This is a genomic window from Sphingomonas paucimobilis NBRC 13935, from assembly GCF_000739895.2.
GTDB lineage: Bacteria > Pseudomonadota > Alphaproteobacteria > Sphingomonadales > Sphingomonadaceae > Sphingomonas > Sphingomonas paucimobilis.
Window position 1 is genome coordinate 282,434 of the sequence record NZ_BBJS01000014.1, and the last position, 57,671, is coordinate 340,104.

General features: G+C 65.8%; 43 protein-coding genes and 2 tRNA genes (2 of these 45 running past the window's edge). 16 read left to right on the forward strand and 29 right to left on the reverse strand.

The window, feature by feature from the left end; genetic code table 11:
* Positions 1-1,367: the 5' portion of a tryptophan halogenase family protein gene (locus SP6_RS05955; protein ID WP_007403285.1), read on the reverse strand. The gene continues 178 nt to the left of window position 1, outside the view; only the first 1,367 of its 1,545 coding nucleotides appear in the window; it begins with the start codon at positions 1,365-1,367; its stop codon lies off the left edge, out of view.
* A 68-nt stretch (positions 1,368-1,435) separates the two neighbouring features.
* Positions 1,436-4,471 (reverse strand): TonB-dependent receptor, encoded by a 3,036-nt coding sequence (locus SP6_RS05960; protein ID WP_007403369.1) that lies wholly within the window; start codon positions 4,469-4,471, stop codon positions 1,436-1,438.
* 249 nt (positions 4,472-4,720) lie between these two features.
* Between SP6_RS05960 and SP6_RS05965 the strand changes: the two genes are divergently transcribed.
* A complete protein-coding gene (locus SP6_RS05965) occupies positions 4,721-5,410 on the forward strand; it encodes a SapC family protein (RefSeq protein WP_037567479.1) in 690 nt (229 codons plus the stop codon).
* Positions 5,407-6,411, forward strand: coding sequence for a cupin-like domain-containing protein (locus SP6_RS05970; protein WP_037567477.1), 1,005 nt, complete (start codon positions 5,407-5,409; stop codon positions 6,409-6,411). Before SP6_RS05965 ends, SP6_RS05970 begins: the two co-directional genes overlap by 4 nt.
* Position 6,412: 1 nt before the next feature.
* On the opposite strand, the gene SP6_RS05975 is transcribed toward SP6_RS05970, so the two are convergent.
* Positions 6,413-8,878 (reverse strand): glycosyl hydrolase 115 family protein, encoded by a 2,466-nt coding sequence (locus SP6_RS05975; RefSeq protein ID WP_007403327.1) that lies wholly within the window; start codon positions 8,876-8,878, stop codon positions 6,413-6,415.
* A 117-nt stretch (positions 8,879-8,995) separates the two neighbouring features.
* Here SP6_RS05975 and SP6_RS05980 point away from each other — a divergent pair, with 117 nt between their 5' ends.
* Complete coding sequence (locus SP6_RS05980) at positions 8,996-10,234, forward strand: SGNH/GDSL hydrolase family protein (RefSeq protein WP_113667782.1); 1,239 nt, start codon at positions 8,996-8,998, stop codon at positions 10,232-10,234.
* Here SP6_RS05980 and SP6_RS05985 read toward each other — a convergent pair whose 3' ends face one another.
* The 4 genes from SP6_RS05985 to SP6_RS06000 all read right to left on the reverse strand — a co-directional run bounded on the left by SP6_RS05985 (position 10,235) and on the right by SP6_RS06000 (position 17,375).
* Positions 10,235-12,649 (reverse strand): TonB-dependent receptor, encoded by a 2,415-nt coding sequence (locus SP6_RS05985; protein WP_042468662.1) that lies wholly within the window; start codon positions 12,647-12,649, stop codon positions 10,235-10,237. It lies immediately after the preceding gene.
* A complete protein-coding gene (locus SP6_RS05990) occupies positions 12,646-13,587 on the reverse strand; it encodes a FecR family protein (protein WP_007403539.1) in 942 nt (313 codons plus the stop codon). Before SP6_RS05990 ends, SP6_RS05985 begins: the two co-directional genes overlap by 4 nt.
* Complete coding sequence (locus SP6_RS05995) at positions 13,584-14,087, reverse strand: RNA polymerase sigma factor (RefSeq protein ID WP_007403558.1); 504 nt, start codon at positions 14,085-14,087, stop codon at positions 13,584-13,586. The genes SP6_RS05990 and SP6_RS05995 overlap by 4 nt, the downstream gene beginning before the upstream one ends.
* 141 nt (positions 14,088-14,228) lie before the next feature.
* Positions 14,229-17,375 carry an autotransporter outer membrane beta-barrel domain-containing protein gene (locus tag SP6_RS06000; RefSeq protein ID WP_007403512.1) on the reverse strand — a complete coding sequence of 1,049 codons (3,147 nt, stop codon included), beginning with the start codon at positions 17,373-17,375 and terminating at the stop codon, positions 14,229-14,231.
* Positions 17,376-17,661: 286 nt separating this feature from the next.
* On the opposite strand from SP6_RS06000, the gene mgtE reads away from it, so the two are divergent.
* A complete protein-coding gene (mgtE, locus tag SP6_RS06005; RefSeq protein ID WP_007403602.1) occupies positions 17,662-19,020 on the forward strand; it encodes a magnesium transporter in 1,359 nt (452 codons plus the stop codon).
* A gap of 5 nt (positions 19,021-19,025) precedes the next feature.
* Here mgtE and SP6_RS06010 read toward each other — a convergent pair whose 3' ends face one another.
* The gene (locus SP6_RS06010) at positions 19,026-19,886 is read right to left on the reverse strand and encodes a glycoside hydrolase family 16 protein (protein WP_007403478.1); all 861 of its coding nucleotides are present in this window, start codon (positions 19,884-19,886) and stop codon (positions 19,026-19,028) included.
* 71 nt (positions 19,887-19,957) lie between these two features.
* A complete protein-coding gene (locus SP6_RS06015; RefSeq protein WP_007403409.1) occupies positions 19,958-20,761 on the reverse strand; it encodes an SDR family NAD(P)-dependent oxidoreductase in 804 nt (267 codons plus the stop codon).
* A 248-nt stretch (positions 20,762-21,009) separates the two neighbouring features.
* Here SP6_RS06015 and mgrA point away from each other — a divergent pair, with 248 nt between their 5' ends.
* The 3 genes from mgrA to SP6_RS06030 all read left to right on the forward strand — a co-directional run bounded on the left by mgrA (position 21,010) and on the right by SP6_RS06030 (position 26,047).
* Positions 21,010-22,098, forward strand: coding sequence for an L-glyceraldehyde 3-phosphate reductase (mgrA, locus tag SP6_RS06020; RefSeq protein ID WP_037567475.1), 1,089 nt, complete (start codon positions 21,010-21,012; stop codon positions 22,096-22,098).
* A gap of 527 nt (positions 22,099-22,625) precedes the next feature.
* Positions 22,626-24,671 (forward strand): acyltransferase family protein, encoded by a 2,046-nt coding sequence (locus SP6_RS20005; protein ID WP_007403560.1) that lies wholly within the window; start codon positions 22,626-22,628, stop codon positions 24,669-24,671.
* 95 nt (positions 24,672-24,766) lie between these two features.
* Complete coding sequence (locus tag SP6_RS06030; protein WP_007403284.1) at positions 24,767-26,047, forward strand: O-antigen ligase family protein; 1,281 nt, start codon at positions 24,767-24,769, stop codon at positions 26,045-26,047.
* A gap of 13 nt (positions 26,048-26,060) precedes the next feature.
* Here the strand turns inward: SP6_RS06030 and SP6_RS06035 are convergent, their stop codons facing one another.
* Positions 26,061-27,110, reverse strand: coding sequence for a glycosyltransferase (locus SP6_RS06035; RefSeq protein ID WP_007403448.1), 1,050 nt, complete (start codon positions 27,108-27,110; stop codon positions 26,061-26,063).
* Positions 27,111-27,377: 267 nt separating this feature from the next.
* Between SP6_RS06035 and SP6_RS06040 the strand changes: the two genes are divergently transcribed.
* The gene (locus SP6_RS06040; RefSeq protein ID WP_007403238.1) at positions 27,378-28,394 is read left to right on the forward strand and encodes an LLM class flavin-dependent oxidoreductase; all 1,017 of its coding nucleotides are present in this window, start codon (positions 27,378-27,380) and stop codon (positions 28,392-28,394) included.
* A 98-nt stretch (positions 28,395-28,492) separates the two neighbouring features.
* Here SP6_RS06040 and SP6_RS06045 read toward each other — a convergent pair.
* Both SP6_RS06045 and SP6_RS06050 read right to left on the reverse strand, forming a co-directional pair.
* A tRNA-Arg gene (locus tag SP6_RS06045) sits at positions 28,493-28,569 on the reverse strand.
* 34 nt (positions 28,570-28,603) lie between these two features.
* Positions 28,604-28,680, reverse strand: a tRNA-Arg gene (locus SP6_RS06050).
* 141 nt (positions 28,681-28,821) lie between these two features.
* Between SP6_RS06050 and SP6_RS06055 the strand changes: the two genes are divergently transcribed.
* Positions 28,822-29,352 carry a hypothetical protein gene (locus SP6_RS06055; RefSeq protein WP_007403208.1) on the forward strand — a complete coding sequence of 177 codons (531 nt, stop codon included), beginning with the start codon at positions 28,822-28,824 and terminating at the stop codon, positions 29,350-29,352.
* A gap of 5 nt (positions 29,353-29,357) precedes the next feature.
* Here the strand turns inward: SP6_RS06055 and SP6_RS06060 are convergent, their stop codons facing one another.
* Positions 29,358-31,562, reverse strand: a complete 2,205-nt coding sequence (locus tag SP6_RS06060; RefSeq protein ID WP_007403482.1) for a class I SAM-dependent methyltransferase — start codon at positions 31,560-31,562, stop codon at positions 29,358-29,360.
* Positions 31,563-31,582: 20 nt separating this feature from the next.
* Entirely contained in the window at positions 31,583-32,575 is a 993-nt protein-coding gene (gene hemB, locus SP6_RS06065) for a porphobilinogen synthase (RefSeq protein WP_037567586.1), read from the reverse strand.
* An 88-nt stretch (positions 32,576-32,663) separates the two neighbouring features.
* Between hemB and SP6_RS06070 the strand changes: the two genes are divergently transcribed.
* Positions 32,664-33,518, forward strand: coding sequence for a diacylglycerol/lipid kinase family protein (locus SP6_RS06070; RefSeq protein ID WP_007403403.1), 855 nt, complete (start codon positions 32,664-32,666; stop codon positions 33,516-33,518).
* Between the two features lie 10 nt (positions 33,519-33,528).
* Here SP6_RS06070 and SP6_RS06075 read toward each other — a convergent pair whose 3' ends face one another.
* The 7 genes from SP6_RS06075 to SP6_RS06105 form a co-directional block, all read right to left on the reverse strand.
* The gene (locus SP6_RS06075; protein ID WP_007403314.1) at positions 33,529-34,977 is read right to left on the reverse strand and encodes an MATE family efflux transporter; all 1,449 of its coding nucleotides are present in this window, start codon (positions 34,975-34,977) and stop codon (positions 33,529-33,531) included.
* Positions 34,974-35,357, reverse strand: coding sequence for a hypothetical protein (locus SP6_RS06080; protein ID WP_126053327.1), 384 nt, complete (start codon positions 35,355-35,357; stop codon positions 34,974-34,976). The genes SP6_RS06075 and SP6_RS06080 overlap by 4 nt, the downstream gene beginning before the upstream one ends.
* Positions 35,358-35,428: 71 nt before the next feature.
* Positions 35,429-36,307 carry a hypothetical protein gene (locus SP6_RS06085; protein WP_007403232.1) on the reverse strand — a complete coding sequence of 293 codons (879 nt, stop codon included), beginning with the start codon at positions 36,305-36,307 and terminating at the stop codon, positions 35,429-35,431.
* Positions 36,308-36,336: 29 nt separating this feature from the next.
* A complete protein-coding gene (alaS, locus tag SP6_RS06090) occupies positions 36,337-38,985 on the reverse strand; it encodes an alanine--tRNA ligase (RefSeq protein ID WP_007403454.1) in 2,649 nt (882 codons plus the stop codon).
* A gap of 47 nt (positions 38,986-39,032) precedes the next feature.
* On the reverse strand, positions 39,033-39,329 hold the full coding sequence (locus tag SP6_RS06095; RefSeq protein ID WP_007403322.1) for a hypothetical protein: 297 nt from the start codon (positions 39,327-39,329) through the stop codon (positions 39,033-39,035).
* On the reverse strand, positions 39,326-40,006 hold the full coding sequence (locus SP6_RS06100; protein WP_007403599.1) for a phytanoyl-CoA dioxygenase family protein: 681 nt from the start codon (positions 40,004-40,006) through the stop codon (positions 39,326-39,328). Before SP6_RS06100 ends, SP6_RS06095 begins: the two co-directional genes overlap by 4 nt.
* Positions 40,003-41,247, reverse strand: a complete 1,245-nt coding sequence (locus tag SP6_RS06105; protein ID WP_007403309.1) for a M24 family metallopeptidase — start codon at positions 41,245-41,247, stop codon at positions 40,003-40,005. Before SP6_RS06105 ends, SP6_RS06100 begins: the two co-directional genes overlap by 4 nt.
* 88 nt (positions 41,248-41,335) lie before the next feature.
* Here SP6_RS06105 and SP6_RS06110 point away from each other — a divergent pair, with 88 nt between their 5' ends.
* A complete protein-coding gene (locus SP6_RS06110) occupies positions 41,336-42,667 on the forward strand; it encodes a dicarboxylate/amino acid:cation symporter (RefSeq protein WP_007403506.1) in 1,332 nt (443 codons plus the stop codon).
* Between the two features lie 46 nt (positions 42,668-42,713).
* On the opposite strand, the gene SP6_RS06115 is transcribed toward SP6_RS06110, so the two are convergent.
* The 6 genes from SP6_RS06115 to SP6_RS06140 form a co-directional block, all read right to left on the reverse strand.
* Complete coding sequence (locus tag SP6_RS06115) at positions 42,714-43,340, reverse strand: glutathione S-transferase family protein (protein ID WP_007403419.1); 627 nt, start codon at positions 43,338-43,340, stop codon at positions 42,714-42,716.
* Positions 43,341-43,552: 212 nt separating this feature from the next.
* Positions 43,553-44,389: a class I SAM-dependent methyltransferase gene (locus tag SP6_RS06120; RefSeq protein ID WP_007403475.1), complete on the reverse strand. Its 837-nt coding sequence runs from the start codon at positions 44,387-44,389 to the stop codon at positions 43,553-43,555.
* A gap of 73 nt (positions 44,390-44,462) precedes the next feature.
* A complete protein-coding gene (gene recA, locus SP6_RS06125) occupies positions 44,463-45,536 on the reverse strand; it encodes a recombinase RecA (RefSeq protein WP_037567466.1) in 1,074 nt (357 codons plus the stop codon).
* A gap of 93 nt (positions 45,537-45,629) precedes the next feature.
* Positions 45,630-46,466 (reverse strand): 4-(cytidine 5'-diphospho)-2-C-methyl-D-erythritol kinase, encoded by an 837-nt coding sequence (locus tag SP6_RS06130; protein ID WP_007403332.1) that lies wholly within the window; start codon positions 46,464-46,466, stop codon positions 45,630-45,632.
* Between the two features lie 41 nt (positions 46,467-46,507).
* Complete coding sequence (locus tag SP6_RS06135) at positions 46,508-48,046, reverse strand: tetratricopeptide repeat protein (RefSeq protein ID WP_177622992.1); 1,539 nt, start codon at positions 48,044-48,046, stop codon at positions 46,508-46,510.
* A 28-nt stretch (positions 48,047-48,074) separates the two neighbouring features.
* Complete coding sequence (locus tag SP6_RS06140; protein ID WP_007403267.1) at positions 48,075-49,730, reverse strand: electron transfer flavoprotein-ubiquinone oxidoreductase; 1,656 nt, start codon at positions 49,728-49,730, stop codon at positions 48,075-48,077.
* 143 nt (positions 49,731-49,873) lie between these two features.
* On the opposite strand from SP6_RS06140, the gene SP6_RS06145 reads away from it, so the two are divergent.
* The 3 genes from SP6_RS06145 (at position 49,874) to moaB (ending at position 53,300) form a co-directional block, all read left to right on the forward strand.
* Positions 49,874-50,650, forward strand: coding sequence for a uracil-DNA glycosylase (locus tag SP6_RS06145; protein ID WP_007403398.1), 777 nt, complete (start codon positions 49,874-49,876; stop codon positions 50,648-50,650).
* Positions 50,647-52,518 (forward strand): lytic transglycosylase domain-containing protein, encoded by a 1,872-nt coding sequence (locus tag SP6_RS06150; RefSeq protein WP_007403218.1) that lies wholly within the window; start codon positions 50,647-50,649, stop codon positions 52,516-52,518. The genes SP6_RS06145 and SP6_RS06150 overlap by 4 nt, the downstream gene beginning before the upstream one ends.
* Positions 52,519-52,772: 254 nt before the next feature.
* Positions 52,773-53,300 carry a molybdenum cofactor biosynthesis protein B gene (moaB, locus tag SP6_RS06155; protein ID WP_007403627.1) on the forward strand — a complete coding sequence of 176 codons (528 nt, stop codon included), beginning with the start codon at positions 52,773-52,775 and terminating at the stop codon, positions 53,298-53,300.
* Position 53,301: 1 nt separating this feature from the next.
* On the opposite strand, the gene SP6_RS06160 is transcribed toward moaB, so the two are convergent.
* A complete protein-coding gene (locus SP6_RS06160) occupies positions 53,302-53,634 on the reverse strand; it encodes a VOC family protein (protein WP_007403408.1) in 333 nt (110 codons plus the stop codon).
* A gap of 52 nt (positions 53,635-53,686) precedes the next feature.
* Here SP6_RS06160 and SP6_RS06165 point away from each other — a divergent pair, with 52 nt between their 5' ends.
* Both SP6_RS06165 and SP6_RS21610 read left to right on the forward strand, forming a co-directional pair.
* Positions 53,687-54,769, forward strand: a complete 1,083-nt coding sequence (locus SP6_RS06165) for a PA0069 family radical SAM protein (protein ID WP_007403311.1) — start codon at positions 53,687-53,689, stop codon at positions 54,767-54,769.
* Between the two features lie 49 nt (positions 54,770-54,818).
* Positions 54,819-54,953, forward strand: coding sequence for a hypothetical protein (locus SP6_RS21610; RefSeq protein ID WP_007403274.1), 135 nt, complete (start codon positions 54,819-54,821; stop codon positions 54,951-54,953).
* Positions 54,954-55,063: 110 nt separating this feature from the next.
* Here SP6_RS21610 and dnaE read toward each other — a convergent pair whose 3' ends face one another.
* On the reverse strand, positions 55,064-57,671 hold the 3' portion of the coding sequence (dnaE, locus tag SP6_RS06170; protein WP_037567464.1) for a DNA polymerase III subunit alpha. The gene runs 881 nt beyond the window's last position; only the last 2,608 of its 3,489 coding nucleotides appear in the window; its start codon lies beyond the right edge, outside the window; it ends in the stop codon at positions 55,064-55,066.

Sequence of the window (57,671 nt, forward strand, 5' to 3'; positions counted from 1 at the left end):
ACATATTGATAGCTGGCCGAAGGGAAAACCTCCTCCACCCGGTCGAATTCATCGTGCATCCACGGCGCTTGGTAACGCCACAGCGTCATCAGTTCCTGCAAACGATCGGGCATCGTCTCCGGGCGGCAGTTATCCCGCCAGAAGTCGCTATCGGTCCGCTGGGTCAGCGCATAATGGAGTTTCAGGAAATCGACGATCCGGCCCCAGCGATACAGCGTCGTGTCGTTGAACCGCTTGGCGACCGTGTCCATCACCTCGCGGCACGCCGGCATCTGTTCTGCGATCAGCTTGGCCGATAGCTCGATCAGCACGATGGCCGAGGCTTCGAGCGGTTCCAAGAACCCCGCCGCCAGCCCAACGGCGACGCAGTTCCGTTCCCAGAAGCGCGTCCGATGTCCCGCCCGGATCTTCAACTCGCGCACCGGCAGATCACGCCCCACCTCGCCCAGATAGACGCGCAGTTCACGCTCAGCCTCGTCGCGGCCGATATGGCTGCTGGAAAAGACATGCCCCACCCCGCGCCGGGTCGGCAGGCCGATATCCCAGATCCAACCCGACGACTGCGCCGTCGAGATGGTGTGCGAGGCGATCGGCGCCTCGGGATCATCATAGGGCACTTGGATGGCGAGCGCGGTGTCGCAGAACAGCACATCGCCCAGCGGCTTGAATGGCACCTCCATCGCCTCGCCGAGCAGGAGCGAGCGGAAACCGGTGCAGTCGACGAACAGGTCGCCGGTCACTTCCCCCGCCTGCGCCGTGCGGACCGCGCGGATGTCGCCCTGCTCGCTCAGCAGCACCTCTTCGACATCGGCGAGCACATGCCGCACGCCCAGCGTCTCGCAGCAATGGCGGCGCAGGAAATCGGCGAATTTGCCGGCATCCAGATGATAGGCGTAGTTGGCCAGCGCCTCATATTCGGGCGTCGCGATCGTCTTAGGTGCGAGGCCGGCGTCGCAAATCCGCCCCTGCGGCGTCACCGCGTCGCAGAAGCTGGTCGCCTCGCTTGCCGCCAGCCAATGGGTGGCCAGGTTCACCTGGCCGAAACTCTGCGGCAGCATCAGCGGGTGGTAATAGCCGTCATCGGCCGCGCCCGTCGTCCAGCGATTGAAGCGCGCACCCTGTTTGAACGACGCATCGCACTCGCGGAAGAATGCGGTCTCCGACACGCCCATCTTTCGCAGAGTGGTGCGCAGCGTCGGCCAGGTCCCCTCGCCCACCCCGATGATCGGCACGTTCGGGGACTCGACCAACGTCACGGTAAAGCCGTGCGGCCGCCGCCCCTGATGCCGCGCGGCGATGACGCCGGCCGTCAGCCAGCCAGCGGTGCCGCCACCGACGATCACGATATTCTGAACGGGCTGAACCATGGTCGAGAAGGTCCAAAAGAGAACGGGGATGTCAAGCCGAAGCCCGACATCCCCGCATCATGCTATCATCAGAAGCGATAGCGCGCGCCGAGCGTGAAGCGCCGGCCATAGTCGAACACGTCGAGCAGCTGGTTCTTGAACCGGCCATGCGTGCTCTGCTTGTTATTGTTGAGGTTCAGGATTTCGCCAAAGATCGAGAAGTCCTTGGTGACGTCATAGCTGCTGGTCAGATCGACCTGGAAGCTCTGGTTCACGAAGGTCGGCTCGGCGCCGTACGCCCCGGTATTCTGGTTTTGGCCGAAGCCCGCCAGATACTCGTCACGCCAGTTGAGTGCCGTGCGGATCTGGAAGCCGTTCTTGTCGTAGAAGCCGACGAAATTGGCCGAATTGGCCAGACCCGTGACCGCGAAGCCCGTCTGCGAGATGTTGGTCGCATCATAGGGCTTGTTGGTATCGACCAGCGTCGCATTCGCCTGGAAGCCGAAGCCGCTGTCGCCGAACACCTGCTGCCAGGCGATTTCGACACCGCGCACTGTCGCGTCCGGACCGTTGACCTGCGCCGAGATGGCGAAGCTCGCCGGCTGGCCCGTGGTCGGATCGATCACGCCGTTCACCGTTTGCCGCGTCACGCCGCCGACGATGAAGTTGCTGACGTTCTTCAGGAAGAAGTCGACCGCGAGGTACGAATTGCGCTGATAATACCATTCGGCCGCGACGTCGAAATTGTCGGCCAGATAAGGCTGCAGATTGGGGTTGCCACCGCTGCCCGACAGCGCACCGACACGCTGGCCGATACCGACGTTCAGCACCGGGTTCAGCAGGTTGAGGCCCGGACGAGTCAGCGTGCGCGATGCGTCGAAGCGCAACTGCAGATTGTCGGTCACTTCCAGTCGCGCGTCGACCGAGGGCAGCACATAGGTGTAGCTGTTGCGGCGTGCCACCGGCTGCGTGTCGGAGAAGCCGATGGTCAGCAGCGACGGGTCGGTCGTGCTGCGCGTGATCGACGTCGGCTGACGCCCCTGCCCGATCGAGCGCAGACGGGTATTCTCGGTACGGACGCCGAACGCGACATGCAGCGGCATCTCGCCGATCCGGCCTTCCATCGCCGAGCTGAGGAAGAAGGAAAGCGTCTTTTCGTTGACCGTCAGGATGCTCGCCGGATCGACCGCCTCGGTGAACTGACCACGGAAATTCCGCAGCCCATTCGACGTATCGTCGGGCGCCGGATAGTTGAAGCCCGGAATCGTCTGGGCATAGGGATTGCCCAAGCTCGACAGATAAGCTTGGTAGGCCTGCGGACTGTAAATCAGGACGGACGGCGGCAGGCCACCCGCGAAGCCGGGGATGAATTTGTCGAGGCTGATCGAACCCTGGTAGAGGCTGGACGGCAGCGGCGACACGCCACCACCCTGACCCGATGGCGCGCCGTAGCCCGAATAGGCCTGCCAGAAATTGTTAGTGAAGGTGCTGCGGTTCAACAGCTGGAAATTGTCCTCGACATACTGGCCGCCGAGCTTCAGCGTGATATTGTCTTCCTTCCACGTTGCAACGCCGCGGAATTGCTTGAGCTCGTCGGTATTCTGCTGGGTCTGATTGACCGTGACGTGCGAGCCGATCAGCGCGGGATCGGCCCAACGCGCGCCGTCGCCGGCCGGGCCGAAATTGCTGATCGTCGGGAACGCCTTGTTGCTGTCGCCCGTGATGTTGAAGCCCAGATTGGTGCCCAGGCGACCGCCATAGCCGATGTCGCCATTCTGGCTGCCGATGACATTGCCGGGGTTCAGCCAGCTCTTGGCATAGGCGCCGTCGGCCTCGACCGTCAGCTTTTCGGTCACGTCCCACTTGACGTTCAGGCCGGTCTGGTTGGTTTGGAGGATCTGGCGGTTATGCGCGCTGGTGAAGTCGGTCGGCGACCCCGCCTGGGTGAAACTGACCGCTGTGCCGTTGGCGTCCTGCTTGACGTTGCGCAGCGACTCCTGGCTGAACCACACGCCAAAGCCGTACACGTCGGTATTGAGCGTCTGGCGCGAGAAGTTGTTGTCCAGCGTGACCATTACGCCTTCGGAAGGGTGCCATTGCAGCGCGATGCGGCCATCGACACGTTCGTCCTGCACGCGCTGCTGTTCCGCGCCATATTGCTGCGGGAACCAGCCCGTCAGGCTGCGAACCTGGCTGGGGTCGTTACCCGAGTTGACCGGATTGCAGACGGTGGCGGTGCTGCCCTGCAACTGGCAGGGGGCGAAGCCGTTGCCCGGCCAGCCCGATACGAAGACGCGGTTGGTATCGGTATCACGCCGGGTGTAGATGAAGCTCGACAGGATGCCGATCGTATCGTCGGCGAAGGTGTCGCTGACCAGCGCGCCGAGCGTCGGCACGACATGGCCCGCACGGTCCTGCAACGAACCCGAGGCGCTGACCGCCGCGCGGAAGCCGGGATGGTCGAACGGCTTGGGGAATTGGATGTCGACGGTCGCGCCGATCGAGCTGGATGCCAGCGACACGTCGGGCGTCTTCAGGACGCTGATGCCGCCAATGAAATCCGAGCCGACGGTGCTGAAGTCGATCTGGCGACCACCAGTCGCGGTCGAGATGCGGCGGCCGTCATAGAGCGTGGTGTTGAAGTCGCCACCAAAGCCGCGAACGGTGATGCCGGTCGGCTCGCCACGTGCGCCCGAGCGCTGGATCGACACGCCGGGCAGACGCTGGAGCGAGGCGGCGACGTTGGAGTCGGGGAATTTGCCGATGTCTTCCGAAGAGATCGCGTCGACGACACCGGTCGCAGTGCGCTTGATGTCGAGGTTGCGCTGGAGCGAGCTGCGCAGGCCGGTGACGATGATGTCGGCCGAGCTCGCCTCGCCGGCCGGAGACGGGCTGTTGTCCTGTGCAGCAGGATCGGTCGCCTGGCTCTGAGGGGTGCCCGCTTCCTGGGCGGTGGTGGTGTTGGCCTGGACCGCGACATCCGGGCGTACGCCGGCGGGAGCGGTGCTGGTCTGAGCAAAGGCCGCGTCCGGCGATAGCAAAGCCAAGGCCATCAACGGCGAGACTCCGGTCATCAGCCTGCGCCGCGAAATCAATGCGCTCACGAAAGCAGTGCGAGCCACCATCTTCCCCTCTCCTTCGGTTCTATAGTTCATAGACGACCAGCGTTATGCCGCCGTACCGCCCACATGATGCATCAATGGTAGCGCTATGATAGCGCTATAACAAGCAATTTGTCAGAGCACTGAATTGCCGTTATTTGCTGGGCTTGACGAAGGTCGGAGGGAATAGACACAACCCCGATATCGTCGCCCCGGCCGGCATCGCATCCGCCCGGGGTTAGAGGGGACGCGACGCGAAAGGGACCGACGATCATGGCCGAAATGGAATTGCTCGATAGCGCTCGGCACGCCGCCCTGCGCGTGTCCCCCGCCCCTGACGCTACCCGACATTTTGTGCAACTGGTGGCCGAGGAATTCCTGTCGGCCTCGCTCCATTATCCCATTCTGTTCACCCGGCATCCGGAGACGGGCGACCTCTATCCGGGGGCGCTGATGGGTCTGGTGCCGGACGAGAATCTCTGCCTGGGCTCCAACCATATGCTGACAGGCTATCGCGCCGCCGATCTGGAGCGGCAGGGCTTTTATGTGTCGGGTGAGAATATCGCGATCGACCGCGATCATCCGGCGCTTCGCCAACCCGAAGGTGAACCGGTGTTCGACGCCGATGGCGCACCGACCCCGATGCTACAGCGCGTCCAGGCCGCGCTGCGCCGGCTGCACAAGGGCCTGCCCGAGACGGAGCGCTTCGTCGCCCAGTTGCTCGCCCACAATCTGGTCGAGCCGATCGACCTGAGTTTCCGGTTCGACAATGGCGAAAGCCTGCGGCTCGATTCGCTTTATACGATCAGCCTCGATGCGCTCCACGCCCTGCCCGATGACGTCATCGTGTCGCTGTTCCGCTCCGGCGATATGCAGTTGATCTATGCGCAGACCAATTCGGTCCGCCACGTCCCCTTCCTCGCGCGGCGGCGCAACGACCGGTTGAGCGGACTGGCGGCGTGAGTCCGAAGGCCGCCGAGGTCGACCGCGAAGCGCTGACCGATCCGGCGGCGTTCGGGCGGCTGGTCGCCGAGCCCTGTCAGCCGGTCGTGATACGCGGCGCGGTGGCCGATTGGCCAATGGCGCAATTGGCCGAGGATGGCGCGGCGCTGCGGGCCTATCTGGCGCGTTTCGATGCCGGCCATCCGGTCGAAGCCTTTGTCGGCGATCCCGCCATTGCCGGTCGCTATACCTATACCGACGATCTGGCGGGCTTTAATTTCCGGCGTGAGCGGATGCCGCTGGGCGAGGCCATTGCCCGGATCACACGGCCGGGTGAGGCGACCGAAAGCATCTATGCCGGGTCACTACCCACCGAAATTTTCCTGCCTGGACTGGCGGAGGACAATGCCCTGCCCTTCGCACCGTCCGGGGTGTCTCCACGGCTGTGGATCGGCCATGCCTCGACCATCGCCTGTCATTACGACATGATGGACAATATCGCCTGCGTGGTGGCGGGACGGCGGCGCTTCACCCTTTATCCGCCCGACGCGATCGGCGACCTTTATGTCGGCCCGATCGATCACACCATGGCCGGCCAGCCGGTGGCGCTGGCCGCAGAGGCGAAGCCGGGCGATCCGCGCTATCCCCGTTTCGAACATGCGGCCGCGCGCGCGATCACGGTCGATCTGGGGCCGGGGGATGCGCTCTATATGCCCAAGCTCTGGTGGCACCGGGTGGAGGCGAGCGGATCGCTCAACATCCTGGTCAATTACTGGTGGGATGCCTTTCCGGTCGGCCCCGACCAACCCTTTATAACGCTGCTGCTCGCCATGAGCGCGATCGCTGCGCGACCCGCGCCCGAACGCGCCGCCTGGGCCGCCTGGTTCGACCATTATGCCTTTCGCCCTGATGGCCATCCGCTGGCGCATCTGCCCGAAGAGCGGCATGGCGTTCTCGGCCAGGACCCGGAAAATCTCGGCCTGCTCCGGGCTCAGGCGATGCGGATGCTGCGCGGCGGCTAGCTCACCCCTTGGCGGGGTCGAGGGTGATGCCCTCGATCACCACTTCGGGATCGACCAGCCATAGGGTCAGCCGATGCCGTCCCGCCGTGATGCCGGGCAGGGTCGTCGTCGTAATCCGGCGATTCTCGATTACCGAGCGGCTCCACGTCTCCACCGATTCGCCGGCCATCAGGTTCAGCATGATCGGCGCCCCATCGTCGATCGACACCGCGATCCGATGCTTGCCACCACCACGCACGTCTAGACCCGGCGCGGCAATGACCCCCAGCGTCATCGGCCCGACGCGGTCCCATGTGACGTCATAGACGATATGCGGACTGGCCCCGCCGGGCCGTTCTATGGTCGGCGCGGTGGTGGGCGTGGCGATCATCGCCGCACCTTCCGCAGTGAAGCCGGCCACGCGCTGCCACCGGACTCCGGCGCCATCCACCGCGCGGCCGCTATCGGCGGCGATCCGCCGGGCGGGTCTGGATGTGGCGGCGGGCAGCGGCAGGGGTTTGGCGACCGTCGCCAGCGCGGGCATCGAGTTGGTATCGGGCTGCTGCCAGCCGGTATAGCCGATATGCGTCTGCGCCATCATGCTCGGCCATTTGCCGCCGGCCGTCTCGACCTCGTAGCGCCGACGGATCGCGGCATCACGTTCGTAATAATCCCGCGCGGCCGACGCCATCCGCTGCGCCATGGCGGCATCCCCTGCGCTCGCCGCCGCCCGGTTGGCCGCGACGGCCTGATAGAGCCGATGCAGGTTCGTCATCGCCTCCACCCGGTGGAGCACCAGTTCATAATAGGCATCGCGCTGATCGGCGGGCAGCGTCGTTTCGATCCGCCGCGCATCGGCGTCGAGCGTGTTCCACTCCGCCAGCACCCGTGCCCACTCGCCGCCCGCCAGATCATAGGTCGTCGCATCAATCAGCTCGGGCTTGCGGCGGCTGGCCAACTGGCCATAGCGGGTCAGCAGAGCCCCGATGGCGGGCCCCTGCGCGGGCCCAAATTGCTGCGTCGCCCAGCGTGCGGGATAAGCCTGCATCGTGGCCAGATCCATGCGGGCCGGGTTCCAGGCCATGGCGAGGAAAAAGCTGGTCGCATATTCCATCGGCTTCAGGTCGCCGACATTGACGATCCACAGCCGATCCGCGCCATAGTCGCTGGCCATCCGCATCTGCTGCCACACACGCGGGATGGCATTGGTGTCGAGCCATTTATAGTTACGCGGATCACCGACATAATCGAAATGATAATAGACGCCCGCGCCGCCGGCCCGCCGCTCGCCGGGCGGCGGCAGGCGGCGGATATTGCCCCAATTGTCATCGGCGAACAGCAGGGTCACGTCATCGGGGACGCGCATCCCCTTGTCGTAATAATCCTGCACTTCCTTATAGAGCGCCCAGACCTGCGGCGTCTCCGATGCGGGACGCCTGGTGACATCGGCGATGATCTTGCGTTGATCGGCCACGATATTCTGAAGCAGGTCGATCGCGGTCCCCTCGGTCATCGGTTCGTCGCCGTCACCGCGCATCCCGATCGTGACGGGGTCCTCGGCCCGGCCGCGCCGCTCGATCCCCTGCCGCCAAAAGGCGCGCAGCGCTGGGGCGTTGCGGGTGTAGTCCCAGGCACCGCCGCCCTGCCGCTTCCAGTCGACCTGCGCGCGTTGCATCGGTTCGTGATGGGAGGTGCCGAGCAACACGCCCATCTCCTGTGCCAGCGGGGCGGAGGCGGGATCATCCTCCCATAGCGACTTGCCCCACATGGCCGGCCATAGGAAATTGGCCTTGGAGCGGAGCAGCAGGGTAAAGACCTTCTCATAGGCCAGGTGATTGACGCCGCCGAACTTGGCCCGCGCCCAGCCACCGAAGCCCGGTTCCTCGTCATTGATGAAGATGCCGCGATATTTGACGACCGGATGATCGGCGACGCGCCCGGCGGTCAGATAGAGGGTCGGATGGCGCTGCGCCGGCACATCAGCCCACCAGGTCCAAGGGCTGACTCCGGCCTTCGTGCTGATGTCGTACAAACCATAGATGGTGCCCCGTCGATCCGCTCCCGCGATGACCAGAGCGCGGGCGACGCCGGGTGCGGGATTGTCGACCACCTGTTCGACATAGCCCTCCCACTGGTCCTTCAATCCACTCACGTCGAGCTTGCCTGCCCGTGCCAGCGCGTCGATCATCTGGCTATGGCCTAGGGTACCCGCGATCACCGTCGCCCCGCCCGTCGGCGCGCTCGCCAGCAGGACTTCGCCGCCACCCACTGCCTTCAGATCGGTGACCAGATCCTGCGCGGCGCGGCGAACACCCGGCTCGTCCCCGTCCTCGACCACGACGGTCGTGGCGCGGCCGGGCGATAGCAGCGACAACGCCCCCGGGGTCGCGCGGTCACAGGCCATGACCGGGTCGGGGCAAGCGGGCGCGGCCCAGGCCGCAGCGGGCAAAAGGGCGATCAGCGCAGCGGACATCAGCAAATGAGGCATCGTCTCTCCCGGCTCCGTCTCACCCAAAGGCGGCGGGCTGTTTTCGTTTGGCAGCGACCCTGATATCGCTACCAGACACCGGGCCGCAAGCACGGATGGATAGGAAGAGGATCGGGCATGATGCGTTGGGGCTTCACGGCAGCAGTGGCGGCCTTGGCGATGACGATGGCTGGGGGCGCCGTTGCGCGCGACGCCCGCTGGACTCCGGCCTGGGGATCATCGCAGATGCGGATCGACGGTGCCAATGCCGACAAGCTGGCCAAGGCCGGGCCCGCCACGATCCGCCAGACGGTTCATCTGACGGCCGGTGGCCGTACCCTGCGCCTGCGCCTCTCCAATGTCGCCGGCACCACGCCGCTGCGGATCGGCGCGGCGACGATCGGCCTGGGCGCGCCGGGTCGCTCCGAGGTTGTCGCGCCCCTGCCCGTGCGGTTCGACGGGGCATCGACCGTCCTCATTCCGCCGGGCGCGGAACTCTATTCGGACGATATCGCCCTGCCAGTTACGCCGGGCAGCGATGTCACCGTCAGCCTCTATTTCCCCGAGGCCGCGACCGTTCCGACCGGGCATCCGGGCGCGCGGGCAACGACCTATCTGGCGGCGGGCGATGCCACGATGCGCCCCGCCCTACCCGAGGCGCAGAAGATCGGCGGATGGTGGGCCCTGTCCGACATCGAGGTTCGCGACGCCGCACAGAGCGCGACGATCGTCACCATCGGCGATTCGATCACCGACGGCTATGGCATCACCGACAACAGCAACACCCGCTGGCCCGACGATCTCGCACGTCGGCTGGCGGCGAACCCAGCGACACGGCGCTTTTCGGTCGTCAATGCCGGGATCGGTGGCAACCGGGTGCTGCTCGACGGGCTGGGTCCGAACCTCATGGCGCGGTTCGATCGCGACGTGATCGCCCGGGCCGGCGTGACCCATGTCATTCTGCTCGAGGGCGTCAACGATCTGGGCGTACTCACCCGCGAACATCCCGCCGATGCGGCCACGCACCAGGCGATGGTCGCGCAGATCATCATGGCCTATCGCCAACTCGCGGAGCGTGCCCATGCCCATGGCATCCGCCTGATCGGTGGCACCATCACGCCGTTCCAGGGCAACGACTATTATCATCCCGGCCCGGAGACCGAAGCGGACCGGCAGGCGATCAACCGCTTCATCCGGACATCAGGGGTGTTTGACGGCGTCATCGATTTCGATCAGGCGGTGCGCGATCCCGCGCGTCCCGATCACCTGCTCCCCGCTTATGACTCAGGGGATCATCTCCATCCCAGCATGGCCGGCTACCAGGCGATGGCGGTTGCGATCCCGCTGTCCTTGTTCGCCGCGAAGCCGCGCCGCTGATCAGAAGGCCGCGTCGAGCCCGAGGCGCAGCGTGCGCGGGCGCAGCGGCGTCACCTGGTCGCGACCCGTGGTGAACGGCGTGCCCAGGGCGAAGCGATTGCCGCGGACATCGGCCAGATTGGTGACGCTGGCACTCACCCCGAACGCGCCCAGACCCAGTCGGGCGGTCAATCCGCTATCCAGATAGCTGCCCTGCCGCTCGCCCAGAACCGGCCCGACACCCAGCCGCGACGCGCCGACATAGCGCAACCACCCATCGATCCGCAGATCGCGCCCGCCCGCCAATGTCCGATGATAGACCGCCCCCGTCCGCGCCGTGATCCGCGCGATGTTGGGGATCTGGCTTAACCGCGCGAGGATCGTTGCCCGCGCCAGCATCGGATCGGCGGTGCCTCCCTCCAGCAAGGCAAAAGCGCGGGCGCTGGAGGGCTCATCGATATGGCTGTCGTTATACGACACCGCGCCCTCGATCCGCAGCGAATCCGACAGTCGCGCGCCGACCAGCGCCTCGATCGTCCAGAGCTGGCCATCCCCGATATTGGCGGTGCTGGGCAAGCCGGTGGAGTCGATGAAATCCGCCTGGATGTCGCGCCAGGCGGTATGTGCCAGCGTGACCGACGCGTCGAGCGGGTCGCGGCCCGGCCGTCCGGCGCGCAGTCCGGCCTCGATCGTCGCGACACGATCATTGCGAAAGCGCCGGACCAACGGCCCTTCGATCGTCAGGCCGCCGGGCCGGAAACCCTGTTGATAGCGCAGGAAAAGCTGCGCCTTGGACGTCAGGTCGATCAGCGCGGAGGCGGACGGTAGCAGGATGGTCTGCGCCCGGCTGGCGGTCACTTCCCGCAACTGCCGCACGGCCTGAAGCGACAAGGCGGAGGGCAGGTCCTCGCCGCCGCCATCGAGCACCGAATGGGTGATGCGCAAGCCGCCGGTCGTCAGCAGGCCGGGCAGCAGGCGAAAGCTGGCCTCGCCATAGAGGGTCGCTTCCTCCACGCCATTGACGACGCCAGTGCGCGGCAGCAACGCCCCCGGCTCGCCGAACAAGCGGGTCAGGCGGGTGGTGTTGTGAATATAGCTGAACCCCGCCAGCCAGCCTGATCCGTCCGGGGCAGAGTACCAGGCGCGGGTCTCATTGGCCTGCATTCGCGTGCGATTGGCCTGGGCGAAGAGCTGGACGGGACCGCCGGGGGGCGTCGCGTCATAGCGCTCCATCAGGTCGTGCGCGGTGACGCCGCTGCTCGACCGAAAGCGGATCTGGCCGATCCGGCCCGACAGGACCAGTTGCGCTTGTGTGAAGTCGGCCGAGAAACCCTCGGTCACCGGCGCCGAACGGCTGAGCGGTGGTCCGTCACGATCCGCATATTGGCTGTCGGCACCGCGAATGCGCTGACCGATGCCGATCGCCTCGACATTCCATCCGCCGCCCAGATCAAGCCGGGCGGCTGCCCGGCCGCCCTCGATCCGGGTGCGATTGACGTCGGTACGGCCCAGTAGCGGCTTGTCGATATAGCCGCCCTCGCTCGCGGCATCGGCGACGACGCGGATCGCCAGCCGATCGGCGATCACCGGCAGGTTGAGCACCGCCTGCGCATCCGCCCCCGGCGCGCCGTGCGTCGTCGCCGATCCGCCGAGCATCGCCGATCCGCTGAACCGCGTCGGATCGGGCGCATTGGGCACCAGCCGGATCAGCCCGCCCAGCGATCCCGCCCCATAAAGCGTCCCCTGCGGCCCCTCCAAAACCTCCACCGCCGCCAGATCGGCCAGCCGCAAATCGGGATCGGGCGCATTGTAGCTCAGCCGCAGGTCGCCGAAATATTGGCCCACCGTCGCCTGGGTCGGTCCGGTGAAGCTAGAATCCGCGATTCCCCGGATGAACAGCTTGTTACGGCCCGCGCCCAGATAGGTCGAGGCGACCGCCGTCATCCGGTCGGCCAGCTTGGACGTGCCCCCCGCCCCGCCCAGTTCCAGATCGGCGCCGGCGACCTGCACCACCTGCCCCGCGAAATGATCGCGAAGGGTGTCGCGCTTGCTGGCGGTCACGATGACATCGCCGGCAGGGATTTCCGGCGGCGGTATGGGAGCCGGGCGGCGTCTGATGACGGCGGGACGCGCGGCATGGTGCGGGGCGAGCCGCCAACCCGCGCTTCCCAGCCGCTCGGCCCGCGCCTCGGCGCGCCGTGCGATCATGGCCAGCGCCTGTTCGACCGTCATCCGTCCGCGCAAGGCCGGAACCGGCCGGCGCCACAGGCCGGCATCGGGCACGACGATGCTGGCGCCGGCGCTGCGCCCCAATGCCATGATCTGATCCCCAACGGTTCCGGCTGGCAGATCGACGGAAACGCGTTCGGCCGCCGCAGCGGGTACCGCCGCGACGATGCTCAACCCCAAGCCGAACACGCCCCCCGAAAGCTTCACCTGCGCGGTTCCAGCATCCAGGCCTGACCATCATCCCGCACCGCGACGTTGAGCAGGGCCGCGAGGAGTTTGGGATCGCGCCGCACGGCATTAAGGTCGATCGTTCCCCGAAAGGGCTGCGCCGCCACGGCCGGACGGACCGTGACCGGCCGCCCCAGGAAACGGGTCAGATCCTCCGCCACTTCGGATAGCGCGGCACCGTCATAGGCCAGTCGTCCGTCCTGCCAATCGCCGACGGTATCCGGCGCGACCGCCTGACGGATCAGCCGGTTGCCTTCCGCGACCACCGCCTGCCCCGCATCCAGCCGCAGCGCCGCGCCGCGCGGATCGACCATCACCGCGCCTTCGGCCACAGCGACCCGGGTCTGCCGCGTGCCCAGACGGACGTCGAAGACGGTCCCCAGATCGGTCAGCGCCAGCCCCCGCGCATCGACGGCGAAGGGGTGGCGACCGTCATGCCGCACTTGGAACAATGCTTCGCCGCGTTCGATCACCGCCCGACGGGGATCGCCATGATCGAGCATGATTCGCGAGGCACCAGCTAGCGTGATGACGCTGCCATCCGACAGGGGAATACGCCGCAACTCGCCCGCCGCTGTCTCGATGGCGTATGGTCGCGGCCGCTCGCTCCATAACCCCAATCCCACCGCACCGACCAGCGTCGCCGCGACAGCACCGCCAAACCAGCGTAGCGAACGCCGGCGAGGCGGCTCCGCTTCCGCCGAGACCGGCTCGGGCACGGCTACATCGGGATACGCCGTCAACGCCTCCTCGGCATCGAGCAGCGCCGCCGCCATGCGATCGTAGCGCGCCGCATGGTCGGGATCGGCCTCCAGCCAGGCGGTAAAACCATCCCAGTCGGCTCGCGCCGGATCGGCCATGCGCAGCACCCAGTCGAGCGCGACGTCGTCCGGATTCTTCATCGGGTCCTGGCTCATCCGATCTGGTCCTTGAGCGCAGCGAGCGCATGGGCCGCCATGCGCAGATCGCTTTCGACGGTGCTGATGCTGACGCCGAGTTCGGCGGCGATCTGGCGTTGCGGAATGCCCTCCACCCGGGCGCGGCGGAAGACGTGTGCGGGCCGCTCTCCCAAAGCGGCCAGCGTTGCCGCCACGCGCTCGGCCGTCTGGCGGGCGACCAAGGCGCGCTCGGCGGGCGGTTCGGGACCTGCCTCCTGCTGATCCTGCCCTTCGGCCCAATCCTGATCGCGCCGTTCGGCCTGGCGCCGCGATCGATAGCGATCGATCATCAGCATGTCGGCGGCGCGGTAGAGATAGGCCAGCGGGTTGGCGATCGGTCCGTCCATACGGCCCGCCATCTTGACCCACAGATCCTGGACCAGATCCTCCGCCGCATCGCCCGCGCCACGCGCCGCCAGAAAGCGGACGAGCTTGTCGCGATTGGCGAGGAAGACGGCCTCGATCCCGGTGGGCGTCATGGTATCGACCGGACAAAAAGGGCGGAAGGCCGGTCGTTTAGCCGAACCCTCCGCCCGTGAAAAGGAGCCCCACCCGAGGACGGGGTGGGGCTCCGAACGCCCGCGCGCGGTACAGGGGGGATGCACGCGGGCGAACTCGCCTTAAAAGGCGAACTGCAGGGCCGCGCGCGCGGACAGCGCCACGTTGCCAAGCCTTTGTTCGGCATTCACTTCGCCGCTCAGCCGGATTTCACTGGTCCCGGTGATCGCGCGGACCCGGCCGATCCAGCCGCCGCCGCGCCCTTCGGGATCGAGGATGAAGGGGGTGCCGTCGCCGAAGCTGGCCACCGTGCGGCCCAGCGCCCCGGCCACCCGCTCGCGCCGGCCGGCCTCGACCTCCAGGCGGCTCCATTGGGCGTAACGATTGTCGCCTCCGAAATTGATGCCGGCCGCGACGCTCGCGGTCACCGCCAGTTCGTCGCTGTTCCGCTTACGCACGGTCAGGTCATAACCGGTGCCGCCGCCCGCCTCGCGATAGCCATCCTCGTTCAACCGGTAATAGTCGACGGCTAGGATGGGGCGGATATTGAACTGGCCGACCCAATGTTCGTACGAGACCGAGCCGGAGCCCGAATAGAGCATCCCCTTCCAGTCGGCGGTCGCGCGGCGCTGCACCGCTTCCGACCCCATAACGCCGTCGAACTGGCGCTGCGATTCGAAGTTGATGAAGGCCGCCGAAGCCCGTGCCTGCGCTGCCAGCGCGCCCCAACGGGCCCGCCAGAAACCGGCCAGCTCATATTGGCTGTGGTCGACGCGGTTGACCGCCGAGCCTTCATTGTCGCGCCCCTTCAGGTAGGAAAGCGACGCGCCGAAATTGCCGGCATCGGTCTTGTGCTCGATCCCGCCGCTGACGCCCCAGCCGCGCACGTCATAGCTGCGCGTCGAACGCGTGCCCTTGGACGAGTCCCAGCCCAGCGGGCTCAGCCAATAGCCCCATTTGCCCTCTTCGCTGAACTCGCCGGCCGGCTCGCGGAGCTGGGCGGCGGCGGTGCGCGAGGCGAGCGTCACGCCCTCGAACACGCCGCCGGCATAGTTGGGCAGCATCTGCTCGATCGCGCCCCGGAAGGCCGCACCGTCGTAGATGCCCCGGATCGAGTCGGAGAGCTTGGCATCGCTGCCGATCGCGGCGTCGATCGCGTCGAAGGCGCTGACGCCGGCGTTGCTCAACCCTAATTCGGTCTTCGCCTTGCGGCTGACCTCGACCGCGATCTCATTGGGTTGGCTGGCGACGATCGCGCCCTTGTAGAGGAAGGGCATGGCGGAGGGCGCGAGCGACAGGTTGTCGGCCCCGGTCAGCGTGCCCGAGCGCAGGACGACATAGCGGCCCGTCACGTCCGACCCGCCCGAGACCCGCAGCGCCAGCTGGCTATTCGCGCCGATCGTCGTCGCGCCGCCGACCTGGATCAGATTGGCCGTCGGGTTGGTCTTGTCGAGCGCCACGCTGAGGATCGACTGGTCGCCCATGGTCAGCGAGGCGATATTGGTCGTGCCATTGGCGGCAAAGGTGCCGCCGCCGCTGGCCACTGTCACCGCGACATGCCCCGCATTGGCGAGCCGGCCAGCGAAGACGCCCTTGCCGGTGATCGACAGCGTATCCTGACCTAGCCCGGCGAAATCGGCGACGCCGTCGAACCGCGCGGTGTCGCCGATGACCAGCGTGTCTGCACCGGTGCCGAAGGTTACGGTGCCCGCATAGATGCCGGTGCCGCTCATCTCCAACCGGTTGTTGCCGGTGCCGAAGCTGACATCGCCCGACACGGTCCCGGCGCCGATCTCCAGCCGGTCATTGCCGCTGCCGAAGCGGATGGCACCGGTGATGGTCGGAGCGGCTGCGCCCGTGGCCGGGGCGATCTGGCGCACCACCGCGCCGCTGCTGTTCGCCGACAGGTCGATCGCGACGCTGCGTGAGGAATCGGCGCCTGCGCCCGCGATCGCGCCGTTATTCTCGACGAGCGTTAGCCCGCCCGTCCGGTCGAGGATTGCGGTGGCCGATGCCGTGGCGGCGCTGGCCTTGATGCTGCCGCTGTTGCGGATCGTGGGCAGGCTGGCACCGGTATCGACCAGTACCGCCGTGGTGCCGGTCGCGGATGCGCCGCCGCCGGTCGCGCTAATCGTGCCGCTGTTGCGCAGTTCGGGCGTGGAGGCTCCGGCGCCGAAGCGGATGGCGGTCGCCGCCGCGCCGTTGGCATTGGCCTGCACCGTCCCGCCGACCGCGACCCCCTGCGCGATCTGGACATTGCCGCCTAGCCCGCCGATCGCCAGGCCGGTGGCGGTCACGCCGCTATACACGCCGACACCCGAGATACGGCCATTGACCACCAGCCCCGCCGCCGGGGTCGCGCCGCCGGTGGCCCCGATCACGATCGCCCGGTCGGCCGCGCCGATCTGCATCGCGGGTGCCGCACCGTTGGAGACCAGATCCGCCGCCTTGCCCGTGGCATTGCCCAGCGTGATCCCGCCTGCGACATTGCCGCCGACGATCAGCGCCGATCCGCCCTGCAACAGATCATCGGGATCGAGTTTGGAAATGTCGGCCGGTGGCGTGGTGTAGCGATAGCCGGTCGACCCGATCGCCCCTTCGATGGTCAGCGCACCGCCGACATCGCCATCGATCCGCGCACCCACCGCGCCCTGTCCGACCGCGACAATCGTGCCACCCAGCGTGACACTGCCCGATACCGCCCCCGTCCGGACGCCAACCGAGCGATCGCCCAGCACATTGATCTTGCCCGACTGGACGAGATTGCCGGTCAGCGGCCCGGCCAGAAAGATACCGGCGGAATCATTGCCCTCGATGGTGATCTCACCGCCATTGGTGATGGCGCCGGTAAAAGCTCCGGCCGTCCGGATCCCGGTGCGACGTGCGCCTTGCGCGAAAGGACCGTCCAGATCGCCGTCCTTGTCGAGATCGACCGGGGTGTAGCTTTCGTCGAGGATGATCTTGCCGGTGTTGGTGATCTCGCCCTGCACCCCTGCGGTGGCACCGATGCCGATGGAGTCATTGGCATCGGTGATCTGGATCGTGCCGGCATTGGCGATCTTGTTGTTGCTGTCGACGGAAACGGCGGTGCCGCCGGTCGTCACCACGCTGCCCGCCGTCGTGATGCTGATGTCGCCCGCCGCGCCATTATTGACGGTCGCGGTCCGGACGGGGGTGGTCCGCTTGGTATCGATCACGGTCTGGGCCGAGGCCGCCGATCCCGCCACCAGGGCAAGCGTCGCGGTCGAGGCGAAAAGCAGGCGATGCACGAATATAGTCCCCTTTGGATGCTTTTGCCTTCCAGACGGAGCCGGCACCGGGATCCCTTGGTCGCTTCGTGAAAAATGTGTCAGATGCCCGGAACTTTTCCCCCCGAGTGTTGACGATCGGCGGGGTCGGGCGCAGATGGCCCATAGGCGCGGGAGCCCCCGCGTCGTTCCAGAAAGCGAGAACATGTCCAGCGACAGTTCCAGTAGCGCCGCACGCCTCGGGCCCGTTCGCTAGTTTTCGTAACTGGCTTTCGTCCGCCCGGGTCGTGCGGTCGAAAGGTTTGAAATGGTCAACGATCTGATTGCCGGCGTCGCCGCCGGTTTCCGTTCCTCGCGGCGCGGTCTGTCCATCGCCGATCTCGTCGATATGTTGCAGTCGCTATCGGTCGCGGAGGCGGCCGACGCCCTGTCGCAAATGCCTGATACGCGCGCGGTGGCGGTCCTCGATAGCCCTGAACTCCGCTGTGCATCGGAAATCCTGCCGCTGCTGACCACCACGCGCGCTGCCGCTTTGGTGTCGCAAATGGCGGAGGACCGCGCCGCAGACGTGCTGTCGGAGATGGACGAGGAGGAGGCGGAGGCGATCCGCGCCGCTCTTCCTGCTGCCGTCCGAGCCTCGATCGAAACCCTGTTGAGCTGGCCGCCGGACAGCGCCGGCGGCATGATGACCACCGAATATGTCGCGTGTCCGGCCGACGCGACCGTCGCCGAAGTGCTGGCGCATATCCGCACCGTCGAGCGCAGCCGTGAGACCGTCTATTCGGTCTTTCTGCTGGAGCCACAGGGCCGGCTGGTCGCGACCGTGTCGCTGCGCCAACTCATTGCCGCCGAGCCTGAATCGCGCGCGATCGATCTGGCGCGGGGCCATGATCCCGTAACGGTCGCACCGACCACCGATCGCGAGAAGGTCGCCGACCTGATCCGTCGCCACGACCTGCTGGCGCTGCCCGTCGTCGACGAGCAGGGCCGACCGATCGGCATCGTCACGGTCGACGACGTGCTCGACGCTTTGGTTGCGGCGCATACTGAAGACACGCAGAAATTCGGCGGCGTCGAGGCGCTCGACAATCCCTATCTGGAAACCAGCTTCTTGGCGATGATCCGCAAGCGCGCCGGCTGGCTGAGCATCCTGTTCTTCTCGGAGATGCTGACCGCCAGCGCGATGCAGCATTTCGAATCCGAGCTGGAGCGCGCCGTCGTGCTGACCCTGTTCATCCCGCTGATCATGAGCTCGGGGGGCAATAGCGGCAGCCAGGCGACCTCGCTGATCATCCGTGCGCTGGCGCTGGGCCAGGTGCGGGTGCGCGACTGGTGGCGGGTGGCGCTGCGCGAACTGCCGGCAGGGCTGACGCTGGGGGCGATCCTGGGCCTGTTGGGCATGGCGCGGATCGCGCTGTGGCAGACGCTGGGCTTCTACGACTATGGCGCGCATTGGGGGCTGGTCGCGGCGACGGTCGGCACCGGGCTGGTCGGGATCGTGACCTTCGGCTCGCTGGCGGGATCGATGCTGCCCTTCGTCCTGCAACGGCTGGGCTTCGACCCGGCCAGCGCTTCGGCGCCGTTCGTGGCGACGTTGGTCGATGTGACCGGGCTGGTCATCTACTTTACGATCGCATTGGCCATCCTGTCGGGGACGTTGCTGTAAACCCTTTACGGGTTCGACTTCCAATACCGCACATAGTCCACGCGCATGGCCTGCGGCAGGGCGGCATCATCGACGCCCTGCTCGCCACCCCAGTCGCCACCGATCGCCAGGTTGAGGATCAGGGCATAGGGCCGGGTGAAGGGCCAGGCCGCCGCACCGCCCGGCCGGTCGTTGCGCACCTTCATATAGGCGCGTCCATCGACGCCGATCGTGATGGCCTGCGGCGTCCAGTCGAGCTGATATCGGTGATAGGCGGTGCAGGCATCGGCGACCCGCGTCTCCGCCCCGCGTTGCGTGCCGCGTACGTGATTATAGGCAGCGGAGTGGATCGTTGCATGGATCACATTAGGGTTCCAGCCGACCATCTCCATGACGTCGATCTCACCCCCCGCCGGCCAGGGCGCGCCACCCGTCGGCAACAGCCAGATGGCAGGCCACATGCCACGCCCGCAGGGCAGCTTGGCGCGTATCTCGTAAAAGCCGTAACCCAGCGTCTGGCGTGTCACCAGCTTGGCGGAGCTATAGGCCTGCCCACCCCAATCGGGTTCGTCCTTCAACGCCTCACGCCGCGCCTGCAGCACCAGCGATCCATCCTCAATCCGCGCGTTGGAGCGATCGGGACCGGCATAATATTGCAGCTCATGATTATACCAGCCGGCTTTGTTGCGATCCGTGTCCCAGCCCCAGCGGCTGGGATCGATCCGGCTCGTGAATTCATCGCCGAAACTGGGGGCGCGATCGGGGGGCGCCATAGGACCATCGGCCGCATAGTTGGTCGCTCCCAGCGATCCGGTCTCGACCTGCTGGCCCACTGCGCTGTTCGCCAGCAACGCCACCGATGCCAGCACCACCCAATGCCTCTTCATGCCCTGCCCTCTCCGTTTTGCGGCGACTGTCCTCCGAGCGGAGCAGCCGCGCAACCGAAAAGGGCGAAGGGTCACCCGGCGATGGTGAAAACGGACCCCGAGTCCACACGGATACCCGCGCCATTGATGAAGCTCGCCCGCTCCGAACAGAGAAAGGCGACTGCGGCGGCGGCCTCTTCGGGGCGGCCGCGCCGCTTCAGGACCATGCCCGGCCGCTCTTCCTCCAGGAAGCTGTCGATCGCCTCGTCGAAGCTGGTGCCCTTTTCCTCGGCCCGTTTCTCCATCATCTTGTCGGTCATCGGGGTCGCTATGAAGGCCGGCGACACGGTGTTCACCAGCACATTGTCGCAGCCATAGGCCTTGGACAGACCCTTGGCGAGGCTGAGGATACCTGCCTTCGCCGCACAATAGGGAAGCTCGTCGATATAGGGCTGGACCGCGTCCTCCGAGGCGAACAGCACGATCCGACCCCAGCCCTGGGCGCGCATCGCTGGGATCGCCTCGCGGCACATGCGCACCGCGCCCATCAGGTCGATGTCGAGCGTCTCCTGCCAGCCGGCATCGTCGATCTCCAGGAAATCGCCGGTGGCGCCGGTCACGCCGGCCGCGTTGACATAGATGTCGGGATCGCCCAGCCGCTCGCGCACCTCGCGCCAGATGGCGGAGACCTCATCGGGCTTGGTCACGTCGCCAGTGACCGCAATCACTTCGCCCAGCGGCTCCAGTTCGGCGACCGCTTCGTCGATCGTCCCACCCGGCTTGTCGGTCAGCGCGACCCGCACGCCGGCCTCCAACAGGAAGCGAGCGGTTTCCTTGCCCATACCCGAATCCGATCCGCTGATGAGCGCGATGCGCCCCTTGATCCCCAGGTCCATCGTCTCTCTCCTTGCTCGATCGGCATGAAACCCGGTGAGACGCCATCGCGCGCCGTCACCTGGGTCAATAACCTGGCCATGAAGAGCCGAGCAGGAATAGGGTTCCTACACCGCGCCCAATAAGTCGCTAAGAAAACCCGGAACGCCGGCCCACCCGACCCGTTCGGATGGGGTCCGCGATCTTATCCCAGGCCATTGGCGAGCAGAGCCCGGCCGGGATAGATGGTCGCCCATTTCGAGGATCCGCCATGCCCTTCCCCACGCCTTATACCGCCGATGCCAACCGTTACGAGGCCGGCATGCCCTATCGCCGCGTCGGGCGCAGCGGGTTGCGCTTGCCGGCGATCAGCCTAGGGCTGTGGCAGAATTTCGGCGGCACCGATGTGTTCGAAACCGGCCGCGCGATCCTTCGCCGCGCCTTCGACCGCGGGGTCACCCATTTCGATCTCGCGAACAATTACGGCCCCCCTTATGGCTCGGCGGAGGAGAATTTCGGGCGTGTGCTGGCCGCCGATTTCGCGCAGCACCGGGACGAACTGATCATCTCGACCAAGGCCGGATGGGATATGTGGCCGGGGCCCTATGGCGATATCGGCTCGTCGAAGAAATATCTGATCGCCAGTTGCGAGCAGAGCCTGAAGCGCATGGGCGTCGACTATGTCGACATCTTCTATTCGCACCGCGTCGACCCCAACACACCGCTGGAGGAAACGATGGGCGCGCTGGTGCAACTGCACCGGCAGGGCAAGGCGCTCTATGTCGGCCTCTCCTCCTACGAACCCGGCCTGACCCGCCGTGCGGCCGCGATCCTGGCCGAGGAGAAGGTGCCGCTCTTCATCCACCAGCCGAGCTATTCGATCCTGAACCGCTGGATCGAGCGCGAACTGCTGTCGACGCTGGAGGATCTGGGTACCGGCTGCATCGCCTTCTCGCCGCTGGCGCAGGGCATGCTGACCGACAAATATCTGAACGGCGTGCCCCGGGATGCCCGCGCCAATCGCGGCGGTTCGCTGTCCCAGTCGCTGCTGACCGAGGGCAATCTGGCGGCGATCCGCCGCCTGAACGAGATTGCCGGCGCGCGCGGGCAGACACTGGCGCAGATGGCGATCGCCTGGGTGCTGCGCGATCCGCGCGTGACCTCGGCCTTGATCGGCGCGCGCACGGTCGAACAACTGGATGACTCGCTCGACGCGGTGCGGCGGTTGGACTTCGCGTCGGAGGAACTGGCGGCGATCGATCAGGCGGCCGAGGATGGCGGGATCAACCTGTGGGCGGAATCCTCCGACATCGTCGCCATGCCGGCGGCACAGGGCATTCCCGCCACGTCTTCGCGCTGACGCCGATCTCTATCAGCACCGGTCGGGCCGCCGAGCGACAGCGGTCACGGCCGGCGCCAAGGGAATTGCGCCTGAATGGATGTATCCGTCCCAAAGACGAACACATCATGTTCCGCCCGCCCATTCTACAAAGGGATTTGCCAAGCAGAAAAGGATTTACCGCCACACCTTTGCTTGCGACGTTCGGGCGAAGAAACCCTATCCATATCACTGTTTTATCAAGCCTTTTTGCCCTTCCATAGATCCAATCGCCTGCGTTCCGCCCGCTCTTTTGTTGGCATCGGGAATACGAATAGCGTTGCGCGAAGAGGCAGCATTGCCCTGGATAGGACCGCCCCATCCGCGTTGCGGCGCAGGGGTGGCTTATCTAAGCCCGACCTATCCAAGGGGCGGGGACAATCATGGGCTTTGATATTGCGCGATCGGGAAACGCGTGTGTTGCAAGGGGGATTTGCGCGGTGCGGGACAGCGATGCCCGCTCCACCCTTTGCCCCTCGTGCCGCGCCTGACGCGGACGGACGGCCATCATGTCCTCTTCCACCCATAGCGCCACTTCCGCCGAGCATTTTCTGCGTCCATCGTCCTTCACGGGCACCGAAGAACGCTCCGCCCATGCCGATCAAGCGTCCGCCGCCCCGCTTCAACCCAGCAAGATCGCCTATCGCGCCGATATCGATGGCCTGCGCGCCCTGGCGATCGTGCCGGTGGTTCTCTTCCACGCCGGGGTCGAGCTGTTCCGCGGCGGCTTTGTGGGCGTCGACGTCTTCTTCGTCATTTCCGGGTTCCTGATCACGACCGGTCTGCTGCAGGACGCGTCGATCACCCGCTTCTATGAGCGCCGCCTGCGCCGCATCCTGCCGGCGCTGACGGTGATGCTGGGCGTGTCGACGATCGCGGCGCTGGTCATTCTCCTGCCGGGCGATCTGTTGGCCTTCGGCAAGAGCATGGGATCGGCCCTGCTGTTCGGGTCGAATGTCTATTTCTGGCGGCAATCCGGCTATTTCGCGACGATTACCGAGACTTGGCCGCTGCTCCACACCTGGTCGCTGGGTGTTGAAGAGCAATTCTACATCTTCTTCCCGCTTTGCATTCTGGTGCTGGGGCGCTGGCGGCGTCGCGTCCTGCCGATCGCCATCGTGGCGATGATGGCCGCGTCCTTCTGGGCGGCGCAGTTTCTGGTCGGCAACATGAAGGGGGTCATGGCCTTCTACCTGATGCCGTCGCGTGCCTGGGAATTGCTGCTCGGCTCGCTGCTGGCGACGGGGATCGTGCCGACGATCCGCCATCGCATGATCGGCGCTTTGGCCGCGCTGGCCGGTGTCGCCATGATCCTCTTCGCCGTCCTGACCTATAGCGCCGCGACGCCCTTTCCGGGCCTGAGTGCCGTGCCGCCGGTGCTCGGCTCCGCGCTGATCATCTGGGCGGGGCAGAGGGGCGAGCATGGTCTGTCGTCGATCCTGGGCAGCCCGCCGCTGCGGTTCGTCGGGCTGATCTCCTACTCACTCTATCTCTGGCATTGGCCGATCTTCGCGTTCCTCCGCTATGCCGCCATCGATCCGATCACCCCTGCCGTCGCGACCATGGCGGTCGTCGCCTCGGTCGGCGCGGCCTTTTTGTCGTGGCGCTATGTCGAACGCCCCTTCCGCCACCTGAACTCGCGCGCGAAAATATGGGGATGGTCCGCCGCCGCCGGTGGCGTCATGGCCCTGGCGAGCGCGGCGCTGATCGTGAGCCATGGTTTTCCGCAACGCTTCTCGCCCCAGATCGTGGCGCTGAACGCCGATCAGGACGACAGCTGGCGCTGTAGCCCCTCGTCCTTCGTCCGACTGGGCGGCTATTATGCCTGCGCCATCGACCTCCCTTCACGCGACGTTCGCAAGGCCGATGTCATCCTGTGGGGTGACAGCCATGCGCAGATGTATGTCCCGGCGCTCCGGGCGGCCCTGCATGGACGCTCCGCCCTGCTGGTCAACGCCTATGGCTGCGCCCCGACCGTGAGCGGCGGACAGGACGCCGATTGCGCACAGGTCCAGAACCGCAATTTCCGCGAGATCGCGGCACTCCCCGCCAAGACCGTGATCCTGGCGCAGAATTGGCCGCAATATCGCAACGAAGTCGGCAAGCAACGCGGCGGGGCCACGCCCGCCGACCAGCGCTTCCTGCCCGCCGCACGCCGCTTTGCCGAGACGGTCGATGCCCTTCGCGCGGCAGGCAAGACGGTCTATGCCCTGACCGCCATTCCCAATCCGGAATATGAACTGCCCAGCGTCGTGTCGCGCGACCTGGCCTTTCATGGTCAGCCACGCCATCCAACCGGCGTGAACGGCGCCGATTTCCGCCGGGATTTCGCCAATGTCCTGGCCACCGAGAACCGGCTGGTGGCGGAGGGCAAATTGTCGCTGATCGATGTGCGGAAGTTCATCTGCCGCCGCGACACCTGCGATTATATCCAGGACGGCCATAGCGTCTTTGCCGATCATGGCCATGTGACCAACGCCTTCGCCCATGCCATGGGCCCAACCTTCGATGCGGCGCTGCCCCCGGCCAAGACCCCGGTCGAGGCCAAGCCGTGATGGGCCGTTCCCCTGCCCTGACCGGTGCTCGTCACCCCCATGCAAACTGGGCTGCTAACCGGGCTCCGACTACCGCGCGCGGGTTCGGCGGATGGATGATCGCGCCCTTTTCGGGGCTGGTCTTCCTGCTGCTGACGGTCCGGTTCGGGATGGACCGCGTGCTGATGAGCACGTCCATCTCACTGGGCTCGGCCAATTTCACGTTGGGCATTCTGTTCAATTTCGCCTTCGTGTTCATCGCCTTCGCCCTGCTCGGCTTCACGCTGTTCTCGAACCGTGCGATGCAGTCGGATGCCGCCGTTCCGCTGGCCTTGTGGCTGCCCTTTCTGGTCTCCCTGTTCGGATCGGTGATCTACACGGCCTATCCGGTCGACGGGATCAAGTTCTTCTGGAACGTCCTGACCTTCTTCTGCCTGTTCGTGATCGGCTATCATTACAGCCGCTATTTTCCGATTGGACGGATCGCCGAGATCATCATCCTGACCGGCATCTTCCCGATCTTGATCTCGATCCTCTATTACGCCATCGATGGGTTCGGCGAGCGTCTGCAGGGCGCGGCGGGCCATCCCAACATGCTGGCCTTCTTCCTCTTCTTCTATGTCAGCTTCTGCTATCATGGGCTGATATGGGGATGGATCAAGGGCCGGGCCATTCGCCATGTCGCCATCGTCTTTTGCGGGCTGGCGACACTCGAGCTGCTGCTGACCGGGACCCGCTCGGCCTTTATCGCCCTCTTCGCGTTCATTCTGGTGTCGACGCTCCGTCGCCCCATATGGCTGTTGATGGTCCTGCCCGCGCCTTTGCTGGCACTCGCCATCCCCAGCGTGAACGAACGGATTACCGAGGTCTTCCACTCCAAGCCGACCGTCAGCTATGAATATTTCGTCGCGACGGCGCGCGGCGACACCGATGCCGAGGGCGGGGTGGAAGCGGATTCCGGCACTTGGCGGGTCTTTCTCTGGAAAGCCTCCTGGCCTGTCATTCTGGAGGCGCCACTGCTCGGCCATGGCGCCTATTCCTTCCTGCCCAGCTCGCAGCAATTCTTTCCGCTGAACGCCTCCGGGGGATCGGGCGCGCATAACATCTTCGTGCAGATCACCTTCGAACAGGGCTTTGTCGGGCTGGCGGCCTATCTTTGGCTGATCTTCGGGATATGCGTGCTTGCGGTCGTGCGGTTCCGCCATGACCCGGGGCTTGCGACCTTCATCATCATGCTGAACCTGAGCTTCAACGTCGCCGGCCTCAGCGACAACATGCTCTATTATCTGATCGACCAGATCTACATCTGGTTCGCCCTGGGCATCACATTGGGCCTGCTTATGAAGGCGCCCTTGCCGAAAAGGCCGATCGCGCAGCGGGTTCAGCCGCCTCGCTGACCGTCATGGCCCATCAATGCGATGGGCCATGCACTTCCGCCGGATAGCCATCGAGCCTGCGCAGGTCCTTGGTCCCCTGGCGTACCAGATGTGAGGCAATGACCCGCAGGTGCGACAGATAGGCCGACAGGCTATGCCGGCGCTCGACCAGGGCGGCCGCACGCTGGCGAATGGCGTCGACCGCCGACTGGTTGCCCGGATCCTCGGCCCAACGGATCGCCTCGGCAAAGGCCTCCGGCGTACTGTCGACGACCAGCCCCGTCTCGCCATCATCGATATAGTCGCGCACGCCCCGCACATCGTTGACGATGACCAGCTTTTCCAAGAGCATCGCATTCAGATAGGTCTGCTGACCGGCGCTGCGGGTCGACTGTTCCAGCGGAACGACGACGTGCCGGGCACCGCGCAGTTCGTCCATATAGACATGGTGCGGCAGCGATCGGCAGAGTATATTGGCCGGCAGGTCTTCCTCACGGTAAGAGGTGGCCATGCGCAGTTCCATGTCAAGACCGCGGAACGCCGCCGTGATCAGCGGGTAATTGCGCAGTGAATTGCCGCCCGCAAACACATAATTGCCCTGCCAGCGCGGCTGATGCTTCTCATGCATGGTGTGGCAAAAGGGCGTGAACACCACCCGCTCCGCATCCACCTTCCACCGCTCGGCGAATTCGGCTCGTTCGGAGGAGGACAGGACGCAATAGATCGTCTTGTCATGGTCGATCAGGCGAACCATGGATTTCGACAGCAGCGGCATGACCCAGGACAGCCACGGCGCCCGCTTCTCCAGCGCACGGCTCTTCTGCTCCCAGGTACAATCGACCAGGACCACCCAGGGCCGTCGCCCGCATCTCAGGACCAGCGCGGCCAGGAGATCGCAATAGCGGTCGGCAAAGCCCAGCGCGCCATTCAGGATGACGACGTCCTTGTGGCGGCTCTCGCGCCGGATCGCGCGCAGATAGCCCAGCAGTCCGACATTCCGCCGATCGATCAGATGAACGTCACGCCAGACCGCCCGATCGCTCCAGAGCGACGACGCCACCCGTCCCTGATCCACCGTCATCATGCCAAGCCCCCCGGATAGCCAGGCCGGAGCGCATCGATCATCCGAACGCTTCCGGCATTGCCGGTCGTCTATCCACCGCCCAGAGCGCACTCAACATGGGGTTACCCGCCGCTATGGCAGGCGGCCGAAACTTGTCCCCTTATGGTTCAAATCTCCCGGTAGGCCATGCCGAACAGGACGGTGCACCCGAGCTGGAAAGGCTGTGTTTCGCGAAACAACGCATGCCGCCCTGATGCACAGGGCCGGAGCCTCGCCTATCTTGGAGGCATGAAAAAGATCGGTTTCCTGTCCTTCGGCCATTGGTCCGCCTCGCCCCATTCCGCCACGCGTTCGGCACAGGATGTGCTGCTCCAGTCGATCGACCTTGCGGTCGCGGCGGAGGAACTAGGCGCAGACGGCGCCTATTTCCGGGTCCATCACTTCGCGCAGCAGCTCGCCTCGCCCTTCCCGCTTCTGGCGGCCGTCGGTGCGCGGACATCGCGGATCGAGATCGGCACCGGCGTGATCGACATGCGCTATGAAAACCCCTTCTACATGGTCGAGGATGCCGGATCGGCCGACCTGATCAGTCGAGGGCGCTTGCAATTGGGTATCAGCCGCGGCTCGCCCGAGCAGGTGATCGAGGGCTGGCGCCATTTCGGCTATGGCCCGGCGGAAGGAGAGACCGACGCCGATCTGGGCCGTCGCCATGCCGAGGTGTTTCTGCACCTGCTCAAGGGCCAGGGCTTCGCCAAGCCGAATCCGCGCCCGATGTTCCCCAACCCGCCCGGCCTATTGCGGCTGGAGCCGCATTCCGACGGTCTGCGCGACCGCATCTGGTGGGGCTCCGCCTCCAACGCCACGGCGATCTGGGCAGCCAAGCAGGGCATGAACCTGCAAAGCTCGACGCTGAAGGCCGATGAAAGCGGCGAGCCCTTCCACGTCCAGCAGGCCAAGCAGATCCGCGCCTATCGCGAGGCCTGGACGGCGGCCGGTCACACACGCCAGCCCCGCGTCTCGGTCTCCCGCTCGATCTTCGCGCTGACCACCGATCAGGATCGCGCCTATTTCGGGCGGGACGACAGCAGCGACCAGGTCGGCATCATCGACAATATGCGCGCCGTGTTCGGACGCTCCTATGCCGCCGAACCCGACCGGCTGATCGAACAGCTTCGTGCCGATGAAGCCATTGCGGAGGCCGATACGCTGTTGCTCACCGTCCCCAACCAATTGGGCGTGGCCTATAATGCGCATGTGATCGAAAACATCCTGCGCCATGTCGCGCCGGCCCTTGGCTGGCGCTGATCCTGACAGGCGTGCCCCGGCCGCGTGCCGGGGCGGCGCATAGACTTGCGCGCGACGGCCCGATGCGGGGTCATCGATCGATATTATGGGAAAGAAAATGGCGCGCCCGGAACGATTCGAACGTCCGACCCTCAGATTCGTAGTCTGATGCTCTATCCAGCTGAGCTACGGGCGCGCGGTAGGTCGATGAAGACCTGAATGTGATCCACTGGCGCGCCCGGAACGATTCGAACGTCCGACCCTCAGATTCGTAGTCTGATGCTCTATCCAGCTGAGCTACGGGCGCGCTGTGGAGGTGGGCTCTTAGAAGTCGTTTCGGATTGTGGCAAGGCCCTTTGCACGGTTATCCACAATTTCTTCGCGCAAGGCACGCATTGACCTTTGTGGCATTTTGCCTTCGCGTCTTCCGCGTCTAGGGTGATCCGCAATGATCCATGCTTCCTTCCGCCCCCGCCCGGCCCGGTCCTGGCTGATCCTCGGCGCCGCTCTGGCCGTGTCGCTGACCGGCTGTTCCCGCGATACCACCACCTACCCCTCGCTCGCGGTCCGGCCTGCCGAGAAACAGGGTTTCGCCGAGCCGGAGGTACCACCGGTCGTGCTCAAGCCCGACCCCGCGCTGGATACCACGATCGCGGCGCTGGGCGACCGACTGGATGCGATCGAAGGTGAGTTCGCCAAGGCCTATGACCAAGCCCGCGCCAGCGCCGGCAAGGCGCATGGCCAGTCGGTGGGCAGCGAGGCGTGGCTGACCGCGCAGACCGAGTTGGCGACGCTCGACGAAATCCGCGCGCGGACCTCCGCGATCCTCGCCGAGATCGACGACCGCGCCATTGCCCGCGCCGCCGAGTTGCAGCCCGACTATCCCGCGCTGGTCGCCCTGCGCGCCCGGGCCGCGCAGCTTGTCGAGCGCCAGGGCGGTCAGATCGCCACGCTCTCGGCCAGCCTGCCGAGCGCCTGAGCCGCTCAGAACCGGCGTATGAAGGGCAGGACGGTCGAATAATCGTCCGTCCAGGCCCGCAAGCCCGCCGGAGCGGTGACCTTGGTCCAGTCGCCGCCCTGCTCTTCGAGTTTCTCCAACACGCGCACGTCACGCGACAGGGCAAGCCAGATCGAATTCGTGGCCTGCGCCTCCCGGTCCAAGTCGGAGGGAATATAGGCCATCTTGCGCACCGCCCAGCCCCCGTCACGCGCCGCCGCCGCCACGATCGGCTCCAGATCGACGAACCGATTGGAAATATGCACGAGCAATAGCCCCTGCGGCGACACTATCCGGCCATAGGTCTGGAACGCCTCGCGCGTCAGCAGATGCGCAGGCACGGCATCGGACGAAAAGGCATCGAGCGCGAGGATATCCAGCGTGTCGGATGCCTCCTGCCCCAGGCGGATGCGCGCGTCACCGATACGGATCACTGGTCGCGGCAGGCAATGGCGCAGATAGGTGAACTGACCCGTATCGCGCGCGATGCGAACGATGACGGGATCGATCTCGTAGAAGCGCCAAGCTTGGCCGGGACGCGCGTAGCAAGCGAGCGTCCCCGTACCCAGGCCGACAACCCCAATCCGAGCCGCCGGGCCATAGAGCATAGGCGCCGCACGCATCGCTCGCCCCACGCCGGAGTACGCCGCATAATAGGTTGTCGGGGTCCGTTCACGCCGTTCCGAGCCCCGCAATTGAATGCCATGGACGGTCGCGCCATGATCCAGTTCGCGATACCCCGCCCCATCACGCACGGTATAGACACCAAAATAACTGCGCATCCGCGCGTCATGCTCCATCGACAATGATAAGGCCCGATAGCCGCCGAACAGGATGAGTGCACCGGCGAGGAGCAGGGTAAAGCCCAGCCGAGCGCCGATCGTCAGAAAGGCGAGGAATGCCATAACGAGAAACGCCGTACCCTGCCGCTCTTCGCCGAACCAGTTGGCTGGACCGACAAGCCGCAGGTCGAGCAACAACCCCACCATGATGGCAAGCGCGACCAGCATCCCACGATGATGTCGCCGCCACATCCGGCGCAGCCCCTCAGTCATGAACTGCTGCGGGATAAGCGCACCCGCCGCCAGGATCAGCAGCGGATATTCATAGGTCCAGTCGAATAGCACTGGCGCCAACAGCCCAGCGAATACGCCACCCAGCACGCCGCCGACCGCCATCCACAGATAAAAGCCCGTCAGCCGATCGGCGGCGGGTCGTGCGCGATAAAGTGCGGTATGCAACGCGACCGACACCATGAAGAGCAGCAACAAGGCGATGGCCGCATTGAAATAGGGCCGCTGCGGATGGCCCTCCATGATGATCCCGCCGAACAGCAAGAGCGTCACGGGTGCGATGCGGGTCAGAGTGTCCGCTACACCCCGGCGCGTTGCAAAGGCGATGATGAAGCTGAGCAGATACAAACCCAGCGGCAACACCCAGAGAAGCGGCATCGCCACGATATCGGTGGTGATATAGGTCGAGGTTGCCAGCACCAAACCCGACGGTACCGCCGAAAGCGCGATCCACAGAGCAATCCGCTTCGGTCCGGGGGCAGGCGATGCAGCCGCCACCAGCGGTTCGCCGCGCGCGACCGCCGGCAGGCGCGTCGCACAGGCCAGAACGAGCAACGCCAGCAATCCATAGCCCGCCGTCCAAATCAGGCTCTGGGCATGAAGCGCCATGCTCGGCTCGACCAGCAATGGATAGGCGATCAGTCCGGCAAAACTACCCAGGTTGGAGGCGGCATAGAGCGCATAGGGATTTCGCCCCGGTTCGGCGAGCGCGAACCAGCGTTGAATGAGCGGCGCCTGGGCGGAGACGGCAAAGAAAAGTGGCCCGATCGACAGACCTAGTAGCCAGGGCACCCATAGGGCCGGCTCGGCATCGGCGGAAGGCTGCACCGCGATCAGCCCGATCGGCAACCATAAGGCAGCAAGCAGCAACACGGCCAGATGGATCGCCGCCTGCACGCGCGGTCGCCAGCGTCCCAGAACATGGGCATAGGCGTATCCACCGAGCAGCAACGCCTGATAGACCAGCATTGCCGAGTTCCAGACGGCAGGCGCGCCGCCTAGGCGCGGTAGCGCCATGCGCGCGACCATCGGTTGAACCAGGAACAGCAGGAACGACCCCGTCAGGATCGTCGCGACGAACAACGGACGCGCCAGGCGCGCGGCCAGCGAACCGGACATGGCGAACGTAACGCTTCGGATCAGGCGTTCAGCAGACGCGCGGCATGCGCGGCATGATAGGTCAGCACCCCCGAACAGCCGGCACGCTTGAACGCCATCAGCGTCTCCAGCACCATTGCATCTCGATCGGCCGCGCCGGCCGCCACCGCCGTCTCGATCATCGCATATTCGCCCGACACCTGATAGGCGAAGGTCGGCACCCGGAACTCCTCCTTCACCCGGCGAATGATATCGAGATAGGGCAGGCCCGGCTTCACCATCACGCTGTCCGCGCCCTCCGCGAGGTCGAGCGCCACTTCACGCAGCGCTTCCTCGGCATTGGCGTGATCCATCTGATAGGTCTTCTTGTCACCCTTCAGCAGGCCGCGCGTGTTCACCGCATCACGGAACGGGCCATAAAAGGCGCTCGCATATTTGGCGGCATAGGCCATGATCTGGACGTTCGCGAAGCCCTCGGCCTCGAGGGCGTTTCGGATCATGCCGATCCGCCCGTCCATCATGTCCGACGGCGCGATCACATCCGATCCGGCCCGCGCCTGGGTCAGCGCCTGCTGGACGAGCGCATCGGCAGTGCTGTCATTGACGACATAACCCGCGTCGTCGACCAGCCCGTCATGGCCGTGGGTCGTATAGGGATCAAGCGCGACATCGGTCAGCACGCCGATCTCGGGCACCGCATCCTTGATCGCGCCGATCGCGCGGCACATCAGATTGTCGGGATTCAGCGCCTCGCGTCCATCATCACTTCGCAGATGCGAGGGGGTGTTGGGAAACAAGGCCAGGCAGGGAATGCCCAAATCGGCCGCCTCACGTGCCCGCGCCACGATCCCATCGAGCGACCAGCGCGACACGCCGGGCAGGCTGGCGATCGGCTCCTCTACCCCCTGCCCCTCGGTCACGAACAGCGGCCAGATCAGATCGGCCGGGGTCAGCACCGTTTCGGCATGAAGCCGCCGGCTCCAGGCGGAAGCGCGGGTACGGCGAAGGCGAAGCGCGGGATAGGAAGCGGTCATCATATTGGCATTTGGGGGATCATACCGCGCTTGCCAAGCGTTGCGCGGGCGAAAGGAACCCAGGTTGAGAGAGATACGATCGGCCGCCATGGTGGTGAACGCCAAGTCCCGGCGGGGCCAGGCCCTTTTCCGTCGGGCCTGCACCGCGCTGTCCGACCTGCCATACGAGGTGGACGCGCGGGCGGTCGAGGACCCGAAGGATTTGGAGCCGACCGTCCGCGAATTGCTGGCTACCAAGCCCGATCTGCTGATCCTGGGCGGTGGTGACGGTACGATCAGCGGCCTGGTCGACCTGATGGTCGGGCATGACGTGATGCTGGGCGTATTGCCGCTCGGCACCGCGAACAGCTTCGCGCGATCGCTCGGCATCCCGCTCGATATCGAGGGTGCGGTGGAGGTCATCCGCACCGGCCGACCGCGCCGCATCGATCTGGGCATGATCGATAATGACTATTACGCCAATTGCGCCGCGATGGGGATCAGCCCCAAGATCGCAGAGACCGTGCCCCATGGCCTGAAGCGGGTCGCGGGGCGGCTGGGCTATCTCGGCTGGGCGGCCTATCAGTTCCTGCGCTTTCGGCCCTTCACCCTCATCGTCGAGCAGAATGGCGAGCGGGAACGGCTGCGGGTGGTCGAGGTCCGCATCTCTAACGGTCCCTATCATGGCGGCACCGAGCTGGTGGAGTCAGCGGAGGTCGATTCGGGCGAGATCGTCGTTCAGGCGGTGTGCGGCCATGTGAAACGCCGCCTGCTCGTCAACTGGGCCGCCAGCATCCTGCGCAGCGACTATCGCAAGGAAAAGGTGCGCGAGTTCCGGGGGCGCGAAATCCGGATCAACACCATCCCGCCGCTGCCCATCTCGATCGATGGCGAGGTGCTGGCCCGCACGCCGGTCACGGCCCGGATCGCGCCGGGGATCATCGAGGTGATCGCGCCGGCGTGATCGGCACGGGTCAGCCGACCGGCATCGGCTTGTTGGTCGCCTGCCCCTCCGCCAGCGCCTGTTCCTCGCATTCCTCCTTGCCGGCCGCAGTAGCCATCCGGCCCTTGCGCCAGCCACCATGGCGGTAATAGCCGATCGTCATCAGCATCGACGCCAGCGAACCGGCCGGAAAGCTCCACCAGATCGCATCCGCCCCCAGGCTCGGCTCCAGCAGATTGGCGAGGCCGAAGCGGACCGGGAACATGGAAATGGCCAGGATCACCAGCGGCCCCACGACCGCCCCGTTGGCGCGCACCGTCGCCGCGAGCACCATCGATACGCCGAACAGGATGAAGCTCCATCCGCCGATCAGGTTGATCTGGGTCGCGATGGCGATCGCCCCCTGCTCATTGCCCAGAAACAGCCACAGGACATGCCGGTCGAGCAAGGTCACGGCCAGCACCAGCACGCCGGTCAGCAACAGGTTCATGCGCAGCCCCGCGCGGGTGATCCGATCGACCCGGTCCCATTGCCCCGCCCCGATATTCTGCGCCGCCATCGCGCTGACCGCCGCGCCCACCGCCATGGCCGGCATCTGGATATAGGTCCAAAGCTGGTTCGCCGCGCCATAGGCCGCCGTGGTCGAGGTGCCGTGGCGGTTGACCAGCCCCATCATCGCCAGCGCCGAGGTAGAGACGACCAGCATCTGAAGCCCCATCGGAAAGCCCTTGACCACGATGGTCTTCAGCAAGGCCGGGGTCGGGATCAGATAGCGCCATTCCGCTCCACGCAGCCGAATGACCAGATCCTTGGCATAGAGATAGGTCACCAACGCCAGGAGCGCGCCGCTATTGGCGATCAGCGTGGCGATCGCCGACCCCTCGATCCCCAGCGCCGGGACGGGGCCCAGTCCCAGGATGAAGACAGGGTTCAACACCACGTCGAGCCCCGAGCCCAGCGCCATGAACTTCAACGGCGTGATCGAATCGCCCACACCTCGCAGCGCCATGGTCAGCAGCACAGAGAGGAAACCCGGCGGCATCGCGACGAAGATCACGCGCAGATAGGCCAGCGCCAGCGGAAACACCTCCGCCGGGGTTGCCAGGGCGCGCAGGATCGCGGGTGCGGCTAGCCAGCCGACGACCACGGTCACGATCGAGATCACCGCGAACAGCCCCAGTGCCGACCCCAGGACTCTGCGCACCGCATCGACATCGCGTCGCCCCATATTCTGGCCGATCAGGATCGTGGCCGCCATGCCGAAGCCGAACGTCGCCGCGACGAGCAGGAACATGATGATATTGGCGTTGGTCGTGGCCGCCAGCGCCCGCTCACCCAGAAACTGCCCAATCCAGATCGCGTTGATCGACCCGTTCAGCGATTGCAGCACGCTCGATCCCAGCGTCGGCAGTGCGAATAGCAGCAGGGTGCGGCCGATCGGCCCGGCGGTCAGATCGCGGCGTCCGCTTGGGGGTGTCACGCTTTTTTCTCTCCGGCGAGTATTCCATCTTCGATGAAACGCATCATCGCGGCATATGGGAACCCTAGCGTACGATAGCCCTGCCACGAATAGAGACGGCCCAGCTTCATGCCGAGCCGCTCGGCATTGCCCGGAATGTGCTCGGCGATCGGTAGGGCGACGTTGGTGGCCAGTCCGCGACTTGCAATGCACACCGGCCTGGTCAGGGAAGAGAACGGCTGGTGGCTGGCGGAATAGCCCGCAATGGCGGCGAACCCGCGCAAGGTCTCGCGCTCTGAAAGCAAAGGCCGTGTAGTGTCCACAACCGGGCCTGGATCAGGCGGTGCCGTCGCCTGTGCGCCGGCGCTGGATCCCGATGATGCGGCAATGAGCATCGCCAAAGCTTGGACAAGCCATGCCCTTATTCCAGTCCGCCACTCGAAACGATCCTGAGCCCTTCCGTCGTGCGGCGTCATTCCGTCGCGGCTTCCTGTTGGATCGTGCGAGCCATATTCGCCACCTGCTGCGATGCCAACGCATGAGGTGGTGACTGATAGAGCCCCTTCAAAAGACCTCGATCGAAATCGGTCAACTCTGCCGGGGGCGCGGCATCCTTGTCGAACAGCGTCAGGATACTGGGCATCGCCATATCCGCGACCGGACGCGTCGCCGCCATGCCGCGCATCACGGCGAAATCCGCAATCTGCCCCAGCGTCTTGTTGAGCAGCGCCTTTTTCTCGATCACCACGACCGAGGCTGCGATATCCTGCCGGATCGGGGTCAACAGGCGGGACGCCGCACCGACTTTCAGCTCGAGCCAATTGTCTTGCTGGAATGGCTGATCGCCATCACGAGACACGCGGATCGCCGCGTTCCACGCATAAACGGGGCCGGGCGACTTCAGAATGCGGCTTACCGCCGGGCGCGTCAGGTCGCCGAAAATCTCCGGCGACTGTGTCCGCAGGCGGAGCAATTGCGCCTGGGGATCGTCGGCAAAAAGGACCAGGATATTGGGCCGGCAGCCATCCGGCGCCATCCGCATTCCGAGCGACTGGACGGTCGCCATCATCCGCCGCAGGATTTCCTCGCTGGCCGCGACGGGCAGTCCCGCCGTGCCGATGCAGACCGGCTGGCGAAACCGCATCAACGGCATGTCCGACCGGGGATGACCCGTCACCGCGCCGATCTGTTGCCGGACCTCGGCCTTTTGCGGGATGGGGCGGGCGGTCACGACGACCGGATCGTCGCCAGTGGCCGCCGCAGTCTGAGGTTCAGCCGTTTGTGCGGAAAGCGGCATGGGCAAGAGAAGCATGGCCCCCGATAGCAGGGCCGTCGTCACGCTCTTGTCCATTGCCACTCTCCCTTGGCAGTCGTCGAATATTACCCCGCCAGCGCGTCCCGTACCGCCTGGAGCGCCTCGGCGCCCTTGGTGCCGTCAGGGCCACCGCCCTGCGCCATGTCGGGACGGCCGCCGCCGCCCTGCCCGCCCAGCGCGGCCACCGCCTTGCGCAGCAGGTCGACCGCATTGTGCTTGGCCGTCAGGTCGTCGGTGACGCCGACCGCCACCGAGGCACGACCGTCATTGACCGCGACCATCACGGCGACGCCCGAGCCGCCCAGACGCTGCTTGGCATCGTCCACCGCGCCGCGCAGCCCCTTGGCCTCGAAGCCGTCGAGAACTTGGCCGATAAAAGCCACGTCACCGATCTGCTCCGGCCCGGCCGCCGCGCCACCAGCCCCGCCGCCCATGGCGAGCGCCTTCTTGGCCTCGGCCAGTTCACGCTCGAGGCGGCGGCGCTCTTCCACCAGGGCCGCGATGCGTCCAGGCACCTCATCGGGGGTGGTCTTCAGCGTCGCGGCGGCGGCCTTCAGCATATCGTCGCGGTGCGACAGATAAGCACGCGCACCCTCACCGGTCAGCGCCTCAACCCGGCGAACGCCGCTCGACACCGCGCCTTCCGACACGATCTTGAAGACACCGATCTCACCCAGCGCGTTCACATGCGTGCCGCCGCACAGTTCGAGGCTATAGGTGCCGTCGGCATCTTCGCCCATCGATACGACACGAACCTCATCGCCATATTTCTCGCCGAACAGCGCCATGGCGCCCATTTCGATCGCTTCGTCTGGGGTCATCAGGCGTGTGACGACCGGGCCGTTGCCGCGCACCTGTTCGTTCACCTTGGCCTCGACCTCGGCGATATCGTCGGCGGTCATGCCGACCGGCTGCGAGAAATCGAAACGCAGCCGTTCGGGCGCGACCAGCGAGCCCTTCTGCGCGACGTGCGTGCCCAGACGCTGGCGCAGCGCCTCGTGCAGCAAATGCGTCGCCGAGTGATTGGCGCGGATCGCGGCGCGGCGGGTGGTGTCGATCGCCAGCTTGACGCTGTCGCCGACCTTGATCCCACCTTCCTGGATTTCGGCATTATGCACGAACACGCGGCCGAGCTGCTTGGAGGTGTCGGTGACGACCGCCTTCAGCCCGGTATCGCTGGAGATCGTGCCGCTGTCGCCGACCTGGCCACCGCTCTCGCCATAGAAGGGCGTCTGGTTGACGATGATCGACACGGTATCGCCCGCGCCTGCGCTATCGACCCGCGCACCATCCTTGACCAGCGCCAGCACTTCACCCTCGCCGGTGTCGGAGGCATAGCCCAGAAACTCGGTCGAGCCCGTCTCTTCGGCGATGTCGAACCAGACGTCATCCGACGCCTTCGCGCCCGACCCCTTCCAGGCGGCACGCGCGGCGCGCTTCTGCTCGGCCATGGCGGCATCGAAGCCCGCGCGGTCGACCGACAGGTTCTGCGCGCGCAGCGCATCTTCCGTCAGGTCGTAGGGGAAACCATATGTGTCGTAGAGCTTGAACGCCGTCTCGCCCGCCAGCGTCGCGCCGGGGGCCATGCCTGCGGTCGCTTCGTCGAGCAGCTTGAGGCCCTTATCCAGCGTCTGGCGGAAGCGCGTCTCTTCCTGCTTCAAAGTGGCTTCGATCAGCGGCTGAGCGCGGACCAGTTCGGGATAGGCCGCGCCCATCTCGGCGACCAGCGCCGGGACCAGCCGGTGCATCAACGGCTCCTTGGCGCCCAGCAGATGCGCATGGCGCATCGCGCGGCGCATGATGCGGCGGAGCACATAGCCGCGCCCTTCATTGGCAGGCAGCACGCCGTCGGCGACTAGGAAACCGGCCGAGCGCAGATGGTCGGCGATGACGCGATGCGACGCCTTCTGGCCATCCTCGGCCTTGGTATGGGTCAGTTCGCACGAAGCGGCGATCAGCGCCTTGAACGTGTCCGTGTCGTAATTGTCGTGCACGCCCTGCAGGACGGCGGCGATCCGCTCCAGCCCCATGCCGGTGTCGATCGACTTCTTGGGCAGTTCGCCGACGATCTCATTGGCTTCCTGCTCGAACTGCATGAAGACCAGGTTCCAGATCTCGACGAATCGGTCGCCATCCTCCTCGGGGCTGCCGGGAGGGCCGCCATAGATATGGTCGCCGTGATCGTAGAAGATTTCAGAGCACGGACCGCATGGCCCATTCTCGCCCATCGCCCAGAAATTGTCCTTGGTCGGGATGCGGATGATCTTGTGATCGGGGAGGCCCGCGATCTTCTTCCACAGGTCGAACGCCTCGTCATCGGTGTGATAGACGGTGGCGGTCAGCTTCTCAGCGGGGATACCCCAGACCTTGGTCAGCAGGGTCCAGGCATGGGTGATCGCCTGTTCCTTGAAATAATCGCCGAACGAGAAATTGCCCAGCATTTCAAAGAAGGTATGGTGCCGCGCGGTATAGCCGACATTGTCGAGATCGTTGTGCTTGCCGCCGGCGCGCACGCACTTTTGCGAGCTGGTCGCGGTCGAATAGGGGCGCGTCTCCAGGCCGGTGAACACGTTCTTGAACGGCACCATGCCCGCATTCACGAACATCAGCGTCGGGTCGTTCTGCGGCACGAGCGGCGCGGACGGCACGATCTGGTGCCCTTGCGAACCGAAATAGTCGAGAAAGCCGCGGCGGATGTCGTTGGTCGAGGTCATGAAACGCGACTTAGGCGAGGTTTCGCGCCCGCTCAAGCGCTCGCGCGTCAGGGGTGTTCCATCGCATCGGCCCGGAGGGCGGGACGGCGCCACCAAAGATACCAGATCAGCGTGAAAGCCAGCGCGTCGCCGACGAACCGCCCGACCGGATGACCGGCCATGTCCGCCACGTCTTCGAAGCGCCCCAGTGTGAGGCCCAGGACGAACAGAAAGGCAGGCAGCCGGGGTGCGTCGACGTCGAAGACGCGCTCGAGCAGCCATCGGACCACGATACAGGCGATGACGACGTTCATCAGGCCATTGGCCAGGCCAACGAACAGGTCGGTGACCAGTGTGACGTTCATGATGTTCTCCCCCGCCCGTCCGTGCCCCAGCGCAGACCACCGGGCAAGTCATCCGCCGACAAGTCAATCTGCAAGACCCGCCGATGCCGCCCCGGCCGCGCCCGTGCCGAACCGTGAAGGATCAGCGTGCGATAGAGCCAGACCGATCCCGCCTCCGCGAGGCACATCGCCTCACCATATTGTTCGATCACGTCAGCGATCCGCGCTTCGGCGATCAGACCCAGCCGGTGCGATCCCGGCGCGACCATGAGCGGCGCATTGTCGATATCGACCGCATCGAGGTGGAAACGCACCGTCAGCATCCGTGCCAGCAGCGAGACCAGTGGCGCGACATGGACGCGACCCTGCTTCACCGTCCATGGCCCGAAACCCTCAGCCTCGCACCGCTCCGCCACTTCAATGGTACGATCCTGGTGCCAGCCCAGTGCCCAGTTCGCGCCATCCTGCTTGTCGAACAGAATGGCCCGAACAAGCCGCATATCTTCGCCCAATAGGGCCGCCGTCGCCGTACGGAGACGCCTTACCCCCGCCAGATCGCCCGCGCGAGCCGAATCGATCCGCTGCCCCGGGCATCCGCTCGGCCAATTCACGAAAAGTGCCGCCAATTCGGCGCGCTCCTCGTCATCGAGGCGCGAGGGCCAAAGCGCGCAGCCCCGTTCGTCCAGTTCGGCTATCATCCGATCGGCGCGTCGATCGACGTCGGCGGCTTGGAAAACCAGACCGGCCCACTGTCAGCCATATGGAAGCAATCCTCCAACCGGATGCCGAACTTCCCCGGCAGGTACAGCCCCGGCTCGTTGGAGAAGCACATGCCGGGCGCGAGTGGCATCGCCTCGCCGCGTACCAGATTGACCGGCTCGTGCCCGTCCATGCCGATGCCGTGGCCGGTCCGGTGGGAAAGGCCCGGCAGGCGATAGTCTGGGCCATAGCCTTCTCGTTCGTAGAAGCGCCGCACCGCATCATCGATGCTACCCGCCGGCGCCCCGATCCGCGCCGCCGCGCGCGCGACCTGCTGCCCCTTCGCCACCGTGTCCCAGACCTTGCGCTGCTCCGTCGTCGCGCGGCCATGGACCCAGCTTCGCGAAACGTCGGACTGATAGCCCTGCACCGTGCAGCCGCAGTCCATCAGCACGACCTGGCCGTCCGCCACCCGGTGGACCTGCTTGCTACCGTGCGGATAGGCCGAGGCTTCGCCGATCAGCGCCATGCTGAATTCGGGATTGCCGCCCAGCTTGCGGGTCGCAGCGCTCATCAGTGCCCCGATGTCCGCACCGGTCATTCCCGCCTCGACCCTGGGGTGGAGCCAGCGATAGGCCGCCATGGTCACATCGGTCGCGACCTGCATGAGCGCGATCTCGGCGCGGGTCTTCACCATCCGGCACCCGCGCACCACCGGGTTGGCCGAGACGAGGCGGGTGCCCGGCAGCGCCTTTTGCAGCCCGTCAAAGGCGAAGAACCGCGCCGTCTCCTCGATGCCGATCGGCCGGCTCGCCAGTTTGCGATCGCGCAAGTAACCCGCGACGACGGCCAGCGGGTTCTGATCCTCCTGCCACACCCGCACCTCGGCGGGGATGGCCAGCGTTTCGCGGACCGAGGGCTCCTCGAAAAAAGGCGTGACGATACATGGCTCGCCCTCGACCGGCAGGATCGCGGCGGTCAGCCGCTCGCTGCGTCCCCAACGGACGCCGGTGAAATAGATCATGGTCGATCCCGGCTCGATCAGGATCGCGCCGATGCCGTTCGCCTTCATCAGCGCTTGCGCCCGCGACAGCCGCCGGGCGCGTTCGGCCGCGTCGATCGGAACCGCCCCGGTGGTGATATCGCGCAGGTCCGCCAGATCGGGCTCGGCCGCACGCAACAGGCCCGGCCGGACGAGAAGCGGCAGGGCGGCGGCCGCGATCATCGCGCGGCGGGACATCAGGGTCTGCATGACCGCGATGATAGAATTCTTGACCTGAGCGCCGCAATGCCCTTGGCTCGCGCGCGAAATCTATATTGGGGTATGCATGGCCAAGCGGCTGACCTTGTACATCTTCATCGGGCTGGTGCTCGGCCTGATCGTGGGCCTGGCGCTCAACCTGTCGCTCGACGACGGGAGCGCGACCGCGACCGAGCAGCTGAAGACCATCGCCGGCTATTTCGCGATCGTCACCGGGCTGTTCCTGCGGCTGATCAAGATGATCATCGCCCCCCTGGTCTTCGCCACTTTAGTGTCCGGCGTCGCGCAGATGGGCGATACCAAGGCGCTGGGCCGGATCGGCGTGCGCTCGCTCGCCTGGTTCCTCTCGGCGAGCCTCGTCTCGCTCAGCCTGGGCATGATCCTGGTCAACCTGCTCCAGCCGGGCGTCGGCATCAACCTGCCACTGCCCGCCGTCACCGCCGATAGCGGCGTGGTGAAGGCCGGGTTCGACCTGCAGAAATTCGTCACCCACCTCGTCCCCGCTTCGCTGATCGAGGCGATGGCGACCAACGAGGTGTTGCAGATCGTCATCGGTTCGCTGTTCCTCGGCGTCGCGATCACGGCGGTGGGTGAGCTCGCCGCGCCGCTGGTCCGCGCGGTCGATGCGCTGGTCGCGGTGATGCTTCAGGTTACCGACTATGTCATGCGCGTCGCGCCGATCGCGGTGTTCGCCGCCGTCGCCGGCACGCTGGCCGAGCGGGGGCCGAGCGTCATCGGCAAGCTCGCCTATTTCATGGGCAGCTTCTATCTCGGGCTGTTCCTGCTCTGGCTGGTCCTGATCGGTATCGCCACGCTGTTCATCGGCGGGCGCATCCGCGAGTTGCTGGCGCATATCCGCGCGCCGCTAATCCTCGCTTTTTCGACCGCCTCGTCCGAAGCCGCCTATCCCCGCATCCTGGAGGGGCTGGACCGATTCGGCGTGCCGCCGCGCATCGCCAGCTTCGTGTTGCCGCTGGGCTATTCGTTCAATCTCGACGGCTCGATGATGTACATGACCTTCGCGGCGCTGTTCATCGCCCAGGCCTATGGCATCGACCTGTCGATCGGGCAGCAGATCACGATGCTGCTGGTGCTGATGGTCACGTCGAAGGGGATTGCGGGCGTGCCGCGCGCCTCGCTCGTCGTGATCGCGGCGACGATGCCGCTGTTCCATATCCCCGAGGCGGGGCTGCTCCTGATTCTGGCGGTGGATCATTTCCTCGACATGGGCCGTTCGGCGACCAACGTTATCGGCAATGCGGTGGCGAGTGCGCTCATCGCCAAATGGGAGGGGCCGTTCGATCCGCCCGAGCCGGTGGATGTGCCCTCGCTCAAGGCACCATCCGGCACCCCCACAGAACCCGCCCCCGACAGCTTCCGTCAGATCGGCGGCCACTAAGCGCCGGCCCCGGTGTCGACCGGGGTCGGACCATCACGCTCTTTGGTCAGGCATAGGCATAGGGCCCACCCTTGGCCAACGCCGCCTGATAAGCGGGCCGGGCATGGATGCGCTCAAGCCAGGCGATAGTGGCGGGCCGCCGCTCATCGAGGCCGGCCCGGGCGCGAGCGGCCTCCAACGGAAAGCTCATGATGATGTCCGCTGCCGTCATCTGGTCGCCCGCAAACCAGGGTGAGCGGGCGAGCTCGCTTTCGACATAATCAAGATGCCGGTCGACCATCGGCTGAAACCGCTTGATCGCCGCCTTGCCGAACAGCGGAATGCGGCTGAGCACCAGCAGGACGAAGAGCGGGGGCATCAGCGAGCCTTCGGCATAATGCAGCCAGAAGCGCCAGCGCTGCATCGCCTCGCGGTGGGCGGGGGGCCCGAGGCGGCCATCGCCTTTGCCGACCAGATATTCGATGATCGCGCCCGTCTCGGCCACGACCAGCCCGTCATCCTCGATCACCGGCGATTTGCCGAGCGGATGCACGTTGCGCAATTCGTGCGGCGCCAACATCGTCTTGGGATCGCGCTTATAGTGGCGGACCTCATAGGGCAGGCCGAGTTCCTCCAGCATCCACAGGATACGCTGCGACCGGCTATTTTCGAGATGATGGACGATGATCGTCATGCCTGTTCCCCATATGCGGCCGCGATAACGCGCGAGCTAAGAGACCGGGCCCATGGACGGCGGAAGCTCGATGCGTGGATCGATCCGAAAAATGCGTTTGCGGGGCAGCTTCGCATTCGCTTTTTGAACGAAGGGGAATGCCGCCATGCTACGCATGGCCCCCCTCCCAAGCAAAGCCTCGAAGAGGAATGGGTTCGCCGTTCGCCCTTCGCTCAGGCGGCCGCCGAAGCGCGCCAGATCCAGGCACTGGCCGGGAGGATCACCCTATCGTCGTTCCGATAGGCCAAGAGTATCTCGCGCAGGGCCGAGGTGATCCGGACGCGCTCCTCCGGTTCCGCAGCGGCCATGGCACGCGCGGCGGGGCCGATACGCGACAGGAAGGACAGCGCGTCCTCAACCGGATCGTTACCCTGCCCCGCGACATAGTCGAAGGAAACACGGGCTGCGCCTTCGGGACGCCATCCCGCCTGTTCGAGCCAATCGGAAACCTGATCGCTATCGGCAAAGGCGAAAGGCCCCGGCTCATATCCTTCGACAGGTTCGGGCGTGACGCCGATCGCCTCGTCCGCCGCCGTCGCAAAAGCATTTCGCGACCGGTCGTCGAAACAGGAAAAGACGAGGGCAGCGCCATCCTTTGCCGCCCTGCGCAATCCCGCGAAGGCCGCCACCGGATCGGCGAAGAACATGACGCCGTGGCGAGAGCAGAACAGATCGAACAGCCCTTCCCGCTCGGCCACCGCAATGGCGTCCCCGCAGACGAAACGCGGAGCATCCGGTGAAGCCTGTTCGGCCCGACGGCGTGCTAGGGCGACCAACTCCGGCGACAGGTCGACGCCAGTCACATCGAGCCCGGGCCGCGCCGCGTGAATTGCCAGGCTGGTCGACCCGGCACCGCTGCCGATATCCAGCGCTCGCCCCCGATTTGGCGCGACGCCGGCGATCGCCTTGTCGAGATGTCGCGCGAGATCGGCAAAGCTGCGCTCCGTCCGCTGCCATTCGGCCGCCCAGACATCGCCGACACGGCCTTGCCAATCCTGTCCGCTGGTCATCACCCTATCCTTTACGACCCATTGCGATCGCCCAAAGAAAACGGCCCGCCGTCACCGGCGGGCCGCATGTCGCTTAGATATCGTCCTCGGCATCGGGGCCGGTCATCATCTCCTCGGCCACCTGTTCGGTGCGCTGACGGATCGCCCGTTCCAGACGGTCGGCCATGTCCGGGTTCTCGCGCAGATAGTTCTTGGCATTCTCACGCCCCTGCCCGATCCGCACCGAGTCGTAGGAGAACCAGCTACCCGATTTCTCGACCAGTCCGGCCTTGACGCCCAAGTCGAGGATCTCGCCGATCTTCGAGATGCCTTCGCCGTACATGATGTCGAATTCGACCTGCTTGAACGGCGGCGCGACCTTGTTCTTCACCACCTTCACACGCGTGGTGTTGCCGGTGATGTCCTCACGGTCCTTGATCTGGCCGGTACGACGGATGTCGAGCCGGACCGAGGCATAGAATTTCAGCGCATTGCCGCCCGTCGTTGTCTCCGGATTGCCGTACATCACGCCGATCTTCATGCGCAGCTGGTTGATGAAGATCACCATGCAGCGCGAGCGGCTGATGGAGCCGGTCAGCTTGCGGAGCGACTGGGACATCAGGCGAGCCTGAAGGCCGACATGGCTGTCGCCCATCTCGCCCTCGATTTCGGCGCGCGGCACGAGTGCGGCGACCGAGTCGACCACCAGCACGTCGATCGCATTCGAGCGGACCAGCGTGTCGGTGATTTCCAGCGCCTGTTCACCGGTGTCCGGCTGCGACACGATCAGTTCGTCGATGTTGACGCCCAGCTTCTTGGCATAGACGGGATCGAGCGCGTGTTCGGCGTCGACGAAGGCGGCGGTGCCACCCATCTTCTGCGCCTCGGCGATGACGTGCAGCGCCAGCGTCGTCTTACCCGACGATTCGGGGCCATAGACCTCGATCACGCGGCCGCGCGGCAAGCCGCCGACGCCGAGCGCGATGTCGAGTCCGAGCGAGCCGGTCGAGATCGCCTCGACCTGCATCGTCTCCTTCTGCCCCAGCTTCATCGCCGAGCCCTTGCCGAATGCCCGGTCGATCTGGGCGAGCGCGGCGTCCAGTGCCTTTTGCCGGTCTGCGTTTGCGGTTGCCATGCCTGTTTCGATCACTTTCAGATTGGCGGCCATCAGATGCTTCCCTCGCTAGACCAACCTTATGGTCCATTCAACGCATCTGCAATGTATGCACTTTGTTCCGCGAGAACAAGATGGGAACAAAAATCAGCTCAAAAAAGTCGGCAACCCCCACCAGCCTTGCGTCATGGCGGCCCGGGCCGCCGCATCGCGCGCCTCGACAGATTCGAAGACCGCGAAACAGGTCGCTCCCGATCCCGACATGCGCGACAACACGACCCCCGGCGCTTGGGCGAGAAGCGCCAGAACCGTGTCGATCGCCGGGGCGAGCGCACGCGCGGGCGGCTCGAGATCGTTGCGCCCCGCCGCCGCCATCGCCCAGACATCGCCTTCGCCCAAGCCCCCGCGATCCACGCCGTCCCAGCGGGCGAAGACCGCCGCCGTCGATACGCCGACGCCGGGGTTGACCAGCAATACCGGCCGATCGCCGAGCGAGGCCAGCGGCTGCAACGCATCGCCCTTCCCCTGTCCCAGTGCGATGCGGCCGAGCAGGCAGGCCGGCACATCGGCCCCCAATTCGCCGGCCAGCGCGAACAGTTCCGGATGATCCACGGCCACGCCATGCAGCTTCGCCAGCGCACGCAAGGTCGCCGCCGCATCGGCCGAGCCTCCGCCGATCCCCGAGGCGACCGGCAGATGCTTGTCGAGCGTGATGGCATGGTCGCCCTCGACGCCGAACCGCGCGACGAAACCGCGCGCGGCCCGCATCACCAGATTGTCGTCCTGCACCTCGCCGGCCAAAATCTTGGCGAACGGTCCGGTCAACGTCAGACTGGTCGCGCCCGCGCGCTCCACCGTCACGACATCGCCGTCGCGGCAAAAGGCGAACAGCGTTTCCAACTCGTGATAACCGTCATCCCGGCGGCGACGGACATGGAGCGCCAGATTGATCTTGGCGGGCGCGGGCTCGACGATAACGGTCATCGCCTGCCCATGCGATGTCGGACACGCCGCGACAAGCGGGATCAGCGTGCGATCTTGGCGGCCAGGTCGGCCTGCTCACGCTCCTCCGCCGTCAGCGCCGCCGCGCGCCAAGCATAGCGCGCCTCATAATGCCGGCCGAGCGACCAATAGATATCGCCGAGATGGTCGTTGATCTCGCTATTGGCGGGTTCCGCCATCGCCGCCTGCTCGACGAGCGGAAGGGCGCGGCGCACCTGCCCCGCCTTGAAATAGCCCCAACCCAGCGAATCGGTGATGGAAGCATCCTCGGGCGCCAGCTTGCTCGCCCGTTCCAGCAGGGCCAGCGAAGCCGCCACATCCTGCCCCCGCTCGATCCGGGCATAACCCAGATAGTTGAGCGCCAGCGGCTCGTCCGGGCCGAGTGCCACCGCCTTGGCGAGCGCCGCATCCGCCTCGTCCTTGCGCCCCGCCTGGTCCAGGGCACCGCCATATTGCAGCCATGCCGCCCAGGGGAGTGCCGGATCGGATTGCGTTACCCGTTGATACCAAGGCGCCGCATCGGCCGGGCGCTTGGCGGCGATCAGTTGGTCGGCATAGACCTGCCAGTCCTCGACGGTCGATTGCTTGGCGGTCGCCAGCCCTTGCGCGAGCATCAGCGCCTCGCCCTGCCGGTCCGCCTCTGCCAACAGGCCGATACGGACGATCGCGGCGCGATGGGCAAAGGCGCCGCGCGGATCGATCCCCTCCAAGGCGGCGATGGCCGCCGTCCATGCTTCGTCCTTGGACAAGGCTTCCGCCAGCACCAGTCGGGCACGGTCGTTGCGCGGATCGGCGATCAGCGCGGTGCGGGTCAGCGCGATCACCAGCGGGCGCGGCCCTTCGCTCACCAATTCTCCCGCGACCCGCAGCAACAGGCGAGACACGCCGAAGCCCAGACTGGGCTTGGCACCGAGCGTCTTGCGGGAGGCGGATACCAAAGGATCGGTCAGCAGCGCCCGCGCGGTCGCCTCGTCCCCGCGCCCCGCGATCAGGGCTGCGGCGGCGATGCGGGTATCGGCGGGCGGGCGCGTCGCCTCCACCAACAGCCGGGCAGCCTTATCATCCATCTGCCGCGCCGCGATGGCGATCAACAGCCGGGTTTCATCCGCCAGCCGGCGGGCCACCGGTTCCTTGCCAGCCATGGCCAGTGCAGGTTCGACCGGCTGGCGCCGATCCCAGGCGGCCCAGCCGCGAAGGCTGGGCGACAGGATGCGCAGCGGTCCTTCGTCCAGCCGCACCACCGCCGCATCGAAACGCTTGGCGTCCCGCTCACGCGCGGCGATCGCAAGATCGAGCAGGGTCACGTCCATCGGCGCTACCTTCTCGGCCTCCAGCACCCGTGCCGCGCGCAGAGCCAGGGCTTCGTCGCCGCTGATCATCGCCTCGCGATAGGCGCGCACGGCGACCGCCGGATCGTCCGGCCAACCGGTCAGCGCGATCGCGAAATCATCCGCCGCCGCATGGGCCTGCCCGTCCGCCGCCGCGACGCGCGCGGCAAGATAGGCTGCGAGCGGCTCCGACGCCGCAACCGCCCGCCCGGCCCAGCCGGCGGTGATCGCCAACATCAGGATCGATGGAAAAAGCGGCCGCTTACATATTGGGATAATTGGGTCCTCCGCCGCCTTCCGGCACGACCCAGTTGATATTCTGGGTCGGGTCCTTGATGTCGCACGTCTTGCAGTGGACGCAGTTCTGGGCGTTGATCACGAACTTCGGATCGCCCTCTTCCGCGCCCACCACCTCGTAAACACCGGCTGGACAGTAGCGTTGCGCGGGCTCGTCGAACAAGGGCAGGTTGTGTTCGATCGGGACGCTGGCATCCTTCAGCGTCAGATGGACCGGCTGATCCTCCTCGTGATTGGTGTTCGACAGGAACACCGAGGACAGTCGGTCGAAGGTCAGCACGCCATCGGGCTTAGGATAATCGGGCTTCTTCACCTGATCCTTGCGCCACAGGCTCTCATGATCCGGCTTATGCTTCATGGTGAAGGGCATCTTCAGCCCGAAATGCTCGGCCCACATGGTGACGCCCGCCAAGCCCGAGCCCATCGTGTCGCCATATTTCTTGACCAGCGGCACGACGTTGCGGACGGTCGACAGCTCCTTGTAGAGCCACGACGCGCGGAACGCCTCCGGATAATCGGTCAACTCATCGCCCTCGCGGCCCGCCTGCACCGCCGCGAAGGCCGCCTCGGCCGCCAGCATCGCCGACTTCATCGCGCCGTGCGTACCCTTGATGCGCGGGACGTTGAGGAAGCCCGCCGAACAGCCGACCAGCACGCCACCGGGGAAGGTCAGCTTCGGGATCGCCTGAAGCCCGCCGTCATTGATCGCGCGGGCGCCGTAGGAGACGCGCTTGCCGCCCTTGAGCAGCTCGGCGATGACCGGGTGGGTCTTCCACTTCTGCATCTCCTGAAAAGGGGAAATGTACGGGTTGGTATAGTTCAGCCACGTCACGAAGCCGAGCGCGACCTGCCCGCCCGCCTGGTGATAGATGAAGCCGCCGCCATTGGCGTCATCCCCCAGCGGCCAGCCCTGGGTGTGGATCACCCGTCCCGGGACATGCTTGGCGGGATCAATGTCCCACAATTCCTTGACGCCCAGGCCGTAAACCTGCGGCTGGCTGTCGCGCGCCAGGTCGAACTGACGGATGATCTCCTTGGACAAATGCCCGCGCACGCCCTCGGCGAAGAAGGTGTATTTGGCGTGGAGTTCGAGGCCCGGCTGATAATCGGGCTTGTGCGTACCGTCGCGCGCCACGCCCATGTCGCCGGTCGCGACGCCCTTCACCCGGCCATCCTCATGGAACAGGATTTCGGCCGCCGCGAAACCAGGGAAGATTTCGACCCCCAGTTCCTCGGCCTTGCCGGCCAGCCAGCGACACAGATTACCCAGGCTCCCCGTATAAGTGCCCTTGTTATGCATGAATGGCGGGGTCAGCGCATGCGGCAGATTACGGTGCTTGTTCGCACTCAGAATCCAGTGGAGATTTTCGGTCACCGGCACCTCGGCCAGCGGACAGCCATCCTCACGCCAGTCGGGCAGCAGCTCGTCGAGCGCGATCGGATCGATCACCGCGCCCGACAGGATATGCGCGCCGACCTCGGACCCTTTTTCGAGAACGCAGACGGCCAGCTCAGCGCCCGCCTCAGCCGCCAGTTGCTTCAACCGGATTGCCGCCGACAGGCCCGCTGGGCCAGCGCCGACGATCACCACGTCATAGGGCATCGATTCGCGTTCGCTCATGGCATCCTCGCATCTGGTCCGCGCCGCGCATATAGCGTCCCGTTCGACGGGCTCGTCCGGGCGCGGACGGGAAACATTCTGTCCTGACAGTCGATCCGACAGATTGACGCGCACGTCAACCTTGCAGCATGGGCTAATTCGATATGGGGGCCATTCCGACGTTCGACACCGCACCGCTCGACAGTGCACTGGCGGCCAGCCTGCTGGAATGGTGGCACGATGCCGGCGTCGACCTGCTCGTCGAGGATGAACCCCGCGACTGGATGGCGGAGCCCATCCGGCCGGTCAGCTTCGCACCGCCATCGGCGCCACAGTCACCGGCCGCACCGCATCCCTTGGCCCCGATCCTGACGCCGGCCGCGGCGCAATTGCCCGATACGCTGACGGCATTTTTGGAATGGCGCCTGTCCGATGCCGCGCCCGAGGCGTCCTGGGACGGCATTTCGCTGACCGCGACGGGCCCTGCCGATGCCACGCTGATGGTGCTGGTCGATTGCCCCGATCGCGATGACGGCGAAGCGGGGCAGATCCTGTCCGGCGCGCCCGGCCGGTTGTTCGACCGGATGCTGGCCGCGATCGGCCAGTCGCGCGAGACCGTCCACCTCGCCTCCGTCTGCGCGCGGCGGCCTCTCGCCGGCCGCACCCCGGCCGATCTGGAAAGCCGGCTGGCCGAGATTGCCCGCCATCATGTCGGGCTGATCCGCCCGCGCGGGCTTCTCCTGCTGGGCAATGCGGCGAGCCGTGCCGTCCTCGGGACCGAATTAACCAGCGCACGCGGACATTTGCATGCTGTTGACCATAAGAACGGCAAAAGTCAGGCGGTCGCCAGTTTCCATCCGCGTTTTCTGATCGAAAAGCCGATGGCCAAGGCGGAAAGCTGGAAGGATTTGCAGTTGCTCATGGGGGACTTGGCGGAATGAAGCTGGGCTACGCTGTCGGACGCACGCTGGCGATCGGGGCCCTGCTGGCCACCGGAACAGCGATGGGCGGGGCCGCGATGGCCGACCCGCTCGACACCGCCAGCACCCGCAGCCCCGCCGCGCTGAAGGCGCCGCCCAGCATCCCCGCGCTTCTCGATGCCGAACAGAAGGCCGGTTACGCCCGCGTCTTCGCAGCGATCCGCGACAGCCGGTGGACCGATGCGCAACTGCAGCTCGATGCGCTGAAGCCCGGGCCGCTCCACGCCATCGCGCGCGCCGAACTCTATACCGCCAAGGGATCGCCCAAGGTCGATGTCGAGCGGCTGGTTGCACTGCTCAACGAAGCGCCTGAGCTGCCCCAGGCCGAACAGCTCGCACGCCTTGCTCGGTCGCGGGGCGCGCGTGACCTGCCGCCGCTGCCCGAGACGCACACCCTGATCTGGCAGGACGGCGCCCCCCGCCGCATCCGTGCCAAGAGCGTGAAGAGTGACATGATCGCCGCCGACTTGGCGGTGAAGATGCAGCCCTTCGTCAAGGCCGATGACGGCGCCTCGGCGCAGGCGCTGCTCGAATCGACCTCCGGCCTGTCCTCCGACGCGCTGACCGAGTGGCAGCAGCGCGTGGCCTGGATGTATTTCCTGTCCGGCGACGACGCCAATGCCCGCGCCATGGCGACCAAGGCCGCCAATGGCTATGGCGACTGGGCGATCCAGGGCCGCTGGACCATCGCCCTGTCGGCGTGGCGGCAGAATGACTGCCAGACCGCCGAAACCGCGTTTGAGGGCACGGCGGCGCGTGCGACCGATGTCGATCTGCGTGCGGCGGCGCTGTACTGGGCGGCGCGCGCGGACATGGTGTGCGGGCGCCCCGACCGGATCGAGGGGCGGCTACGCACCGCTGCCCAGTATCGCGAAAGCTTCTATGGCCAGTTGGCGCGTCAGGCGCTCGGCATGCAGGGCCAGCGCGAACCGCGCGGGCAGCTCGTCGCGACCGATTGGGCCGCGCTCGATCGTCGTCCCAATATCCTGGTTGCCGCCGCCCTCGTCGAAATCGGCGAGACCGATCTGGCCGATCAGGTCATCCGCCAGCAGGCCCGGATCGGCCAGCCGACCGAATTCCGCAGCCTCGTCCGCCTCGCCGAATCGCTCGACCTGCCCGCGACCACCGTCTGGCTGGCGCATAACTGTCCCGCAGGCGTCACCGCGACCGCCGAGGCGCGCTATCCGACGCCCAGTTGGACGCCCGACAGCGGCTGGCGTGTCGAAAAGGCGCTGGTCTATGCGCACACGCTTCAGGAAAGCGGCTTCCGCAACAAGGTGGTCAGCCCGGCGGGCGCCTATGGCCTGATGCAGATCATGCCGGCCGCGGCAACCGATTTCGCGCGTGAACGCGGTGTGTCGATCGACCGTTCGGCGCTGACCAAGCCGTCGACCAATATGGATATCGGCCAGCGCCATCTGGAGCGATTGCGCGATATGACCACCGTGACCGGCGGCCTGCTGCCCAAGGTGATCGCGGCCTATAATGCCGGTCCCAAGCCGGTCGGTGAATGGAACAGCCTGGTCCGCGATGGCGGCGATCCGCTGCTCTACATCGAGAGCATCCCCTATTGGGAGACGCGTGGCTATGTGACCATGGTCCTGCGCAACTACTGGATGTACGAGAGCCAGACCGGCAAGGCCAAGTCGCCCAGCCGCGCTGCGCTGGCGCAGGGGCTGTGGCCGCGCTTTCCCGGATTGCCGGGGGCGTCGGCGGTGCGGCTGCAACGCCCCAATGTTGCGCAGGCGAGCGTCGCGCCCAGGACGACGATCGCACTGAATGCGACGGTCAGCCCGCAGTCGAATACGGCGCTGCCCCAAGCGAATTGATCGGATACGGGCCGGAGGGATTCCCTTGGCCTTCGACTTCGCTCAGGCTGAACGGTGGCCGGGAAGCATGCAGAGGCAAGAATAAGCGGCCGAACCTCCGTTCGCGCTGAGCGAAGTCGAAGTGCATGCCCACGCTGCGGTTGGACGCAGAACCGGCTTCGCGCCATAAGCAACCTACCTCCGTTCGCGCTGAGCGAAGTCGAAGGCCACGCCCCACCCGCCCCCAAAACCCGCCACCGGACGTTCCACCCGCCATGCCGATCGATACCACTCGCAATTTCACCCCCGTCCGCATCGCGGTCCTGACCGTCTCCGACACGCGCTCGCTGGCGGAGGACCGTTCGGGCGACACGCTGGTCGGCCTTCTGACCGAGGCCGGGCACGAACTGGCCGAGCGCGCCATCCTGCGCGACGATGCCGATCATATCGTCGCGCAGCTTCACCGCTGGATCGATGATGAGAGCATCGACTGCATCCTGACCACCGGCGGCACCGGCGTCACCGGCCGCGACGTTACCCCCGAGGCCGTCGAGCGAGTCGCGACCAAGATAATCCCGGGCTTCGGCGAACTCTTCCGCTGGCTCAGCTTCCAGACGATCAGCACCTCGACCATCCAGTCGCGGGCCTGCGCCTGTGTCGCGCGCGGCACCTATATCTTCGCGCTGCCGGGCTCGACAGGGGCGGTCAAGGATGCCTGGAACGGCATCCTGCGCGACCAGCTCGACAGCCGCCACCGCCCCTGCAACTTCGTCGAACTGATGCCGCGCCTGCTGGAGCGCTGATTTACGCGGGCTGCATCGCCGCGAGTTCATGCCCGTCGATATCGCGGAAGTGAAACCGCCGCCCGCCGGGAAAAGCGAAGATCGGCACGACGATGACGCCACCCGCCGCCTCCACCGCCGCAAGCGCCGCTTCCAGATCGTCGACGCGAATGACCGGCGAAGGCGCCTTGACCTTCTCCGGCGCGGCGTCGAGCCCGACATCCGTATCCCCGCTCATCGTTGCGGCATAGTCGGGTCCGAAATCGGTGAAGGTCCAGCCAAAGGCCTCCGCATAGAAGCGCTTCGCCGCCGCCCGATCCCCGACCGGCAATTCCAGATAGTCCAACCGCGCCATCTCTACCTCCATCGTTCTTGCTATGTTCCGAAAGCTGCCCTAGTTTCGACCGATGGGCAAGCCGGATCAGCCGAAGCGGGCGCAACGGGGCGCGACGGTCAACGCCATTAGCCGCCGCTTCGCGCTCCCCGAGAGTATCGCCGACGGGGACTGGCTCGATGCACAAAGCACCATTGACGGCTCACCGCCACCGTTGCGAACGAGTGTCACGGTCGAGCAGGCACGTACGATCCTTAGCCGCAACAGCTCGCCGGACGTGCCGTTCGACCGTTCGATCAACCCATATCGCGGTTGCGAACATGGCTGCATCTATTGCTTCGCCCGGCCGACGCATGCCTATCACGACCTGTCGCCAGGACTGGACTTTGAAAGTCGGTTGTTCGCCAAGCCCAACGCGGCTGAACTTCTGCGGGTCGAGCTGGCCAAACCCAGCTACCGTGTCGCGCCGATTGCGCTGGGCACCAACACCGATCCCTATCAACCGATCGAGGGCGAATGGCGGATTACCCGCGCGATCTTGCAGGTGCTGGCCGAAACCAATCATCCGGTGGCGATCACCACCAAGTCCGACCGGATCGTGGGCGACTTGGATATATTAGGGTCGATGGCGACCAAGGGGCTGGCCACGGTCTGTATTTCGGTTACGTCGCTTGATGCCAAGGTCGCGCGTACGGTCGAGCCCCGCGCGCCCACGCCTGAGCGACGGCTGGCCGCGGTGGGGAAATTGGCCGCGGCAGGCATCCCGACCTATGTCTCGATCGCACCCGTCATTCCGGCGATTACCGATCACGAGATCGAGCATCTGGTCGCTCGCGCAGCGGAAGCGGGCGCGCGTCATGCCTTCTTCATCCCGGTTCGCCTGCCGCACGAAGTCGCACCGCTGTTCCGCGCCTGGCTGGACACGCATTTTCCCGAACGGGCAGGCAAGGTGATGGCGATCATCCAGAGCTTGCGTGGCGGGCGCGACAATGATCCGGATTTCTTTACCAGAATGCGGGGTCAGGGGCCTTGGGCGGACCTGCTGCGGGTCCGCTTTCACCGCGCCTGTCGGCTGCATGGGCTCAATCGGGATCGGCCGATGCTCGACACCAGCCAGTTCCGCCCGCCCAAAGGTCCGCAAGGTGAGCTGTTTTGAGGATCGCGCTGGTTCTCCAAAGCGTTATGCCGCCTGAAGGAGAGAGTGAATGATCAACGATCCCGAACAGACTCAGCCGGAGCAGGTCCCGAACGAGGATGAAGCCGATAGCTCGGGCGGCGGCTATGGCAATCACGGCGACGCGGGCGAAGAAGAGCAGGATCGACGCGAAGTCGGTGGCTGACACCCCCGCGAAGATTTGTTTCGATAAAATTGCCACCCCAGCGCAGGCTGGAATCGTGCAATGGGTTTGCGCCTTCGCTCCAGCCTGCGCCGGGGCAAAGGCGCGGTGGATTACCCGACCAAAGCCAGCCGCGCCTCGGACGACTTCATCGCTACCGCCTTCACGCCCGGCAAATCCTCGATATGGCTCGCCAGTTCGGCGTCGAGCAGGAAATTCCGCCCAAGCGTCAGCAGCGTATCGCCATCCCCCCCGACGATCCGGGCCCGCACCTCGCCACGTCCGTTGCGCAAGGGATCGAGCATCGCCCGCAGCGCAGGGAAGGCCGCCTTGTCGGTCACCGTCACCTCGACCACGAACTTGGCCATGCTGGCGAGGCCGTCGAAAAGCTGGACCCGCTTGATACTGACCCGCGGCGCTTCCTCGCCCGGGCGGCGATCGAGTTCGACGGTGATGAGCGCGCAGTCGCCCTCCTTGGCCGCCTTCTCCAAATCGGCCGCGACCGAATCGTCGAAGCACGTCGCCAGGAACTGCCCCGTCGCATCGGAGAGCTGCGCCATCATGTAGCGCTTGCCCCGCGCCGAAGTCCGCCAGCGGGCATCCTCGACCAGCGCCGCCATGGTCGCGCCGATCCGCGCACCGTCATCGGGGATGATAAGCTCGGTCAGCGAGGTATAGGTGCGCGCTCCGTGCATCTTGGCGATATGCGCGTGGCGATCGACCGGATGTGCCGAGAAATAGAAGCCGAACGCCTCCTTCTCCTGCTCCATCCGCTGCGACAGCGTCCAGCGCACGCCCGAAGGAAGCTTGATCGCATCGCCCGCGACCTCGGTCTCGCCGAACAACCCGCCCTGCCCGCTAGTCCGGCCCTCATGGGTGCGCGCCGCGATGGCGAGAACCGTTTCGGCGACCGCATGGACGCCTGCGCGGTTAGCCTCGATCCCGTCGAACGCCCCCGCCGAGGCGAGCGTCTCCAACTGGCGCTTGTTCATCAGCCGGGGATCGACCCGCTTGGCCAACGCATCGAGCGAGGCGAAGGCCCCGCCCGCCTCGCGCTCGACGACCAGCTTCTCCATCGCCCCTTCGCCCACCGACTTGAGCGCGCCGAGGGCATAGCGGACGGCGAGGCCATCCTCATATGGTTCGACATCGAACTCGGCCTGGCTGGCGTTGATGCAGGGGGGCAGCATCGTCACACCCATGCGCCGCGCATCATCGACGAAGATCGCCAGCTTGTCGGTCAGCGCCATGTCGTAGCACATCGACGCGGCATAGAATTCATGCGGGTGATGCGCCTTCAGCCACGCCGTCTGATAGGCGAGCAACGCATAGGCCGCCGCGTGGCTCTTGTTGAAGCCATAGCCGGCGAACTTGTCGATCAAATCGAACAGTTCATTGGCCTTTTGCGCCGGGATGCCGTTCACCTCCTGGCAGCCCTTGACGAAGATGGCACGCTGCGCGTCCATCTCCGCCTTGACCTTCTTGCCCATCGCGCGGCGGAGAAGATCGGCGCCGCCCAGCGAATAGCCCGCCAAGATCTGGGCGGCCTGCATCACCTGTTCCTGATAGACGAAAATGCCGTAGGTCTCGGACAATATCTGTTCGAGCAGGGGATGCGGGTAGATGATCTCCTCGGTGCCCTGCTTGCGGCGACCGAAGCTGGGGATATTGTCCATCGGGCCCGGCCGATAGAGCGACACGAGCGCGATGATGTCGCCAAAATTGGTCGGCCGCACGGCGGACAGGGTGCGCCGCATGCCTTCGGATTCCAGCTGGAACACACCGACCGTATCGCCCTTCTGAAGCAGGGCGTAGGTGGCTTCGTCGTCCCAAGCCAATGCGCCCAAGTCGACATCGACGCCGCGCTTGCGGAGCAACTGCACCGCCTTCTGCAACACCGACAGCGTCTTGAGGCCGAGAAAGTCGAACTTGACCAGCCCGGCGCCCTCGACGAACTTCATGTCGAACTGCGTCACCGGCATGTCCGAGCGCGGATCGCGGTAGAGCGGCACGAGTTGCGCCAGCGGCCGGTCGCCGATCACCACGCCGGCGGCGTGGGTGGAGGAGTGGCGCGGCAAGCCCTCCAGCTTGGTGGCAAGGTCGAGCAGCCGGCGGACCTGATTGTCGTTGGCATATTCCTTCGCCAACTCGGGCACGCCGTTCAGCGCGCGCTTCAGGTCCCAGGGATCGGTCGGATGGTTGGGCACCAGCTTGGCGAGACGGTCGACCTGGCCATAGCTCATCTGTAGCACGCGGCCGGTGTCCTTGAGCACCGCGCGCGCCTTCAGCTTACCGAAGGTGATGATCTGCGCGACCTGATCGCGGCCGTACTTTTCCTGCACATAGCGGATGACCTCGCCACGCCGGGTTTCGCAGAAGTCGATGTCGAAGTCGGGCATCGACACACGTTCCGGGTTCAGGAAGCGTTCGAACAGCAGGCCGAGCTTCAAAGGATCGAGGTCGGTGATGGTCAGCGCCCAGGCGACCACCGAGCCCGCGCCCGAACCACGGCCGGGCCCCACGGGAATATCGTGATCCTTGGCCCATTTGATGAAGTCGGCGACGATCAGGAAGTAGCCGGGAAAGCCCATCTGGATGATGATGTCGACCTCGAACGTCAGCCGTTCGTGATAGGCCTCGCGCCAGCCGGGTTCGCCCTCGCCCTCCAGTTCGGCGATACGGTCGAGCCGAGCCTCCAGACCGGCGGTCGCGTCGCGACGA

What these genes read in the sequence shown, in the direction of transcription:
- SP6_RS21610 (WP_007403274.1), top strand. Translation starts at nt 54,819, where the DNA reads ATGATCAACGATCCCGAACAGACTCAGCCGGAGCAGGTCCCGAACGAG.
- SP6_RS06145 (WP_007403398.1), top strand. Translation starts at nt 49,874, where the DNA reads ATGGGGGCCATTCCGACGTTCGACACCGCACCGCTCGACAGTGCACTG.
- SP6_RS06040 (WP_007403238.1), top strand. Translation starts at nt 27,378, where the DNA reads ATGAAAAAGATCGGTTTCCTGTCCTTCGGCCATTGGTCCGCCTCGCCC.
- SP6_RS06160 (WP_007403408.1), bottom strand. Translation starts at nt 53,634, where the DNA reads ATGGCGCGGTTGGACTATCTGGAATTGCCGGTCGGGGATCGGGCGGCG.
- SP6_RS06165 (WP_007403311.1), top strand. Translation starts at nt 53,687, where the DNA reads ATGGGCAAGCCGGATCAGCCGAAGCGGGCGCAACGGGGCGCGACGGTC.
- mgrA (WP_037567475.1), top strand. Translation starts at nt 21,010, where the DNA reads ATGCCCTTCCCCACGCCTTATACCGCCGATGCCAACCGTTACGAGGCC.
- SP6_RS06115 (WP_007403419.1), bottom strand. Translation starts at nt 43,340, where the DNA reads ATGACGATCATCGTCCATCATCTCGAAAATAGCCGGTCGCAGCGTATC.
- SP6_RS05965 (WP_037567479.1), top strand. Translation starts at nt 4,721, where the DNA reads ATGGCCGAAATGGAATTGCTCGATAGCGCTCGGCACGCCGCCCTGCGC.
- SP6_RS05990 (WP_007403539.1), bottom strand. Translation starts at nt 13,587, where the DNA reads ATGAGCCAGGACCCGATGAAGAATCCGGACGACGTCGCGCTCGACTGG.
- SP6_RS06095 (WP_007403322.1), bottom strand. Translation starts at nt 39,329, where the DNA reads ATGAACGTCACACTGGTCACCGACCTGTTCGTTGGCCTGGCCAATGGC.
- SP6_RS06150 (WP_007403218.1), top strand. Translation starts at nt 50,647, where the DNA reads ATGAAGCTGGGCTACGCTGTCGGACGCACGCTGGCGATCGGGGCCCTG.
- SP6_RS06100 (WP_007403599.1), bottom strand. Translation starts at nt 40,006, where the DNA reads ATGATAGCCGAACTGGACGAACGGGGCTGCGCGCTTTGGCCCTCGCGC.
- SP6_RS06055 (WP_007403208.1), top strand. Translation starts at nt 28,822, where the DNA reads ATGATCCATGCTTCCTTCCGCCCCCGCCCGGCCCGGTCCTGGCTGATC.
- SP6_RS06120 (WP_007403475.1), bottom strand. Translation starts at nt 44,389, where the DNA reads ATGACCAGCGGACAGGATTGGCAAGGCCGTGTCGGCGATGTCTGGGCG.
- SP6_RS06010 (WP_007403478.1), bottom strand. Translation starts at nt 19,886, where the DNA reads ATGAAGAGGCATTGGGTGGTGCTGGCATCGGTGGCGTTGCTGGCGAAC.
- SP6_RS06035 (WP_007403448.1), bottom strand. Translation starts at nt 27,110, where the DNA reads ATGATGACGGTGGATCAGGGACGGGTGGCGTCGTCGCTCTGGAGCGAT.
- SP6_RS06130 (WP_007403332.1), bottom strand. Translation starts at nt 46,466, where the DNA reads ATGACCGTTATCGTCGAGCCCGCGCCCGCCAAGATCAATCTGGCGCTC.
- mgtE (WP_007403602.1), top strand. Translation starts at nt 17,662, where the DNA reads ATGGTCAACGATCTGATTGCCGGCGTCGCCGCCGGTTTCCGTTCCTCG.
- moaB (WP_007403627.1), top strand. Translation starts at nt 52,773, where the DNA reads ATGCCGATCGATACCACTCGCAATTTCACCCCCGTCCGCATCGCGGTC.
- alaS (WP_007403454.1), bottom strand. Translation starts at nt 38,985, where the DNA reads ATGACCTCGACCAACGACATCCGCCGCGGCTTTCTCGACTATTTCGGT.
- SP6_RS06140 (WP_007403267.1), bottom strand. Translation starts at nt 49,730, where the DNA reads ATGAGCGAACGCGAATCGATGCCCTATGACGTGGTGATCGTCGGCGCT.
- SP6_RS05960 (WP_007403369.1), bottom strand. Translation starts at nt 4,471, where the DNA reads ATGGTGGCTCGCACTGCTTTCGTGAGCGCATTGATTTCGCGGCGCAGG.
- SP6_RS06030 (WP_007403284.1), top strand. Translation starts at nt 24,767, where the DNA reads ATGATCGCGCCCTTTTCGGGGCTGGTCTTCCTGCTGCTGACGGTCCGG.
- SP6_RS06060 (WP_007403482.1), bottom strand. Translation starts at nt 31,562, where the DNA reads ATGTCCGGTTCGCTGGCCGCGCGCCTGGCGCGTCCGTTGTTCGTCGCG.
- SP6_RS05980 (WP_113667782.1), top strand. Translation starts at nt 8,996, where the DNA reads ATGATGCGTTGGGGCTTCACGGCAGCAGTGGCGGCCTTGGCGATGACG.
- SP6_RS06105 (WP_007403309.1), bottom strand. Translation starts at nt 41,247, where the DNA reads ATGTCCCGCCGCGCGATGATCGCGGCCGCCGCCCTGCCGCTTCTCGTC.
- SP6_RS20005 (WP_007403560.1), top strand. Translation starts at nt 22,626, where the DNA reads ATGTCCTCTTCCACCCATAGCGCCACTTCCGCCGAGCATTTTCTGCGT.
- recA (WP_037567466.1), bottom strand. Translation starts at nt 45,536, where the DNA reads ATGGCCGCCAATCTGAAAGTGATCGAAACAGGCATGGCAACCGCAAAC.
- SP6_RS06015 (WP_007403409.1), bottom strand. Translation starts at nt 20,761, where the DNA reads ATGGACCTGGGGATCAAGGGGCGCATCGCGCTCATCAGCGGATCGGAT.
- SP6_RS06110 (WP_007403506.1), top strand. Translation starts at nt 41,336, where the DNA reads ATGGCCAAGCGGCTGACCTTGTACATCTTCATCGGGCTGGTGCTCGGC.
- hemB (WP_037567586.1), bottom strand. Translation starts at nt 32,575, where the DNA reads ATGACCGCTTCCTATCCCGCGCTTCGCCTTCGCCGTACCCGCGCTTCC.
- SP6_RS06085 (WP_007403232.1), bottom strand. Translation starts at nt 36,307, where the DNA reads ATGGACAAGAGCGTGACGACGGCCCTGCTATCGGGGGCCATGCTTCTC.
- SP6_RS06070 (WP_007403403.1), top strand. Translation starts at nt 32,664, where the DNA reads ATGGTGGTGAACGCCAAGTCCCGGCGGGGCCAGGCCCTTTTCCGTCGG.
- SP6_RS05995 (WP_007403558.1), bottom strand. Translation starts at nt 14,087, where the DNA reads ATGACGCCCACCGGGATCGAGGCCGTCTTCCTCGCCAATCGCGACAAG.
- SP6_RS05975 (WP_007403327.1), bottom strand. Translation starts at nt 8,878, where the DNA reads ATGCCTCATTTGCTGATGTCCGCTGCGCTGATCGCCCTTTTGCCCGCT.